The organism is Actinomadura keratinilytica, assembly GCF_039539665.1.
GTDB lineage: Bacteria > Actinomycetota > Actinomycetes > Streptosporangiales > Streptosporangiaceae > Spirillospora > Spirillospora keratinilytica.
Map to the genome: position 1 here is coordinate 1 of NZ_BAABDO010000037.1, position 50,307 is coordinate 50,307.

The window sequence follows — 50,307 nt, forward strand, 5'->3', positions numbered from 1 at the left end:
CAGTCCCAAGATCGTCCTCAGCCAAACATCAAGATCGACCGGACAGGCCCTAGCGGGGCGATGGGGCCGGGCAGGGCCGCGAGCCGGTCGCGATCACCTCGTCGGGCGGGCGGCCAAGGGGCCGATCCGGTGCCACTGCCGGCGCACGACCGTTCCCGAACGCTCGAGGCGACGACGCCCGCCCCTGGGCCGCAGGTCGAGCCGCCGGACGGGACCGGCCGGAACGCCACTCCCTCGTCGAGGGTGCACGCCTCGGGGCCCTCGCGCGGCCCGTGCGGCGACTGGCCGTCACGAGGCATCGACCGGTCTGGCCGCGCCGCGCCGATCACCGTGTGCCGCAGCGCCTCACGGACCTCGCGCCCGCCTTTATGCGGGACGTCTTGGTGGAGTTGGCAGACCGCTGCATCGCATAGCCGGGCCGACACCCGGTGGTGGGCGCCTTCCGGCCGCGTGTATGCCGGGCGCGTTCTGGCCGCGTGTATGCCGGGCGCGTTCTGGGGCGGGGCGTGCGCCGTGCCGGTACCGCGGCGGGAACGGGCCGAGCCCGGCCGCGTCCGCGCACCGACCTGCAAGCCGGTGCCGGACGCGGCCGGCGGCCCGTTCCCGCCCCTGCCGGCCGTCGGCCGGGGTGGGGGTGACCGGCGGCGCGGCTCAGGGGGAGACGGGCAGGGCCACCCAGGACGGGTGGGACGGGTCGTGCCAGATCTTCAGGCCCTTGCCGACCGAGTCGCCGAGCTGGGGGAGCGGCGGGAACAGGTGCGGGAAGTCGGCGGTCTGGATCGACACGCGCAGCCGGTGCCCGGGCTTGATCTCGGCGGCGATCGGGAAGACCTCGACGTCGACGGCCACCGGGGTGTTCTTGGGCACGGCCTTGGCGGACGCCTTGGTGTACGGGTGGTACGGCTGGACGATCAGGCCGTCGCGCCGGACGGTCTTGGCCTCGTCCAGCGCCCGCAGGGACAGCACCTGCCAGCCGCTGGTGAGCTGGGTCGCCTTCCCGTCGGGGGCGACGTCCTCGACCCGCACGGTGAGCTGGCCGTCGCGGGCGGCGGTGGACACGACCAGGTGCGCGTTGATCGGTCCGGTGAGCCGCAGCGGCTTGTCGACGGGCAGGTCGTAGGCGACGCCGAGTTCGTCGTTCCGGCTGTTGTCGTGCTCGCAGGACAGGCCGAGGTACTTGAGGAACCCCATGCCCGCCCACTGGATCGTGGACCGGCTGCACAGCCCGGCGAACGGGTTCCAGGGGACGTAGTCGGGGCCGCCGCCGCCCTGCCCGGTCGTCAGGGTGCCGGGGCGTCCCGGCACGGCCTGCCCGGACAGCCGGTACGCCTGGTAGCGGGTTCCGGCGGGCGGCCACTGGGAGGTCTTCACCCAGCGTCCCGAGCCGTTCTCGAAGTAGGTGACCGGCGCGACGTCCCGGTCCAGGCCGGGGTCGGGGACCTCCCGTACGTAGTGGTCGAACCAGCGCAGCATGAGCTCCTGCAGCGACGGGCCGGGCGGCACCGGGGTGCCGGGGATGGTCAGGCCGACCGACGGCGCGACGCCGTCGATGTGGTACCACGGCCCGTAGACGAACTTGGCGGGCACGCCGCGTGCCGCGAGCCGCTGGTACAGCATCGGCTCACTGCGCTGGAAGATGTCGAACTCGCCGCCGACGACGAACGTCGGCACGTCCACCTTGTCGATGATCTCCAGCGGGGAGCGCGTCCGGTAGAACGGGCCGTCGTACGCCTTGTCGCCGCCGGTGAGCGCGTTGAGGACCAGGGCGATCTGGAACGCGCCGATGTTGCCGAAGTGCTCGCGCAGCACCTCGGCGGCCCGGGCGGGGTCGGAGCCCGAGTAGGTGGGCGGCAGCACGCTGGTCAGGGAGACCGCGGCGAGCCACAGCGGCACGAAGCCGAGGCCGAGCTGCCCGCCGGTGCCGATCACGTCGCGGTAGGAGTCGCCCATCGGCACCACGGGGAACAGCGCCTTCAGCCCCTTGGGCCGCTGGGCGGCGGTGAACAGCTGGTTGATGCCGCCGTAGGAGGCCCCGGACAAGCCCACCCGGCCGTCGCTCCAGGGGCGTTCCGGGGACGCGGCCCACTCGACGACCTCGGCGCCGTCGCGCTGCTCGCGGGCGCTGAACGCCTCCCACCTGCCGTGCGAGCCGCCGGTGCCGCGCACGTCCACGATCACCTGCACGTAGCCGCGCTGGACGAGGTAGTCGCCGGCCATGTTCGCGACGGGCACCGTCTTGTTGTACGGGGTCATGGTGACGATCACCGGGAAGCGGCCGGGCACGGGGCGGCCGTTGCGCGCGGGGCGGCGGATGTCGGCGACCAGCCGGACACCGTCGCTCATGGTCAGCGTGACGTCCCTCTCGGTCGCCACCTCGTAGGCGGCGGGACGGGGCGTCCAAGCGGTGGACTCCCATGCCGCGGGCGATGCGGCGGCCGCACGTGCGGTGAGCGCGGTCGGCACGGAGGGAGCGGCGTGGACGGGGGCGGCGGTGCCGAGCGAGAGCGCGGCGATGGCGAGGGGCGCAGTCCAGCGGGTGGCGAGGCGCATCGGGGGGTGACCTCCAGGACAAGTTTCCCGCCGGTAACGTAACGAGCCGCTTACTTCAGGACAAGTATTGACACATCGTCCAGTAGCGGGTACGGCATGCGCCGGCCGAAGGTCAATATGCTGGGGCGGCGGTTGTCCCGGGCGGTGACGGAGAGGTGGCGCGTTGGGGGTTCGCAAGCAGAAGGCGGCCGAGACGGAACGTGCGCTCAAGGACGCCGCACGCAGGCTGTTCGTCGAACGCGGCTATCTCGACACCAAGATCACCGACATCACCCGGGCGGCGGGCCGGGCCACCGGGTCCTTCTACGAGCACTTCACCGGCAAGGAGGACCTGCTCGCCGCGCTGCTGCGCGACATGGACCGCGACACCGACGTCGAGCTGGAGGCCCAGGGGCAGCCGCGCGAGCACGATCTGACCGACCCCGCGCAACTGCGCGTGCACATCGAGCTCTACTGGAAGATGCTCACCGAGCACCTTCCGGTGGCGGCCGCGCGGTTCCAGGCGATGATCGCCGCACCGCCCGAGTCGGGCCGCGCCTGGCGCACCCTGGCCGACGACACCGCCGTCCTCCGCGACCACCTGGAATACCTGCGGGAGCAGGGGCACGAGCTCCCCGGCGACCCCACGCTGATCGCCGCCGCCATGGGCGCGATGCTCGGCATGCTCGGATACGCCCTGCTCACCGCCGGACAGGACGCCCCCGACCTTTCCGGCGACCAGATCGTCGACGCCCTCACCGCCTTCGTCCTGAACGGCCTGGCGGGCCCTCACCCGTCTCCGGACGGCAAAGAAACCCCATGACGCGGGCGCGGTGCTCGGCCGGCGTGCCCCACGCCGCGTACAGGGCGCGGGCCTTGCGGATCCACAGCGACGGCGCGTACTCGTCGGTGTAGCCGATCGCCCCGTGCACCTGCAGAGCGGCCTTCGCCGCGGCATAGGACGCCTCGGCCGCCGCGGCCTTGGCCGCCGAGACGTCGCGGGGGAAGTCCGGCGTCCCGTAGGACAGCGCGGCGCCGTGCACGAGCGGACGGGCGAACTCCAGCCCGACCAGCGCGTCCGCCAGCCGGTGCTTGACCGCCTGGAACTCGCCGATGGCGCGGCCGAACTGCCGCCGCGTCCTGGCGTACTCCACCGACACCTCCAGCAGGGCGCGTCCGACGCCCAGCTGCTGCGACGCGCACAGCAACGCGGCGACGTCGACGGCCCGGGCGGTGGCGGCCGCCTGCCCCAGAGGCGCCTCCGGGACGACCTCGAACATCCGCCGCGCCGGATCGATGCCCGGACGCATCGCCGCGGGACGCGCCGTCCGCGGCGGCGCGTCGTCGGCGACGGCCACCACGAGATCGGCGACGTCGGCGTCCAGCGCATAGGGCCGAGCCAGCGAGATCACCGCCTCCCCGGCCGCGACGCGCGGCAGCCACCGCGCGGCCGGTTCGCCGCCCAGGCCGTCGAGCAGCACCGCCGCGGCGAGCGTCTCGACGAACGGCCCGGGAACCGCGTGCCGTCCCAGCTCGTACGCCGCCGTGACCAGCTCCACCGGCAGCACCCCGGCGCCGCCGTGCGCCTCGGGCACCGCCAGCGCGAAGACCCCCGCCTCGGCCGCCGCCCGCCACAGCGCCCGCCCCGGCGCGGCGTCGCCGGCCCCCCATGCGCGGATCGCGGCCGGGGTGTCGGCCTCGGCGAGCAGCTTGTGCAGAGTCTCGCCGAACAAGCGCTGCTCGGCGTCCAGGACGAACTTCACCGCGTCCCCCTCGGCAGGCCGAGCACCCGCTCGGCGACGACGTCGCGCTGGATCTCGTTGGTGCCCGCGTAGATCGGCCCGGCCAGGGAGAACACGTAGCCCTCCAGCCAGTCCCCGGCGAGCTCGCCGTCGGCCCCCAGCAGGTCGAGCGCGGTCTCGTGCAGCGCCACGTCGAACTGCGACCAGAACAGCTTGTTCATGCTGGCCTCGGCGCCGATGCCGTCGGTGCGCGACACCGTCTCAAAGCCCTTCAACCGGTACGCGCGGGCCTTGATCCACGCGTCCGCCACCCGGTCGCGCAGCGCCGTGTCGGACGGATCGCCCCGCTCCCGCCACAGCGCCACGAGCCGCTCGGCCGCGGCGGTGAAACGCCCGGGTGAGCGCAGGGTGAGGCCGCGCTCGTTGCCCGCGGTGCTCATCGCCACCCGCCAGCCGTCCCCCGGCGCGCCGATCACGTCCTCGTCGGGGACGAACACGTCGTCCAGGAACAGCTCGGCGAACGCGGGCTTGCCGTCCAGCCGCCCGATGGGGCGCACGGTCACCCCGTCGGCGTCCAGCGGGAACATCAGGTACGTCAGCCCGCGATGGCGGTCCGCGTCGGGATCGGACCGGAACAGCCCGAACGCCCGGTCGGCGAACGCCGCCCGCGAACTCCACGTCTTCTGCCCGTTCAGCAGCCACCCGCCGTCGACCCGCCGCGCCGTGGCGCGCAGGGACGCCAGGTCGCTGCCCGCGCCCGGCTCCGACCACGCCTGCGCCCAGATCACCTCGCCGCGCGCCATGGGCGGCAGGACGGCCGCGAGCTGCTCGGGCGTACCGTGCTCGAACAGGGTGGGCGCGAGCAGGTTGATGCCGTTCTGGCTGACACGTCCCGGGGCGCCGGCCGCGTAGTACTCCTCCTCGAAGATCAGCCATTGCAGCGTGGACGCGCCCCGCCCGCCGTACTCCTCGGGCCACGACACCGCCGACAGGCGCGCGGCGCCCAGCTCCCGCTCCCACTCCCGGTGCGCCGCGAAGCCCTCCTCGGTCTCCAGCGACGGCAGCGGCTCGGCGGGCACATGCTCGCGCAGCCACGCCCGCACCTCGCCCCGGAACGCCTCGTCGGCCGCACCGAACTCAAGATCCATCCTGGCCCGCCCCTGTCGCATTACCTAACAATCGCTTGGTAGATTAACCCATTGCGGACACGGGACGCAGCAGCCGCAAACCGCCACCGCACGCGGCCCGCATCGCCGCCCGCCGCCGAACACTCCCGACAACGGGTGCACGTGGACGTCAGGGAGCCGGGCGACATCCCTGACGGCGGCGGCCGCCATGCCCACGGTCGCGCCATCGGTACATACAGCGGGCTGGCCCCGCAAGATCCCTGGCCGCCCCAGCGCGGCGGCAATGCACGGTGCCGTGTCCCTGATTCGTGGGAACGCTCGTCGACACAGCCGGCCCCGCAAGTGCGTCAGGGCCTATGCGGACTTCCAAGTGACCGGGCGCCGCTTCGGTACGGGCGTACCTGGCAGGGGCGATGGCACACGCCCTACGGCGTGTCACGGCCCGGTGGTGCACGCTCGGCACGGCGGGTGGCGCCACCGCGCCGGGTTGATGGCGTTGCGGCGTCAGCGAGGCGGTCGCATCGCAGACGGGCGGGCGGTCGCCGCCCCGCTTCGCTCACACATGGCGGCGGCGCCACGGAGCCGCACAGGCGGCGGACGACGTGGCTGCCAAGATCCGCCGGACAGGGCCTGGGGAAGCGCCGCAAACGAGGGCGTCATTTTCGGCAACCAGTTCCAGTTGCGTCTGCCCGGGGCTGTCGCAGAGTCGTCGCCGCAGGCATGTCAGATGACTTTGGGTGCCCGGCTTGATGCCGCACCCCAGGCCGCGGGGTGTGCGGCGCCAGGGGGTGGTCGACGGCCGCGCGCGCGTGTCGTTGTCGGGGATGCGTGCAGCGTTGTGGCCGCGACGCGCATGCCGGATGACCTTTGGCGTCCGGCGGGTCAGCGCCCGTTGATGTGCCGGTGCGCTGACCCGCTCGTCCGCGACGCCGGTCCTATGCGGGTTCGTTGCCGGGCTTCCATTTGATGCCGCAGCCCATGCTGGGGGTGTGCGGCTCGGGCACGGGCTCTCCTGCCAGGACGCGGTCGACGGCCGCGCGCAGGGACGCACCGTTCACCGGCGCGTCGTTCTTGGGACGGGCGGCGTCGAACTCGCCCCGGTACGCCAGCCGCCGGTCGGCGTCGTAGAGGAAGAAGTCGGGTGTGCAGGCGGCCCGGTACGCCTTGGCGACGTCCTGCGACTCGTCGATCAGGTACGGGAAGGTGAACCCGGCGCGCTTGACCTGCTCGCGCAGGTGGTCGGCGCCGTCATCGGGGTACCGCTCGACGTCGTTGCTGCAGATCGCCACGGTGGCCAAGCCCTTGGCGCGGTACTCGGCCGTCACGGCGCCGATGCCGCTCTCGATCCGGCGCACGTAAGGGCAGTGGTTCGACAGGAACACCACCAGCAGCGCCGGAGCGTCGGCGAAGTCGGTGAGCGACACCGTGCCGCCGTCGATCGACGGCAGGGCGAACCCGGGCGCCGGCGTGCCCAGCGGAACCATGAAGGATGCGATCGCCATGCCCCCCATTCTGACCCACGGTCCGTAACGCATGGCGCCCGGCGGCCGCGATGGTGCGCAAGATCCCATATGCCGTGATCAACGCTTTGACGTCGTTATGGACCAGTCCAATGTGCGGACGCATCGGGCATCACCGGCGCCAAGCGATGGCCGGAACTCTTGCCTCGCCTTCCCGGCACCCCGGAAACGGCTGGTCCAAGCACCGGCGGATGTCTGATTTATTCCCTCGATCGACGAGGTGCAGCACTCCAGCCTTTTCGTGCTCGGTTGACGCTCTGTCCCCGAGTGCGCTATCTGTGGCGCGGGGGGAGCACGAAATTCGCGCGACGGGGACCACGCGACGGGACGAACGGCGACTCAATGGGCACTCCCTTCCCACCGGGATTCAGCGGCATCGACCCTGACCTGATGGCCGACATGATCAAAGAGTTCCGGCGCGGCCGCGCCGATATCACGGGCGCGCTGGCGTCCTACCGGTCCCGGCTGCCCGCGCTGGGCGTGGACGTCTCCCCGCTGTCGTACGTCGACCGCGTGTGCGCGTGGATCGACGAGCAACTGCCCATGCTCACCCGCCGGAAGGATCTCGCCGTCGCGCTGGACGACAGCTCCGAACGGGGCCTCGCCTCAGTTGACGAGTCGCTCATCGTCTCCCCGGCCGACGCCCGCCGCCAGGGCACCATCCTCGCCGTTCTCTTCAAGAGCACTCGGCTGGACGAAGGCGCCTACCACGACGTCCTCAACGAACTCGGCATGCACCGTTTCGACGCCGACTACGCCGCCGCCTTCTTCGCGGCCCTCGGCCCCGAACTGACTGGCCGCCTTCCCTCACTCATCAAGAAATACGCGCGTGAAGGGCACGCGGACCGCCAACTTCGGGAGACCAGCCAGGCGTTCGGCAGCGCCGTCTCCGGCGGCATGGACGTCCCCAAATTCAACTCGGTCGCCAAGGCGATGTTCGAGACCAAGATGTTCAGGGAGGAGCGGCAAGGCGTGGCCTCTCTGGTCGCCTACGGCACCTTCCCGCCCGAATGGCTGGCCTCCCTCGCCCGGGTCCACGCGCTCGACCCGGCCTACCGCCGGCTGTCGTCGGGCCTGTCCGCCCGGAGCGACCTCACCGGCACCGACTGGGAGAGCATCCGGGAAATGCTGCGGGCACTGAGCAACAATCCCGCCGCCGCCCGCCTCGCGTTCCAAGGAACGGCCGAGGCGAACCCGCGCCCGACCGGCAAATCTGGCCCGTACCTGTTGCCGTCCAAGCCCGAGCCCGATCTCGGGCACGTCATCTCCACGTTCACCCGGCTCTCGGTCTTCGACGAGCAGGCCGTCGAGCAACTCGGCCGGGCGCTCGCGGCGGGTTCCGGCGCGTACGACGAGAAGGACGGCGCCCACTCCCGAGAGGCCGGGCGCTTCGCGTTCACGGTGATGACCACGCTCCAGGACAAGGTGCCCGACGGCATGCAGATCCCCATGTCGCAGATCGCCGGCGCGTACGCCACTGAGATCGCCGAGGGCGCCAACATCGATGACCGCAACCAGGACACCGCTTTCGGAAAGGTCAAGTCGTATACGCCGGGGCTGAAGCCGATGTTCAGCCTCAGCCCTCAGGACACGTACGCCTTCCTGAAGACCTTCGCCGATTCCCCCGAGCACATGAAGCCCTTCGAACAGGGCATGGGCGCTCTCGCCCGAAGCCTGGGCGCCGAGGGCATACGCATCGAGACGGCCAAGGCGAAGGGGCGGATCCGCCACGATGCACCCGGTCTCGAACGCGTCATGCAGGCCCTCGGTTACGTGGCCGGCCTGCAGTCACAGGCTCAGCGGACCGTCCAGGGCGACCTCGACGAGCAGGACGCCAAGAAGCGCGAGCAGCTGCGCGCGCTCATGGACGCGGGGATCGACGTCGGCTCGTTCTTCGTCCCATCGGCGTCGGTGGCAGACGAGGTCGTCTGGGAGTTCTTCACCAAACAGATCGGCCAGGGCGCGGACGCCTACATGGCGGCCGCGGGCAAGGACACCCGGTTGAAGCGCCTGGAGAACAAGGAACTCCAGATGGCAATCGGCCTGCAGCACGCCGTGGTCCAGCGCCTGATCGAACGCGGGTATCCCATAAAGGTCAGCGTCTGGCAGGCCGACCATCCGCACCCGGGCTACCTGTTCTACAACAACGAAAACGGCCACCTGTACCCGTGGAAGGAGATCAAGAGCGAGCCCAGACTGCTGGACAACTACATTGCCTGGCTCAACGCCAACGGCCGCGGCGGCGACAGCGAGGACGCCTTCGGACAGGTCGCCGTCAACGCCATGAACGATTTTCGTGGTGCGTACAAGGGGGCCGTCGACAAGATTCTGGAGTGGGAGCAGGAGTCGAAAAAATAGAGAGGTGGTCAGCCTCTGCGCAGGCATTCGGTGGCGCCGTGAACCTCGATTTTCTTCCGGGAGGGAACTGAAAGCCGCAGCCAGGTTCGCGTCACCTTGTTGTGAATCTTGATCTGTGACGGTTCTCCGTCGTAGGTGGCGCGATTGTCTTCTGTGATGGTGAATTCTGTGAGCTTGGAGAGTGAACCTACCATACGATTCTTGATCTCGACCGGCGTCAGAGCGGCGGAGGTTTTGTTCTCGGCCACGACCGCGTACGTACGTTTGACTTTTCCTTGTTCGCAGGGCAAATCTCTGCCGCCGGGGTCGGTGACTTTCGGGTTGCGAGGCGCTGCCCCACCCAATGCGGCATTGACCTGCGCGCGCAACGATTTCTCTGCCTCGGCGACGGTGGGGCCCTCGGGGTCCTTGCCGCCGCAGGAGGATGTGATGAGCGCGGCTGTCAGTGCAAGAGCGGTGACTTGGTGCCAGCGTCTGAACATGCCGCTCCTTCGCATCCTTTGCCGTGCGCCACAACACCTTCTGCCTCTAGAATGCCGTTGTTCTCCGGTCTCCGCCACTGTGCAGGAGGAAGATCATGACCCCGGGTATGGTTCCGAATCCGAAGTATCGGGAGCTGGAGGAACTTCTGCGCAAGTTGCGGCGGGACGCCGACGTTGTGGAACACGCGCTCGACAAACCGATCAAGCGGATGGCGAGCCGTCAAGTGTGGGTCAGCGACAAGGGTGGAGCAGCGGTCATCTTCGAGCGCGAACTGCACGACCAGCGCAGACGGCTGCGTTCCGCGATGCGTGACTTGATCGCATCGGTCGAGGATGCCCTTCGTCGCACTCCAGAGGAGGTGACTCCATTGGAAGCCGCCTTTGGCGGTAAATAGGGTCGCCCGTAAATCGGGCATGACCATGCTCGACGGCTCCCCTTGAGGATCGCGGACGCGTCGCCAACTCGATTCTCAAGCCCTTCAGGATGAGCCTGTGCGGATTGGGCAGGCGCGGACTTGCGTCCGTTGGGCTCGTATGGGGGGCTGGACTGCTTGCGCTGCATCGGAGGTCTGCTACTGCCCCTCCCCGAAAGAGAGCACCTCTTACGCGGTCGCAGGATCCTCGCGCGTCGGCTGACAGCCACCACCCCAGACGCAGCCACGCTGCACTGACCGCAACCGGGCTGCAGCAGGACCCGGCACATCACGGCCCTACTGAACGCCTGGCCACGTACCACAGTGCCGTGATCGGTGCGCCACACCCGCAGGCGCCGGCGTCCATGGCTTGAGCGATCGACAGTGCGGGTCTACCGTGCGGCCTCCATATGGCTGTCCAGGTACTCGATCAATCGCCTTTCGCTGGCTAGCAGCCACTCACGACGTTCGGGAGGCAGGGCGGCCAGCGCGTCGGGGAGCGCTCGGTCGCGCGGCACATGGACCGTCGCGCCGGTGTAGACGCCGCAGCCGGAGCACCACGACAGCCCGATGCACCGTTCATAGTGCGGAGAGTCGGCTGGGTGGATGCGGTAGGCGTAAGAGCGCATGGCCGTCCGACAGGCGGTGCAGATCCAGCACCCCTGATCCTGGACGGTGTCCCACCTGCTGACCTTGCGCCAGCGCCGCGAGCGGGATGGTTCTCTTCGGTACGCCATGAGGTGCATCGTCCCCCAGCCGTCCATGTCCCTGGCGGCTTACCGCGCATGCCCCAGGTGATAACAGGCCGCGGGTTGCAGTAGGCCAGGGGGCGGTGCGGTCAGTGGAAGCCGTTCGGCCACGCCACCATGCGTCCGGCCACCCAGCGTTCGCCAGCCGAGGCGGTCACAGCCCCGAGCCGCGGCAGTGTTGCGCGAAGGTCTTGGACGGCGGGGCGGTCTCGGTGCTCGAGGGGCACTGTGCGGAGGACGATGCTGGCTCTTTCGGTGATCATGGGGCTGCGGTATGCGGATGGGAGGGACTCGCGCGGCAGTGCCTTACCGGGGCCTTCTGTTCCGTCGCGGTCAGTGCAGTGGGGGCGCGTGCGGAGCGACGGCGGCAAGTGTGGCGCGGAGATCTCGGACGGCTGGGCGGTGTTGCTGATCGAGGGGCACCGTGCGCAAAAGGATCTTTCCCGTCTCGGTGATCATGGCACTGCGATGGGTTGTCGGGAGGGCGTCGATTATCGCGGTGGCTTGTTGCGCACCTTGGTCGATGCCGCCGTTCACCACGGTGCAGATGGCCTCGTGTAGTCGTGTGTTGGTGGCATGTTGGTATCTGGGGTTGTGTGCCAGTAGTCGACTACGTGCTTCATCGGCCTTCCTCTCGTCACCGGCGAGTGCGTAGACCCAGCTTTCGGCAAAGTGCCGCTGGCCAAAGCTCCATCGGGTTGGGATGATGTGTGCGCGCCAGTCGTCGCCTTCGTAATCCACGAAGGTTGCCAGTTCCCGCTTGGCCTCGTCATGCCGACCGAGCAGCATGAGTGCCTTGGCACGTGTGCCGGCGAGATCGGCGTACCAGAAGGAAGACGTGTCCGGCCCAAGATCCCGTGCTTTGTCGACGAGCGCAAGGACCGTTGAGATGTCGCGTTGTCCGTAGAGTCCGCAGCCCGCTTCTTCACAGCGGACCATAAGGCGGACATGGAGATCTCCGGATGCATCGGACGCTGACTTCGCCGTACGCCACCAGTGGATCGCCGCTGAGTGATCACCTAGGCGAGTCAGCGTGTTGGCCAGGATGAACGACTGCACAGCCGCTACCCGGCTCAGGTCCGGAATGATCTTGGTGTTGGCTCTCTTCAGTTGACGTTGAAGGGCCAGAAAATCGATCAGAAGGCCGTCACGAACGTGGACCGGTGGCTGGCTATGCAGTGCGTGCATGTGATCAACGCAGGCCAGTTCCCAGTCTTCGACGGAGCGGTCTTCGCTCATGAGGACGATGCCGAGGAGTTGGCGGATCGGTTCGCCGGATGAGGCCAGGCCACCGGCCCCCAGGCTCAGGACGAGCAGTTCCAGTAGACGACGACGTTCCATGGTGGCCCAATCGTCTGGTTGTGGTCAGTGCAGTGCGGTCGCGTTCAGTGGGCTGTCAGTGTTGAGCAGAGGTCGCGGACGGTTCGCTGGTCGGGTGACGTCTGCCGAGGGAGGCGTCGGCGGTTTCGACGTTTGCGAGGCTGCGGTAGGTGGGGGGAGCGGGGGTGGCGTGGCGGGGCCTGCCGGGTGCCCTTGTTGTTCGAGCGCGGTCAGTGCGGTGCGGTTGTGTGCGGGGTGGTGGCTGCCAGCGCCGAGCGGAGATCTCGGACTGTAGGACGGTTCGCTGGTCGGTGGTGCTGTGCGGGGGCGAGTTGGCGGTGTCGCTGATTACAGCGCTGTGGTGTGCGAGTGGGAGCAAGGCCGGTATGGCCCTGCCCTGCGGAGCGCCCGTGTCGTCCGGTCACGGTCAATGCGGTGAGGCAGTGGCGGTGAGTGTGGTGCGGAGGCATTGGACGGTGGGGCGGTCTTGCTGGCCGGGGGGTACGCGCGGAGGGCTATGCCGGTGGTCTCAGTGATCACGATGCTTCGGTATGCGGGTGAGAGCGGTTCTGGTATTGCTGTGGCCTGCCGGGTGTCCTTGTTGTTTGGTTGTGGTCAGTGCAGTGCGGTTGTGTGTGGGGCGGTGGCTGTCAGCGTCGCGCGGAGGTCTTGGACGGCTGGGCGGTCCCGCTGGTCGAAAGGCACCGTGCGCAGGACGATCTTGCCGGTTTCGGTGATCATTGCGCTGCGGTGGGTTGTTGGCAGGGCGTCGAGTATTGCGGTGGCTTGTTGCGTGCCCCGGTCGATGCCGCCTTGGGCGACGGTGCAGATGGCTTCGTGGAGGTGCACGTTGGCGAGGTATTGATAGTCGCCGTTGTAGGCGAGCACCTGGGTGCGTGCCGCGTCTGCCTTCGCCTCGTCGCCTGCTGCCGCGTAGACCCAGCTCTCGGCGAAGTGCGTCTGATCGGGGCACCAGATTGTCGGGATGACGGTGGAAGGACCTTCGTTCCCGGCGTGGGTGACGTACGTGCGAAGTTCTTGTTTGGCCTCGTCGTGTCGGCCGAGGAGGGTGAGGGCCTTGGCTCGTGTGCCGGCGAGATCGGCGTACCAGTAGGAGGATGGGCCTGATGCGAGGGCTCGTGCCTTGTCCACCAGCGCGAGAACCGTCGAGATGTCTCGCTGCCCGTAAAGGGCGCAACCAGCTTCTTCAGCGCGAATCAGAAGCCGGAGGTTGAGATCGCCGGAGGCGTCGGCGGCGGCCTTGGCCGTGCGCCACCAGTGGATGGCGGCCGCGTGGTTGCCAAGGCGCGTCAGTGCGTTGGCCAGGATGAGGGACAACCCGGCGGCGGACCGGTTCAGGTCGGGAAGGTCCTTGGTGTCGGCCTTCTTCAATTGACGCTGGAGGGCCAGAAGATCGATGAGGAGACCGTCCCGGACCTGGATCGGGGGCCTGGTGCGAAGTGCGTGCAAATGATCAACGCAGGCCAGTTCCCAGTCTTCGGCGGAGCGGTCTTCGCTCATGAGGACGATGTCGAGGAGTTGGCGGATCGGTTCGCCGGATGAGGCCAGGCCACCGGCCCCCAGGCTCAGTGCGAGCAGTTCCAGCAGGCGGCGACGCTCCATGTCGTACCAATCGTCGGAGGTGGCGCTGTCCTCCAAGGTACCCGCGAGGTCAACGGCCCGCTGTATGGGATCCGGGACCCCGAACAGCTTCTCGACGGTGGTGTCGAACGCGGTGGCATAGGCCCTCGACCAGTCCCGGGGGAAGTGCTTGCCCTTTTCCCAGTCGTAGATCTGCCGCGCGAGGTTGACGACGTTCCCGTAGGAGAGGCCGGCCGCCCGCATCAGTTGCCGGGCCATCTCGTGCTTGCTCCAACCGCGCCTTTCGCGTTCGGCCCAGATGCGCAGGGCCCACTTCGGCGGCTGCTGATCGCTCATCGTCTCGCTCCTCTCGATCAGCATGTTGATCGGCGCGGTCCGCCTAGAGAGGCGCCTCCCCGGGCGGTCTCGGTCATTCTCACCTGTCCTTGCGCCGCGTGACGTGGATTCACTGAGAGTCATGTGAAAAGCGGGTTGCGGACTCCCGGAGGTCAGCGACTTATGCCCCTTTTGGAAGGAAAAGGCGTCCGTTTGGTGCGACGCCGCCGTCCCGCCTCGATCGGTGACCGCGGAGGTTTCATCCCCATGAAAGATCGTGCTTCTGAGCGCGACATGCCCGCCGGGGCGGGCGGGCTCGGTTCGACGGCCGGACGGACGGTGCGGGGCGCGGACGCTTCCGGGGCGGCTGTCATCGTGGCCGGAGGGTGTTCGGTATGGGCGCTGCCTCAGGACACGACGATCGCGGCGGTTGCGCGGGGAAAGGTGCGGGAGACGCTGCGGGCGCTACTGATCCCCGAGGAGATGGTGGGGGACGCGGCCACGATGGTGTCGGAGCTGGCGACGAACGTCCTCGTGCATGTGCTGCGGGACCGCTGCCGGCCGCCGGGGCAGCCGGAGTTGTGGATGTACCGGCGGGGCAAGGCGCCGCAGATCGTGACCAAGGTCTTCGATGACGGCCCATGGAAGGGGGCCGTCCCGCATCAGCCCCTTCGTCCCCCACCAGGCGCCGAGGGCGGTCGTGGGCTCGAACTGGTGAACGGCCTCACGGGCGAGCACGGTGGCGAGTGGGGAGTCCACCGGACGAGATCCCGGCTCGGGTGCCCGCCCGGCTGCGGCAAGGCGGTCTATTTCGCGTTGCCCGCGCCGGAGGACAGCCCGGCGTCGCTGCCCTTGATCCGCCGGGGCTGCCGAGAGGCGTCGCGTGACCTGGAGGCCGCGCTGAGAGCACGCGGCCTGGGCCCGTTGCACCGCTCAGAGGGCTGGGACATGTCAGTGCTATCGGTGCGGGCAGGGGTCACCGTGTGGGCACGGGACGGTGGACTGGCGGTGACCACGCCCGCGGGGATGCTGCGGTTCCCGCCTGGGGACGTGACCGAGGCGGCGGAGACGATCGTGTGTCACTGCGAGGACCTGGATGCGAGGTGACGAACTGCCCGACCTGCTGACCACGGCCGAGGTCGCCGCGCTGTTCCGCGTCGCCAGGTCGACGGTCTCCGGCTGGGCCTCGCGGGGCCTCCTGCCGCCCGTCCGAACCCCCAGCGGCCGCCTTCGCTTCCACCGCGCCGACATCGAGGCCCTCCTGCGGCACGGACTCGACCCTCGATGAGTTATCCACAGATCGTGATTCGGCTGACGCGGACCGTGACGACTTGCCAGGCTTGAACCCGAGACCTCCCAGCCCCCGGTCAGGAGTAAGGAGACGAAAACGATGCTGCTTCGGAGCGCCGTGATCAAGGCCCGGTTGCTGGCTCTGGAAGAGTACGTCGGGATGCCCAGGCCGCGCGGCGGCGTGACCATCTCGGCCAGGCTCGACGCCCAGCACGCCTTGCTCGTCGCCCTCAGCACCACACGCAGCGACATGAACCGGCGCCTGACCGCGGTGGAGGACCGCCTGACCGAAGTCGAAGAACGGCTGAGCAGTGTCGATGGCCGCCTTACCCGGGTCGAAGGGCGGCTGACCGGTGTGGAGATGCGGCTGACGGAGATCGAGAACTCGATGGGCAAGGTCCTGTGGGGGATGACCGAGATCAAGAACATGCTCAGGGAGCAGAACAGCCCGCCGGACCAATCCCGACCGGCCGGCCCGCATCGCTGACACACGTCCACGTCTCGGCCGACCTCCACCCTCAAGGCTGCGGCTCTCGCCCAGAGACAAGACCGGGTACCCCGCACCGCCCGTTCCACAGAACGGCTCCGCGGCGATTCCCCGAACCACAGCGCGGCTGCGGAAGACGGAGGCCACCCTACTAGGCTGTGTCCGGTGGATCATGGCGGCCGCGTGTCCGCCTCCGGTGAAGCCGCCCCGCCGACAGAACAAGACGGTCCAAAAACCGCATCGAGCTGCCCGAAGTGAGGTGCGGCACCGCCGCCCCGGCGCCCGGCCCGGCCCGTCACCACCGGCCGGAGCGCCCCGGCCACCGCGCTGCTGCGGATCCACCATTGATCCACTGGACAGGCCTTAGGCGCGCATGGCCTGCGACCGTTGGACCATACACAGGTCGAGTTTCTCGCGCAGCGCCCCGAGCGTGGGGCCGCTCTTGCACGTGTGGGCAGCAACGTGTTTCCCGAGTGGACGGCGCGCGTGCGTGCAGCCGTTCGCGGGCACTTCTGGTGGGCTGCTTGTGCCGCCACCCCAAAGCCGAACATCGCCACTACCAGCGGCACCGTGGATGTCGATCTGCGTGTAGTGCAGCTTGGCCGCGTCGTGCAGCACGGCTGGGAACAGCCGGACCCGTTCGTCGGGCGGGCGGGGCATCGCGGCAGGTCGGCCAGCGCCTCGCACGCATTCGCCGTGCGTCTCGGCGTCGCCCTCTCGCCATGGCGCACCGCGTCCTGCGGGACGCCCGCGCATGGTGTCGCGTGCTCGCCGATTGGGGCTGGCCAGCAGGCGGGATGCACGCCGAGGAGGTCTGCGGCCGCGGTTTCGCCGGGCCGCGCGGGGTGCTGGACGAGCATGCCGGGTACACGCTGCTGCTGGACGGCCTGGACGCGTTGGTTCTCGACGACCCCGCAGGGGCGCCCGGGTGCTCATCCCCGGGTGGCGCCGCGTCACCACCCCACTGCCGACGCTGCCGTCGGCCCGCGGTTTTCAGTCGATGCAGCGTGGGTTTTGGGTGGCGAGTGCTGCGCGTGTAGGGCTGTGCGGCGTCGTCCAGCCGGTCTGCGTACTGTCGGACAGCGTCAGCGGCGGGTTCGCGGTTGGTTCGTGGTTTTCTGGCGGTGTGGCGTGGGGTTGCAGCCCTGCATGTGCAGTCGATTGGTCCGTGTGCTGTCGGACGGCTCCGTCAGTAGCGGGTTCGGGGTTGGTCCGTGGTTTTTGGCGGTGTGGCGTGGGTCTTGCGGTGGTGGATGTTGCGCATGTAGGGGCTGCACGGCGTCGTCCCGTCAGTTCGCGTGCCGCAGATGCCGCGGTCGGCTCGTGGTTTTCAGTCGAGGCGGCGCAGGCTCTTGCGGTAGTCGCGAGCGTTGCGTACGTAGAGCTGCACCGCTTCTTCCAGCCAGTCCGCGTGGCGGGTCTGCTCGCCCATCGGGCGGACGCGGGCGGGGACGCCCAGCGCCATGGAGCCCGGCGGCACCTCGAGATCCTCGGGGACCAGGGCGGAGGCGCCGACGATGGAGCCGGTGCCGATCCGGGCGCGGTTGAGGACGACCGAGCCGGAGCCGATCAGGCAGCGGTCCTCGACCGTGCAGCCTTCGGCGTGCACGTTGTGGCCGACGACGCAGTCGGCGCCGATCAGTGTGGGCCATTCCTCGGTCGTGTGCAGCACCGTGCCGTCCTGGACGGAAGTGCGGGCACCGACCTCGATGCGGCCGTAGTCGCCGCGCAGCACCGCGTTCGGCCAGACGGACGACTCCGGGCCCAGCGTCACCGCACCGATCACCACTGCGTCCGGGTGCACGTAGGCGGTCTCGTGGATGACGGGTACCCGGTCGCCGAGTGCGTAGACGGCCATGCGGTCCTCCTTTGAAGGTCGGCAAACGCGGCCCCGGCCGGACATGCCGGGAAACACTGCGCATACCAGCGTTCCAGGTCGCTCAGCGCGGGATACACCCGGAGGGCATAGCGCCCATGGGCGACTGCGGTGATCTCTCGTCTGGGCGGGGAGCGGCGAGGGCACGCGCGTTGCGGGGGTGCCGCCCGGAACTTGTGACCAGGCGCAACACGCGGGGCGGCCTGGCCAGGTCGTGTCCGGTGGATCATGCTGGGGCCACAATAGTGCGGCGACCAGGGAGTTCCCGGCCCGGGGGTGACGAGCGAGCGTGGCGCTCCCCGGCCTCACTTGTACCAGTCGTCGCCGTCCGCGTCCGCCCTGCGCCGCAGGTAGTCCTCCAGCGACGTGGCGACCCGCTTGCGTTCGTCGGTTTCGTGATCCCACACGTACACGCCGCCGTGCGGTCCGGACGGGCCCTGGACGTAGCCGAACTGGTCGCCGCCGCCGTTGTCCCCGATGAACATCAGCCGGTCGAAAGATCCGTAAAGGCCGCCGAGGTCGCCGTTCCGCCGGAACTCGGTGTTCTCCCGGACGATCTCCTGCGCCGACCACACCAGTCCGGATCCGTACTCGGCCCGCACGCCGTTGGCCTGCCGCAGCAGTTCCCGCAGCTCGTCCGGCACCGCCTGACCCAGCCGCCGCTCGATCTCGTCGATCTCCCCGTCGGACGCGGGAGCGGCGAACTCCGCGTCGCCGTACAGGCGCCCGATGAGTTCTCTCCACATGGCGGGTCCTTCCGCGGTCTGCGAAACGGCGATCACGACGGAGACGGTGACCGCGGGCGGCGTCATCGAATCCTCAGCGCGCGGCCTTGGGCGCGGCCCGCCTCGGCGGCCGGCCCGCGGGTGGCCGGATCGAGCGGATTCGGGCCGATGGCCGTCCGCGACGCCTCGTCCGGTTCGATGACCGCGACCTCGGCGCCGTTCGCGCGCAGCTCCTCGACGGTCCGGTCCAGCGGCCTGTCGGTCGGGACCAGTTCGACGCCGCCCAGCGGGGCGAGCACCACGACCCGGGACGCCCCGGCGGCGTAGTCGGCGTTGGCGGCGGAGCGGATGCCGCCGTCCATGTACCGGCGTCCGCCGATCGCCACCGGCGGCCACACGCCGGGCACGGCGCAGCTCGCCGCGACGGCGTCGACCAGGTCCACGCCCGAGGCGTTGTCGAACACCCGCGGCTCACCGCTCTCGGCGTCCACCGCGACGATCTTCAACGTGCGCTCCGGCCACGCGTGGGACGGCAGCCGCGACTCGATCACCGCCCGCCGCTCCGACGCCGGGACGGTGGCGGCCTCGAGCGCGTACCCGCCCACCGCCCGCCGGACCTCCGCGACGGTGCCCGCGTCGCGCAGCATGGCGGCGAAGTCGGCGCCGAACTTCTCCAGGTCCAGCTCGGCCATGAGCTCGGCGGACTGCAGCTCCGGCTCGACCTGCCGGGCGAAAAGCTCATCCAGGCTGAGATCGCTGCCCAGCTGCGCAGCGACGGTCGAGCCCGCGGACGTCCCCACGATCACATCGGCGCCGGTGACGTCCTGTCCCGCGTCGGCCAGCCCGGCGAGCACGCCGGTGATCCAGGCGATTCCTCCGGCGCCCCCGCCGCCCAGCACCAGCGCCTCGGTCATGGCCGTCTCCCATTCGTCGAGTACCGCTGAGTATTCCCCGCCTCGCGGTGGCCCTGCCGGATCGCTGCCGCCGAGCCCGCCGACAGGGAGGGACCGGTCAGGCTCCGGCCGCCGTTGAGCACGAGCCTCGTCCGTCCGGGGCGCCGGGACTGCGTGTGGGCGGACGTCTGCTGCATGCCGCCGATCACGTCCGTGGGATGCCCTCGGCGGTGCTGTCGCGGGAGCTGCCCGGCCGGTTGACTGCCTCGGTGGACCGCGGGCAGGTGCTGACAGCGGTGACGGCTCGCACAAGGGTGGGGCTCTCGATCCCGACTGGCGGCATGTGCCCGATGGTGGTCTGTGTGGCGCCTGGTCGGTCCGTGTGGGGGGTGCCCAGCGGTGCCGTCGCGGGAGCTGCCCGCCCTTCTCGCCGGGGTAGCCGCTGTTCAGCAGGCGGCTCGGCTCCGACTGCGCCAAAGCCACGGCACCGCAGCAGGCGACGGACGAGCAGGCTGCCGCCCCCCGCACTGAAGATCGGCCGCAGCCGAATGCCAAGATCCACCGGGTATGGCCTGGGCTGACCTCGGCGCCGGGGCTGGGAGCAGGCCGTGGGCGAGCCCGCCACCAGGTACTCGTGCGGGGGCATCCCCGTCAGGGCCGTGTTGTCGGCGCGTCGGGGTATCCGCATCGGGCGGCGAGGGCGCGGGTGTCGAGCGGTCTCTGGGACTGTCGGTGGGCCGTAGGAGGATGGCGGCGTGGAGTGGAAACTCGAAGCGGTGCCGGTGCCCGTCTCGGACGTGGACCGGGCGAAGGTCTTCTACGGCGAGCAGGTCGGGTTCGCCGTGGACATCGACCGGGAGCTCCCCGGGGGACGGCGGCTCGTGCAGCTCACGCCGCCCGGGTCCGGATGCTCGATCCACCTGGTCACCGACGGGGAGCCCGGCAGCGTCAAGGGGCTCACGCTCGTGGTCGGCGATATCGAGGCCGCCCACGCGGAACTGGCGGGGCGGGGCGTTCCGGTCAGCGACGTGGTGCACATCGAGGACGGGGAGCGGCGCCCGGGGCGCGGCGAGAAGCCCTGGAGCACGATGATCTTCTTCAGCGACCCCGACGACAACCGGTGGGTCGTCCAGGAACGGCCCGCTCCGGCGGCCTGACCGACTGCGCACCTTGGGCGCTTGGGCGCCGCCGTGCGGGCGCGGCCTGGTCAAACGCCCGGCCGCGCCCGCACGGCGCCGTCACGCCTCGGACGCCAGCGGGCCGCCCACGGCGGCTATGGGGACGCCGAGCTTCTCACCGGAGCCGTCGCGGCGGCCCAGTTCGGCGGGCAGCGGCAGCGGCTTGCCCGTGGACGACGCGGCGCGGACGGGGGCCGGGCCCGCCCAGGCCAGGATCAGGGCGTCCTCGCCCTTGAGGAAGCGGTGGGTGCGGACGCCGCCGGTGGCGCGGCCCTTGGCCGGGAAGTCGGCGTAGTCGGAGACCTTGACCGCGCCGGTCTGGGTGCCGGGCAGGGCCGTGGAGGAGCCGGAGACCGTCACCACGCGGTTCTCCCGGGCCGGGTCGACGGCGCCGAACCACAGCACACGCGCTCCGGCGGACAGCTTGATGCCCGCCATGCCCCCCGCCGGGCGGCCCTGGGGACGCACGTTGGCGGCGCCGTAGTGCAGCAGCTGGGCGTCGGTGGTGATGAAGACCAGGTCCTGGTCCTCGGAGGTGAGCTGGACGGCGCCGACCACGCGGTCGCCCTCCTTCAGCCCGATCACCTCGAAGTCGTCGCGGTTGGGGAAGTCGGGGACGACCCGTTTCACCACGCCCTGCTCGGTGCCCAGGGCCAGACCCGGGCCGGAGTCGGTGATCGCGCCCAGGCCGACGACCGTCTCGTCGTCCTCCAGGGCGATGTACTCGTCGATGGGGGCGCCTCCGGCCAGGGACGGCGCGGTGGCCGTCGGCGGCAGCAGCGGCAGGTCGATGACCTCGATGCGGATCATCCGCCCGGCCGAGGTGACCGCGCCGATCTGGCCGCGCGCCGACGTGCGGACGACCGACGCCAGCACGTCGTGCGGCCCCCGGTCGCCCTCGGCGGGCAGCGGGTCGGCGGTGGCGGTGCGGGCGAGCAGGCCGGTGGACGACATCAGCACCAGGCAGGGGTCGTCGGGCACCTCCAGCGGCACGGCGGCCGCGGCGGTCTGGCCGGACGACTCCAGCAGCACGGTGCGGCGGGGCGTGGCGTACTCGGCGGCGACCTCGGCGAGCTCGTCGGACACCACGCCGCGCAGCTTGGCCTCCGACTCCAGGATCTCGGTCAGCTCGGCGATCTCGCGGGCCAGCTGCTCCTTCTCCTTCTCCAGCTCCAGCCGGTCGTAGCGGGTCAGGCGGCGCAGCGGCGTGTCGAGGATGTACTGCGCCTGGACCTCCGACAGCTCGAAGATCTGCATCAGGCGCTGCTTGGCCTGCGCGGAGTCGTCGCTGCCGCGGATGACCTGGATGACCTCGTCGATGTTGAGCAGCGCGACCAGCAGGCCGTCGACCAGGTGCAGCCGGTCCTCGCGCTTGGCGCGGCGGTGCGCCGAGCGGCGCCGCACCACGTCGATGCGGTGGTCGATGTAGACCTGCAGCAGGTCGCGCAGGCCGAGGGTGCGGGGCTGGCCGTCCACCAGCGCCACGTTGTTGATGCCGAAGGTCTCCTCCATCGGGGTGAGCCGGTAGAGCTCCTCCAGCACCGCCTCCGGGTGGAAGCCGTTCTTGACCTCGATGACCAGCCGCAGCCCGGTGGTGCGGTCGGTGAGGTCCTTCAGGTCGGCGATGCCCTGCAGCTTCTTGGCGTTGACCAGGTCCTTGATCTTGGCCTTGACGCGTTCGGGGCCGACCGCGTAGGGCAGCTCGGTGACGACGATGCCCTTGCGGCGGGGGGTGACGTTCTCGATGTGCGCGGTGGCGCGGGTGCGGAACGTGCCGCGGCCGGTGGCGTAGGCGTCGCGGATGCCGTCCAGCCCGACGATCTTGCCGCCGGTGGGCAGGTCGGGGCCGGGCACGAAGCGCATCAGCTCGTCGAGGTCGGCGTCGGGGTTGGCGATCAGGTGCCGGGCGGCGGCGATGACCTCCCCGAGGTTGTGCGGGGCCATGTTGGTGGCCATCCCGACCGCGATCCCGGACGCCCCGTTGACCAGCAGGTTCGGGAACGCGGCGGGCAGCACCTCCGGCTCGGTCTCCTGCCCGTCGTAGTTGGGCCGGAAGTCGACGGTGCCCTCGTCGATCGAGGAGACCATCAGCATGGCCTCGCGGGACATGCGGGCCTCGGTGTACCGCATGGCGGCGGGCATGTCGTCGCCGCCGAGCGAGCCGAAGTTGCCGTGGCCGTCCACCAGCGGCATGCGCATGGCCCAGCGCTGGGCCATGCGCACCATGGCGTCGTAGATGGCGCTGTCGCCGTGCGGATGCAGCTTGCCCATGACCTCGCCGACGACGCGGGCGCACTTGACATGGCCGCGGTCGGGACGCAGGCCCATCTCGTTCATCGAGTACAGGATGCGGCGCTGCACGGGCTTGAGCCCGTCGCGCGCGTCCGGAAGCGCCCGCTGGTAGATCACCGAGTAGGCGTACTCAAGGTAGCTGCCGCGCATCTCCTCGGAGACGTCGACGTCGACGATGTTCTCCTCGAAGTCGGGCGGCGGTGGGGCTTGGGATCCGCGTCGTGCCATGTGGAACATTGTTGCCGGTCCCACAGACAGATTCGTACCGGACGGCTCCGCGGCGGCGGGCGCCGCGGCCCGGACGGGTCCGAGGAGGGTGCATGAGCGAGCCGGAGGGGCGCGGCGCCGCCCGGTGGGCGGGCGCGGTATCCGCCGGGCGGGTGCCGCAGGCCGGCGGGAGGCGGGCATGAGCTCGCCCGCCGACTTCCAGAACGAGATCTACCTCAGGGGCCTGGGCGACGTCGTCCCCGAGCTGCCCACCGACCTGACGAGGCTGGAGGCGCTGGCCGGGCGGCGCCTGTCGGCCGCTGCGTTCGGCTACGCGGCGGGCGCGGCGGGCACCGAGGCGACCGCGCGGGCCAACCGGGAGGCGTTCGACCGGTGGCGGATCGTGCCGCGGATGCTGCGGGACGTGGCCGAGCGCGACCTGTCGGTGCGGGTGCTGGGCACGCCGATGCCCGCGCCCGTGGCGCTGGCCCCGGTCGGCGTCCAGTCGATCTTCCATCCGGACGGCGAGCGGGCGGCGGCGCGGGCCGCGGCCGCCGTCGGGCTGCCGTACGTGCTGAGCACGGCCTCGTCGTATTCGATCGAGGAGGTCGCGCAGGCGAACGGGGACGGGCCGCGCTGGTACCAGCTGTACTGGCCCAAGGACCGCGAGCTGGCCGTCAGCTTCCTGGAGCGCGCGGCCGCCGCCGGGTACACCGCGCTGGTGGTCACGCTGGACACGTTCGCGCTGGCGTGGCGGCCCCGCGACCTCGACCAGGCGTATCTGCCGTTCCTGCGGGGCATCGGGGTGGCCAACTACTTCAGCGACCCGGTGTTCCAGAAGGCGGTCGGCGGGCCGGTCACCGACGCCAACCGGGACGCGGCGATCCTGCACTGGGCGGCCAACTTCGGGAACCCCTCGCTGACCTGGGACGACCTGGAGTTCCTGCGCGAGCACTGGCACGGGCCGATCGCGCTCAAGGGCATCCAGCACCCCGACGACGCGCGGCGCGCGGTGGACGCGGGCATGGACGGCGTGATCGTGTCCAACCACGGCGGGCGGCAGATCGACGGGGCGGTGGCGTCGCTGGACGCCCTGCCGCCCGTGGTCGAAGCCGTGCGCGACCAGGCGGAGGTGCTGTTCGACAGCGGCGTGCGCACCGGCGCCGACATCGCCAAGGCGCTCGCCCTGGGCGCCCAGGCGGTCCTGGTGGGACGCTCCTTCGTGTACGGGCTCGCGCTCGGGGGCGAGGCGGGGGTCACGCACGTGCTGCGCTGCCTGCTGGCCGAACTGGACCTGACCCTGATGCTCTCGGGCCACGCCAGGATCGCCGACCTCGGCCCCGACCTCCTCGTGGGGACCTGACGAATGTCATGGCGCGGCCGTGTGAAGGTCACGGGCGTTTCCTGACGTCCGTGACTGCCCGCCCCGTGCCGCCGCTCGGCAGCATGGGCGCATGGACGTGATCGAGGTACGCGGCCTGCGGGTGCGTTTCGGGGAGCGCGACGCCGTGCGGGACGTCTCGTTCACCGTGGCCCGGGGCGAGGTGTACGCGCTGCTGGGCCGCCACGGGGCGGGCAAGACCACGCTGCTGGAGGCCGCCGCCGGGCTGCGCCGCCCCTGCGGGGGGACGGTGCGGGTCTGCGGGATCGACCCCTATGAACGGCGCGGCGCGCTGAGGGCGGGCACGGTGTGGCGCGACGGCGGTCTGTTCCCGGGCCTGACCGTGGCGGAGGTCGTGGACGCCTGGCGCCGCTGGACACTTGACCCGCTCACCGCGGCGGGGGCGCTGCGCCTGGCCGGCCTGTCGGGGCTGGAGGACGTGCCGTTCGAGAGGCTCACGCCGGGGGAGCGGCGCCTGCTGGACGTGGCGCTGGTCCTGCTGGCCCGTTCCGATGTGCTGTTCCTGGACGAGCCCACCGCGGACCTCGGGGAAGCGTCGGGGGAACGCGTGTGGGGCGTGCTGCGGGCGCTGTCCGCCCAGGGGGTGACCGTGCTGGCGGCCACCCGCGCCCCGGACGAGGCGCGCCGCGCCGACCGTGTCGGCATCCTGGACGACGGACGTCTGGTCACAGGCGGTGACCAGACGCATCCGAAGGCCGCCTGACAGCGGACACCGGCCGCCCGGGGCACCCGCACGGGGCCTTTGGGGGCGCCCAGGGGCGGTCGTAGCGGTCTCGCAGGCCCGCGCACCCTGCTCGGGGGCTGAAATTGTGAGCGCGGTGACAATCGGCGGCCGAAAGCTTTGACGGCACCGCCAAGAGGCGGGGGCGGGCACCTCGCGTACCCTGAGTGACCCTGCTCCCGTTGATCGCAGAGGCAGGCAGACAGGTGCAGCCGAGGATCGGGCGCCCCGGGGCCTTCGCCGCCGTCATCGTGGCGTTGACCCTGCTGACCCTGACCGGCATGCTGCTGCCCGCCCTCTGGTACGAGACCTTCACCCGCTCCGAGCCGGGGCGCGTGGTGCTCGCCGTGGCCGCGGCGGCGGCGATATGCGCCGGCTACGGGCGGCTGCTGTGGCTGAACCTGCGTCGCCGTACCGCGCCCGCCCACCGGATCGGCCTGGCCGCCCTCACCGTCGTGTGCTGGGGGCTGCCGCCGGTGATGGGCGCGCAGGACGGCTGGGGGAACCTGCTGATGCTCCCCGCCGGGCTCATCGCCGTCGTGCTGCCGCTACGGCAGGCCGTGGCGGTGACCGGGGCCGCCACCGTCCTCACCCCCGCGTACGGGGTGCTGCTGGGGCTGCCCCCGCTGACGGTGCTGTACGAGCTGTTCGGCGTCCCCGTCGCGGCGTTCTCCGGTTACGTGACGGTGTGGATGTACCACGTCGTCCAGGAACTGCGGCGGGCGCGCGCGGAGCTGGCCCGGTCCGCCGTGGGGGAGGAACGGCTGCGCTTCGCCCGGGACCTGCACGACGTGCTCGGCCACAGCCTCCAGGCCGTCGCCCTGCGCGCCGAGGTCGCCGAACGGTACCTGGAGCGCGACCCCGGGCGCGTGCGCAAGGAACTGACCGAGATCCAGGCGATGGCGCGCGAGGCGGTCGGCGACGTGCGGGAGATCGTCCGCGGCTACCGGGCGACGTCGCTGCGCACGGAACTGGACGGCATGTCCGCCGTGCTGCAGGCCGCCGGGATCCGCTGCCGGCCGCCCGAGATCTCCCCGCGGCTGCCCGCCCACGTGCACGAACCGCTCGGCCGGGTCGCCCGCGAGGCCGCCACCAACGTGCTGCGGCACAGCAACGCGACCTGGTGCCTGATCACGGTGTGGGCCGACGACGACCGGCTGTGGCTGGAGATCAGCAACGACGGGGCGGGGCCGGGCCGCCGCGCCCCGGGCGCCGCCGCGCACCCGCCCGGCAGCGAGCTGGCCGGGCTGGCCGACCGGATCGCCGCGGCGGGCGGGGAGTTCACCGCCGGGCCGGTCGGCGACGGAACGTTCCGGGTGGCCGCGGCCGTGCCGCTGCACCCGGCGCCGGAACCCGCCGGGAGGGACCGGGCATGATCCGGGTGCTGCTGGCCGACGACCACCTGCTGATCAGGGACGCGCTGGTGCTGCTGCTCGACACCGAGCCCGGCATCGAGGTCGTGGCCGACGTCGGCCGCGGCGACGAGGCGGTGGAGCGGGCGCTGGCCCTGGAACCGGACGTGGCGGTGCTGGACCTGGACATGCCGGGCCTGGACGGGCTCGCCGCCGCCGAGCGCCTGGCCCGCGACCTGCCCGGCTGCCGGGTCGTGATCGTCACCGCGCACGGGCGGCCCGGCAACCTGCGCCGCGCCATGAGCGCGGGCGTGCGCGGCTTCCTCGGCAAGGACGCGCCCGGCGCGCGGCTCGCGCAGGTCATCCGGCAGGTCGCCGGCGGCGCGCGGTACATCGACCCGCAGCTGGCCGCCGACGCGCTGGCGGCCGAGGAGTGCCCGCTGACACCGCGCGAGCTGGACGCCCTGCGCGCCGCCGCCGACGGCGCGCCGGTCGCCCGCATCGCCCGCGCCCTCGGGCTGTCGGAGGGGACGGTGCGCAACTACCTGTCGGCCGCGGTCACCAAGCTCGGCGTGGACAACCGGCACGCCGCCGTCCGCGCCGCCCGCGACCTCGGCTGGCTGTGACCCGCCCGGGCCGTGGCCCGACCCGCCGGGGCGGGGCTCAGCCGAGCATGACGCCCAGCAGCAGGGCCGCCAGGGCGGCCACACCGCTCACGGCCCCCGACACCGCCAGGCCCTTGGGGGTGGACGCCCGGGCGTGCAGGAACGCGGCGACACCCGACACGACCACGACGGCCAGCTTCACGTGCAGGGTCGTCTTGTACGCGCCGTCCGCGTCGCCCACGGCCGCGATGTTCCACACGCCCGTCAGCACGAGCACCGCGAACGCGGCCCAGGCGACCCGGTTGAACTGGCGGGCGGCGAGCTTGGAGGTGTCGCCGCCCGCGCGGCGCAGCACGGGCAGCAGCGCCGTGAGGGTCAGCTGCCCGCCGACCCATACGGTCGCGGCCAGCACGTGCAGGAAGACTCGGACGGTGTCCCAGGTGATGGCGAGCACGGGTCCTCCAGAGAGGGAGAGGGGGTCAGGCCGTCGAAGCCAGGGGGACGAGGCGGGGGCCGAGGTCCAGGGACGCCAGCACGGCGCCGTCCTTGTCCAGGGCCTCGACGACGGGGTCGCGGCGCGCCGTCCAGACCACCACGACGTGCCCGTGCGCCGGGACGTCCAGCAGCCGGGAGCCGACCCGGATCCGCGCGACCTCGCTGGAGGCGCGCAGCTTGGCCTCGCTCACCCACTTGGCGCCCCAGGGGAACAGCCGGTTGGCGTTGCGGACGGTACGGCCCATGGCGTACCGGATCAGGTGGCCGCCGAGCTCCGCCGCGGGACGCCGGGCCAGCGGCTCGTCGGGAGCCCAGGCCCCGCCGCCGCCGAGCTCGATCCATTCGCCGTCCCGCTTGTGGAACGTGACACCTTCGATGAAGCAGCCTCCGGTGCCGCCGTTCTGATGTCGCAGGAACGAGACGACGGCGACGTCGCCGTCCATGTCGAGCGCGAGCGGCACGAGGCCGCGCTCACCGTTCACCGCGGTCGACGCGGGCTCGGTCATCCCGTCGCTCAGCAGCCGCAGCAACTCCGCGCGCAGCTCATGCTCGTTCATGCTTCGGGTCCTCTGATCACACGAGGTACAGGTAAAGGGCCCTCCCGGAGGAGGGCCCCACGTCGAAGCTCACTCTAGACGTCCGGAACGCCTCGTTTCACCTGTTCGCACTATGAGATTGTGCTGTCCTGCGGAGGAGATCGTTTCCATCCGGCGGCGACGGCCCTCGAGGGGCGTCACCGCGGGGTCCGGCAGGGCGGTGTGAGTCCCATCACGACGGCCTTCGAGTCGTATGACTGGATTTGCACCATCAGTGTCGGGCCGCTTTACTGATGACCGTGAGTGCCGCACACCCCTGCCCGACGCGCCGCCCGCGAGCCGTGCGCGCGATGGGGTGTACGCGCCGGTGTCGAATGTGCGACCGCTGAGGGCCCCCACCCGAGCCTCGCGCCCCGAAGCGAGCCCACCCCCGGACGACATCGAGCCGCGCACATGACCTTCCAGACCCACCTGCTGAGCCACGCGCCGTACCCGCCCGGCCGCGCCTAGAGCCCCCGGCAGGCTTCCCGCTCACGCGTCCTTCCGTCCTTCCGACCACCGTCCACGCTCCGCGCGCCCTGCTTGCGCGCGCGGTCGACCCGCACGGGTGAAACCCCTTGATCCAGATCGAGAGACTTCGCAAGGTCTACCGCACCCGCGGACGCGAGGTGACCGCCGTCGACGGCGTCGACCTGACCGTCCGCGAGGGCGAGGTGTTCGGCGTGCTCGGCCGCAGCGGCGCCGGCAAGAGCACCCTGCTGCGCTGCGTCAACCTGCTGGAACGGCCGGACGCGGGGCGCGTGCTGGTGGACGGGCAGGACCTGCCGGCGCTGTCCGGCGGCGAGCTGCGCCGGGCCCGCCAGCGCATCGGCATGATCCACCAGCATTTCGGACTGCTGTCCAGCCGCACCGTGGCGGGCAACGTCGCGTTCCCGCTGGAGGTGATGGGCGTGCCGCGCGCCGAACGGGCCGAGCGCGTGGCCGAGCTGCTGGAGCTGGTCGGGCTCACCGAGCACGCCCGCGCCTACCCCGCGCAGATCTCCGGCGGGCAGAAGCAGCGCGTCGGCATCGCCCGCGCCCTGGCCGGACGGCCCAAGGTGCTGCTGTCGGACGAGGCCACCTCCGCGCTCGACCCCGAGACGACCGCGTCCATCCTGGAGCTGCTGCGCGACCTCAACCGGCGCCTCGGCCTGACCATCCTGCTCATCACCCACGAGATGGACGTGGTCAAGCGCATCTGCGACTCCGTGGCGATCATGCGCGACGGGCGGGTGGTGGAGTCCGGCCGGGTGCGCGAGCTGCTGCTGCGCCCCGGCTCGGAGCTGGCCCGCGGCCTGTTCCCGCTGCCCGACCCGGTGCTGCGCGGCGGCACCACCGTCGTGGACGTCACGTTCGAGGGCGACAGCGCGGACCGGCCGTTCGTGTCCACGCTGGCCCGCACCTACTCCATCGACGTCAACATCCTCGGCGGCGCGGTCGAGGAGATCGGCGGCACGCGCATCGGACGGCTGCGCATCGAGCTGCCCGGCGAACCCGACGTCAACGCGGCCCAGCTGGCCCACCTGCGCGAGGCGGGCCTGGCCGTCGAGGTCCACGGCGCCGCCGGCGACGCGCCGGGCGCGCTCGGGACGCCCGCGACCGAAGAGGAGGCGCCGGTCTCATGACCTGGGACGAGATGGTTCCGCTGCTGCGCCAGGGCACCCTGGAGACGCTGCAGATGACCGTGTGGTCGACGCTGTTCACGGCGCTCGGCGGCACGCTGCTCGGGGTGCTGCTGGTGCTGACCGAGCGCGGGGGGCTGCTGCCCGTCCCGGCGGTCAACAAGGTGCTCGGCGCGATCGTCAACGTCGGCCGGTCGCTGCCGTTCGTGATCCTGATGATGGCGATCATCCCGTTCACCCGGGCGCTGGTCGGCACCTCCATCGGCACCCAGGCGGCGATCGTGCCGCTGACGCTGTCGGCCATCCCCTTCTACGCGCGCCTGGTGGAGACCGCGCTGCGCGAGGTGGACCCGGGGGTGGTCGCCGCCGCCCAGGCGATGGGCGCCTCCCGCGGCCAGATCGTGTGGAAGGTGCTGCTGCGCGAGGCCCGCCCCGGGCTGGCCGCGGGCCTGACCGTCACCGTCATCGCCCTCATCGGCTACTCGGCGATGGCGGGCGCGATCGGCGGCGGCGGCCTCGGCGACCTGGCGATCCGCTACGGCTACCAGCGCTTCGAGACCGGGATGATGATGGCCATCCTGGTGCTGCTCATCGCGCTGGTGCAGGCGGTGCAGTCGCTGGGCGACCTGGCCGTCCGTCGCCTCACTCACAGATGACCGCCCACCCGCAGGCGACCACGGCGTCCGCGGACGACCCCCGCTGCCCGTCTCCCTGACACCGCGGGCGCCTGACACCGATTCCCTGTCACCGAACGAGAAAGGCACTCTTCGTGCTGCGCAAGATCACAACAGCCCTCGTGTCCGCCGGACTGCTGCTGGGCCTGGCCGGCTGCGGCGGCGGCGACGCCGGCTCCGACGACACCCTCACCGTCGGCGCCACCTCGGTGCCGCACGCCGAGATCCTCAAGTTCGTCAAGGACAACCTGGCGGACAAGAACGGGCTCAAGCTGGAGATCCGCGAGTTCAGCAACTACGAGCAGCTGAACCCCGCGCTCAACGACGGCCAGCTGGACGCCAACTACTTCCAGCACAAGCCCTACCTGGACGAGTCCAACCAGAAGACCGGGCAGAAGCTGACCTTCGTCGCCGGGGTGCACCTGGAGCCGCTCGGCGTCTACTCCAAGAAGGTCGCCAAGCTGGCGGACCTGAAGCAGGGCGCCACCGTCGCGGTGCCCAGCGACCCGTCCAACGAGGCGCGCGCGCTGAAGCTGCTGGCCGACAACGGCCTGATCACCCTCAAGCCCGGCGTCGGCCAGAACGCCACCGAGAAGGACGTCACCGGCAACCCCAAGAACATCACCTTCAAGCCCACCGACGCCGCCGCGCTGCCGCGCCAGCTCCCGGACGTGGACGCCTCGGTCATCAACGGCAACTACGCGCTGGAGGCCAAGCTCACCCCGGCCAAGGACGCGCTGGTCAGCGAGAAGGCCGAGGGCAACCCGTACGTCAACGGCCTGGTCACCCGGCCGGAGGACGCCGACGACCCGCAGATCAAGAAGCTCGTCGACCTGCTGCGCGGCCCGGAGGTCAAGAAGTTCATCGAGGACACCTACCAGGGCTCGGTGCTGCCCGCCGCCTGATCCGGCGCCGCACCCCCCTTTCGACGGCCCCCGGTCGCCTCCGGCCGGGGGCCGTCGGCGCATGCCGGTCATGGTGCGCCGGATCCCGCCGTCGGGATGTCCGGGGCGGCTGGTAGGACAAGTGCCGTTCGACTCGGAAAGGGAACCCATGACCGTCAACGAGCACCTGTCACACTTCGCCGGGCTGCCGGTGACCGACTTCCCGGACGAGGACGGGCGCCGCCCCCGGCCCGCCGACGCCCCCGACCCGACGGCCTGGCGGGTGCGCACCGACTGGCAGACGCCGTACCCGACGATCTTCCAGGAGTTCCTCGACACCGTCGACACCACCCGGCTGACCCACCTGGTCACCGGCTGGGACGACAGCTGCGACGCGATCCAGCTGCTGGTCGACGCCGCCGACCGGCTGCCCGCGCTGCGTCACCTGTTCGTCGGCGACATCGTGTACGAGGAGAGCGAGATCTCCTGGATCGACCGGGGCGACATCACCCGGGTGGTCGAGGCGTTCCCCCGCCTGGAGACCCTGGAGACGCGCGGCGCCGGGGTGCGGGTGCGGCCGTTCGCCAGCGAGCACCTGCGGCGGCTGCGGTTGGAGTCCGGCGGCCTGCCCGGCGAGGCCGTGCGCAACCTGTGCGCCTGCGACCTGCCCAACCTGGAGCACCTGGACCTGTGGCTGGGCGTCGAGTATTACGGCGGCGACACCACCGTGGCCGACCTGGCGCCGATCCTGAGCGGCGAGCGCTTCCCGGCGCTGCGCCGTCTCGGCCTGGAGGACGCCGAGCGCGCCGACCAGATCGCGGAGGCGTTGGCGGGCGCCCCGGTCGTCGCGCGGCTGGAGTCGCTCAGCCTGGCCCTGGGCACGCTGACCGACGCGGGGGCGGAGGCGCTGCTGGCCGGGCAGCCGCTCACCCACCTGAGCCACCTCGACCTGCACCACCACTTCCTCAGCAGGCCGATGATGGAGCGGCTGCGGCAGGCCCTGCCCGGCGTCGAGCTGGACCTCGACGAGCAGAAGAGCGGGCCGGACTGGCCCTACGTCGCGGTGTCCGAATGACCGCCGGCCCGCAACGGACCGGCCCCGTGTTCGCCCAGGTCGCGGAGTGATGATGACATCGTTCACATTGATCGCCACGCCGGGCGACCGGCGGGCCGACCTGTTCGCCGCCGCATGCCGCGCCTGCGGCCTGCCGGAACCGCACGTCGTGCCCTGGACGGACGTGCTGACCGGCGGGTCCGCGTCGGTGCGCGCGGACGACGACGGGAACGTGCTGGTGCGGATCGACTCGCCGGGGGAGGACGCGCGGGCCGACGCCCTGCTGCGCGGGCCGGGCGATCCCGCGCGCGTGGGCGGCGGCGTCCGCTGGTACCGGACGTTCACCGACGCCCTGTCGCGCATCGCCGCGGACACGCGGCGGGCGGGGGCGCGGCTCGTCGGCGACGTGGACGACGTCGCCGTCATGTGCGACAAGAGGCGGTGCCATGCCCGCCTTCAGGCCGCGGGCGTGCCCGTCCCGGAGGCCCTTCCCTCCGTCGGGAGCTACGCGCAGCTGCGCGACCGCATGGCCGAGGCGGGGATGCGCCGCGTGTTCGTCAAGCCCGCGCACGGCTCGTCGGCCTCCGGCGTGGTCGCGCTGCAGACCGCTCCCGGCGGCCGGATCAAGGCGGTCACCTCGGCGGCGCGGACGGCGACCGGGTACGTCAACTCCCTGCGCGTCCGCACGTACAACACCGAGCCGGACGTCGCCCACCTGATCGACGCGCTGGCCCCGGACGGGCTGCACGTGGAGCGCTGGTTCCCCAAGGCCGCCGTGGACGGCCGTGTGTTCGACCTGCGCGTCGTGGTCATCGCGGGGGAGCCGACCCACGCCGTGGTGCGCACGAGCCGGTACCCCATGACCAACCTGCACCTGGGCGGTGCGCGCGGAGACCTGGCGGCGGTGCGGCGCGCGCTGGGGGAGGACGGCTGGGCGCGGGCGCTCGACGTGTGCGCGCGCACCGCGGCGTGCTTCCCCGGCAGCCTCATGGTCGGCGTCGACCTGCTCGTCGGCGCCGACCGGCGGAGGTTCGCGGTCGCGGAGGTCAACGCCTTCGGCGACCTGCTGCCCGGCCTGACCGGGCTGCCCGGCACCTGGGCCGAGGGGCTCGACACCTACACCGCGCAGGTCCGCGCCGCCCTCGCCCGGTTCTCCGCCGCGCCGGCGTACGCGGAGGTGGGCGCGTGCACGACATGAACAAGATCATCGGCACCCATGACCTGCTGCTGGTGACGCTGGACACGCTGCGCTACGACGTCGCCGCCGAGCTGGCGGAGGCGGGGGAGACCCCCACGCTCACCGGCCTGCTGCCGGGCGGCCGCTGGGAACGGCGGCACACCCCCGGCAGCTTCACCTACGCCGCGCACGCCGCCATGCTCGCCGGGTTCCTGCCGACCCCGGCGCGACCCGGCCCGCATCCGCGGCTGTTCGCGTCGCGGTTCCCCGGCAGCGAGACCACCGCCGACACCACCTGGGTGTTCGACGCGCCCGACCTGCCCACGGGGCTCGCCCGGGCCGGCTACCACACCGTCTGCGTCGGCGGCGTCGGGTTCTTCAACAAGCGCACGCCGCTGGGGTCGGTCCTGCCGGGCCTGTTCGCCGAGAGCCACTGGGAGCCGGAGTTCGGCGTCACCGACCCCGACTCCCTGAGCCACCAGATCGACCGGGTGGCCGAGACGATGGCGCGCCTGCCCGCCGACCGGCGGCTGTTCCTGCTGCTCAACGTGGCGGCGCTGCACCAGCCGAACTGGTTCTACCTCGACGGCGCCATCCGCGACGATGGCGACACCCGCGACAGCCACGCCGCCGCGCTGCGCCACGTCGACCGCCACCTGGGCCGCCTGTTCGACCTCATGCGCCGCCCCTGCTTCGTGATCGTCTGCTCCGACCACGGCACCGCCTACGGCGAGGACGGCCACGTCGGCCACCGGATCGGCCACGAGGTCGTCTGGACCGTTCCGTACGGGGAGTTCGTCCTGTCGTGACCACCGCAACCGCCGGCCCGTACCAGGGCTACGTCTACGCCTACCCCCACAAGACCGCCTACCGCCGCCTGCCCGCCCGGCCCCTGCGCGAGGTGTGGGCCAAGGAGCGGCGCGACGCGCTGTTCCTCTACCTGCACGTGCCGTTCTGCGAGATGCGCTGCGGCTTCTGCAACCTGTTCACCCGCACCGGCGCGCCCGAGGAGCTCACCGGCGCCTACCTGGACGCGCTCGACCGGCAGGCCGCCGCCGTGCGCGACGCCCTGGGCGAGGCGACGTTCGAGGTCGCCGCGTTCGGCGGCGGCACCCCCACCTACCTCACGGCCGCCGAACTGGACCGGCTGTGCGACATCGCCGCCCGCTTCGCCGACCTGGACGCCGTACCGCTGGCCGTCGAGACGTCCCCGGCGACCGCCACCGCCGACCGCCTCGCCGTCCTGGCCGACCGCGGCGCCACGCGCGTCTCGATCGGCGTTCAGAGCTTCGTAGAGGCCGAAACGCGCGCCGCCGTGAGGCCGCAGCGGCGCGCCGACGTCGAGGCCGCCCTCGGCCGAATCCGCGCCGCGGGCTTCCCGACCCTCAACATCGACCTCATCTACGGCATCGACGGGCAGACCCCGTCCTCGTGGCTGCTGTCCCTGGACGCGGCGCTGGCCTGGCGCCCCGAGGAGATCTACCTGTACCCGCTGTACGTGCGGCCGCTGACGGGGCTGGGCCGCCGCGCCGACCGGGCGGACGACGCCCGCGCCTGGGACGACCAGCGGCTCACCCTCTACCGCATCGGCCGCGACCACCTGCTGGCCAACGGCTACGAGCAGGTGTCGATGCGCATGTTCCGGCTGCGCGGCCTGGCCGCGCACGACACCCGGTACTGCTGCCAGACCGACGGCATGGTCGGCCTGGGATGCGGCGCCCGCTCCTACACCGCAGACCTGCACTACTCGTTCGAGTACGCCGTCGACGTCCGTGCCGTGCGCGCCATCATCGACGACTACGTCCGCGAGGACGACTTCGGCACCGCGCGCGTCGGCTTCGAGATGGACGACGACGAACGGCGCAGGCGCCACCTCATCCAGTCGCTGCTCCAGGCGTCCGGCCTCGACCGCGCCGCCTACCGCGCGCGCTTCGGCGGCGATCCCGTCACCGACTTCGCCCCCGAACTGACCCCCTTCCTGGACAGGGGGTGGGTGGAGGAGACCCCCGGCCTCCTGCGGCTCACCCCCGAAGGGCTCGCCCACTCCGACACCATCGGACCGGCGCTGTTCTCCACCCGGGTGCGCGCCCTCATGGACACCTACGAGATCCGCTGATGCCGCACACGCCCACACCACCGCCCCGGCACCACGCCCCGTCAGGGGACCACCTGACGATCCTGTACCGCGGCCCGCTGGCGAGCTGCGACTACGACTGCCCGTACTGCCCGTTCGCCAAACGCCGCGACACCCCCGAGCAACTGCGCGCCGACCGCGCCGCACTGGAACGCTTCGTGACATGGGTCTCCCGGCAGACCCACCCCGTCTCGGTGCTGTTCACCCCCTGGGGGGAGGGGCTGGTGCGGTCCTGGTATCGGCGGGCGCTCGTCGAGCTCAGCCACATGCCGCACGTCGAACGCGCCGCCATCCAGACCAACCTCAGCCACCGCCTCGGCTGGACCGCCGACGCCGACCCGTCCCGGCTGGCGCTGTGGAGCACCTACCACCCCGGGCAGGTGCCCTACGAGCGGTTCCTCGAACGGTGCGGCGAACTGCTCCGGCGGGGCGTGCGGTTCAGCGTCGGCATCGTCGGCCTGCCCGAACACCTGGACGCCGCCCGGCGCCTGCGCGCCGACCTGCCCGCCCACGTCTACCTGTGGGTTAACGCCGCCGAAGGGCGCTCCTACACCGACGACGAGGCCGCCGCGTGGACGGACATCGACCCCCTGTTCTCCTACAGCCGCCACCCCCACCGCAGCCGCGGCCTGCCCTGCCGCACGGGCCACAGCGTCATCTCCGTGGACGGCGACGGAACCGTACGGCGCTGCCACTTCGTCCCCGCCGTGCTGGGCAACCTCTACGACGGCACCTTCCGCGCCGCCCTCCGGCCGCGTCCCTGCCCGCTGGACGTCTGCGACTGCCACATCGGCTACGTGCACCTCGAGCCGCTCGGCCTGTACGACGTCTTCGCCGGTGGAGTCCTGGAACGCATCCCGCTGTCCCAGCATGCGAGATGAGGACACGGCATCCCGGTCCGTCCGAATAACGGATTCCGCGGGACGGGCGCGGCCGCGCGTCTACGGTGGTAGGCCGCCACGCCCTGCCCGTGGACGAAAGGACGGCCGTGACCTCCGACGACGCCCTCGGCCCCAAGGTCGACCGCTCGGTGCCGCAATCGGCCCGCGTCTGGAACTACTGGCTCGGCGGCACCGACAACTACGAGGTGGACCGCCGCGCCGGCGACGCGTACGCGGAGGTCTACCCGCAGATCGTCGAGCTGGCCCGCACCAGCCGGCTGTTCCTGGCCCGCGCCGTCGGCCGCCTGGCCGGGGAGGTCGGCGTCCGCCAGTTCCTCGACATCGGCGCCGGCCTGCCCACCGTCGACAACACCCATGAGGTCGCCCAGCGGATCGCCCCCGACGCGCACGTCGTCTACGTCGACAACGACCCGCTGGTCCTGGCGCACGTGCGCGCCCTGCTCGCCGGCACCCCCGAGGGCGCCACCCACTACATCGAAGCCGACCTGCGCGACCCCGACGGGCTCCTCGACCGGGTGCGGACCGTCCTGGACTTCTCCCGTCCGGTCGCGCTCATGCTCATGGGCGTCATGGGCCACATCGTCGACGACGAGGAGGCGCAGTCGGTCGTCGCCCGCCTCAAGGACGCGCTCGCCCCCGGCAGCCATCTGGCCCTGTACGACTCCACCGACACCGAGGCGTCCATGAACGAGGCGCAGAGCGGTTACGACGCCACGGGGGCGGTCCCGTACCGGCTGCGGAGGCCCGCGTTCGTCCACCGCTATTTCGAGGGCCTGGAGCCCGTCGAACCCGGCATCGTGCCGTGTTCGCGGTGGCGGCCGGAGGTGCGACCGCTCGAAGCGGTCGACCATCCCACCGTGTGCGGAGTGGCCCGCAAACCCTAGGCCGCCCGCGCCTTCTTGTGGATGCCCACAAACGGCCTGCTCGGTCTTTTCATAAGGCGACACTGGCCGGACGAGGCATTTCCGCACCTCAGGGCGTGTTTCAGGGCGTCCCGTGCCCGGTCGGGGCAGGGCGGCCGCGTAACGCCGTCGGGCGGGAAGAAACGCTTGCGCACAGGTCGGGCGTTACCGTGTGAAGCCGGTGTTGGTTCGTCCGTGGCCGTCCACACGAGGAGCCGCCTTGATCGCCGCCGCCCGCAGCGAAGCGTTCACCGACAAGCCCGCCGCGTCCGCGTCCAGCGGTCCGCTCGTCGCGCGGCTGCTGCTCGGCAGGCGCCTGCGCGCCCTGCGCGAGGAGTGCGGTCTGACCCGCGGACAGGCGGCCAGGGCGATCGGCGCGTCCACCGCGAAGCTCAGCCGCATGGAACGCGGCCGCACGGGCTTCAAGGACCGCGACGTCGTCGCCCTGCTCACCCTCTACGGCATCCACGACAAGGCCGAGCACGCCACCGCGCTGGCCCTGGTCGAGCAGTCCCACGCCCGCGGCTGGTGGGACGACGAGCGCGACCTCGTACCCGCCCGGGAGCGCCTCTACCTGTCGGCCGAGCAGTCCGCCTGGCTCATCCGCAGCTTCGAGCCCACCACCGTGCCGGCGCTGCTGCAGACACCCGAGTACGCCCGCGCGGACATCGCCCGGCACCACTCCGCCGCCACCGGGGACGAGCTGCGCCGGCGCGTCGGACTGCGCCTGCGCCGCCAGCGCATCCTGCGGATGCGGCCGCGGCCGGTCAACCTGTGGGTGGTGCTGGACGAGGCGGTGCTGTGGCGTCCGGTCGGCGGCACGGCGACGATGCGTGCGCAGATCCAGCACATCCTCGAAGTCGCCCAGCGGCCGAACGTCACCGTGCAGGTCGCGCCGCACACCGCGACGGGCCACCTGGGCGACCAGCCGTTCACCCTGGTCCGCTTCCACCAGCACAGCCTGCCCGACCTGGTCTACCTCGACCGGTCCCAAGGGGCGTGCTACCCGTCCAGCCCCGCCCAGATCGAACGCCACTGGCACGCCTTCAACACGCTGGTCACCGAGGCGTCCCTGCCCGAACACACCCGGCACATCCTCACCGGCACCCTCGCCTCCTACTGAGGCCCCGGAAGCGTCGCTCGCACGCCAACGCTCAGGGCCCCGTCGCCCGAGTGGGGCGGGCCGGGGCCGTTGGTCGCAGGGGAAGTGCCACCAACGGGCCCCGGCCCGCCGTGCCGGCCCCCGCCGGAGCCCGGGCGGCCCGGGGCGGGCGGCCGCCCGCCCCGGGTCAGGTCTCCCGTTCGGGCCTGTAGTCGGCCTCGTCCAGGCCGAAGGTCCAGGCGACGCCTTCGCGGGCCGTCCTGACGTGGGGCGGGACGCGCAGGTAGTAGGTGCGGAACGACCCGTCCGGCTCGGGGGTGGAGTTCACCACCTCGACCATCACCACCGGCTCGTCGCCGGGCAGGTCGATGCGCCACAGCACCCCGGTCTCGTCGCGGTGCACGGGCTCGGCGCCGCTCTCGGCCAGGTAGCGGTCGTAGCCGAAGACCTCCAGCATCACCCGGCGCAGCTCGGCGTTCTCCTCCTGCAGGATGCGCCGGTGGTCCAGATCGGCCAGGGACTCGATGAAGTCGGCCGGCACCGGCATGCCCCGCCAGGCGTACAGGGCGAGGCCGCTCTCGTAGGCCAGCGCCGGCCCGTCCCCCCGGTGCAGCCGCCCCGGCTCGTCGCGGTGCAGCTCCGTCGGCCGCTCGGTGGCGACCACCAGGCGTTCGTACGGCCACCACCAGCCCGCGTGCCGCGCCACCTCGGCCAGCCCGGACAACGGGCCGTCCAGCATCCCCAGGGAGTCGAACGTCGCCAGCCACGGCGCGTCGTGCTGGCCCAGCACCGCGTCCAGGGTGGCCGCGCGCAGCAGCGCCTCGTGCGCGTCGCCGCCCACGGCGCCGATCGCGTGCCGCATGCGCGTGACCAGGGAGTTGACCTGGTCCCACAGCGGCCCTCCCGTCTGCGCCCAGACCTGCGGCCACCGCTGCGGCCCGAGGACGGCGCAGGCGGCGGTCCGGGCGGACTCCCACGGCCGCGTCCGTACGGCGTCGCGCACACCGGCCCCCGGGTCGGCGTCGCCGAGCGCGGCCCGGACGGGCTCGACCAGGTCGCCGAGCTCCGGGGCGTCCAGGGTGTGCCCGGCGAGCAGAGCCGCCGCGACCGTGCCGTGGGCGGGCGAGGGGAGCCAGACGACCCGTTCGGGGGCGGCGAGCCCCGCGCCGGTGTAGGCATCGGCGATGCCCGCCTCCGCGCGGGCGCGGTCCGCCGGCCCCGTGGCGAACGCGACGGACGCCCAGTCGGTGGTCTTCGCGGCGGCGGCCGTCATCAGTCGGCCACCACCCGCACCGCGCCGGGCACGTACTCGCGCTGGCGGATCACCCGGTACCAGCCCTTGGGCAGGGAGATCGGCGCATGCTCCTCGTGCTCCAGGCGGCCCCCGTGCGGAAGGTGCAGGTGGTCGGGGGTCAGCGGGTCGGGCGAGCGCAGCAGCGCCCCGGGCGCCTTCACGGCGTGCGCGTGCCCGGTCGCCTCGCCCAGCGCGAGCACCATGCGTCCCCGGGCGTCGCGCGGCGCGGGCGGCAGGTCGCGCACCTCCTGCGGGACCGCGTCCTCCGCCACCGGCAAGATCAGGATGTCTCCCTGTCGGTACATGCCGCGAACGTAACCGCCGCCACCGACATTCTTCGGGCGACGGCATCGGGTGACCGCGGCCACGGTCCCGGGCGCCGCCCGCGGGCCCGCCCGGAGCGAGCGGCCCGGAGGGCTCAGTAGCCGCGGGTGCGGCGGGCCGCGGGGCGGGCCCACCGGCCGGAGGCGCCCAGGCCGACGCGCTGGAAGGCGCGCACGAGCTCCCTGCCCAGGTTGACCCCGGCGCCGAGCGCCAGTGCCGTGGACAGCGCCCCGATCAGGCTCAGCATGCCCGTCTGCGGAGAGCCCGTGTTGAGCTCGACCATGCCCCGGTACAGCAGCGTCCCCGGGAGCAGGGGGCCGATCACCGGGACGATGTAGGGCAGCGCAGGGGCCTGGTGCCGGCGCGCCAGCAGGCTCCCCAGCATGCCGACGACGACGGCGGAGACGGCCGACGCCAGGACGGACGTCACCTCCAGCTTCAGCAGCAGCACGTACAGGATCCAGATCAGCGACCCGCCCAGGGCCGCCGCGGGAAGCACCTGGCGCGGCGCGGCCAGCGACAACGCGAACGTGAGCGACACCGCCCCGGCCGCCAGCACCGACACCGGCTGCAGCAGGGCGGGGGAGTCCGGCAGGTGCGCCACGTCGATCGGCACGTCCAGCTTGACCGCCGCGTAGACGACGACGCCCAGCCCGGACACGATCGCCGCGACGATGAAGAACACCTCCAGCAGGCGGGCGCCGGCGCTGACCAGGTCGCCGGTGATGCCGTCCTGGATGCTGGCCACCAGGGGACGCCCCGGCAGCAGCGCCAGGATCGCCCCGGTGACGATGGTGGACGCACGGGCCGGGTTGCCCGCCCACGCCACCACCATGGCCGCGGCCGTCGCGCCGATGGCGGCGGCCACGGCGAGCTGGAAGAACTCGGCGACACCGCGGCGGGCCAGAGCGGCGGCGGCGCGGTCCCCCAGCAGCGTGGCGACGAACGCCGTCCCGGCCACCAGCGGCCCGCCGCCCACCAGCACGCTGGCCGAAGCGGCGATCAGCCCCAGCGACACCACGATCAGCCACGGGGGATAGGGGCCGCGGCCCCGCTTGATCTCCCGCAGCCGCCGGTGCGCCTCCTCCAGCTCCAGCATGCCGATCGAGGCGTCCTGGACCAGGGAGTGCAACGCGGTGAGCCGCCAGAACGCGGGGGTGCGCCGCCGGATGGCGCGCGCGCCGGTGACCGGCGGGGCGCCGGCCCCGGGATGCGCCGACACCATCAGGCTCGTGAAGGTCACCTGGACCTCCACGCGCGGCAGCTCGTAGGCCACGGCCAGGCTCAGCATGGCCTCGTTGACCCGCTCGGTGGACTCGCCGCTGGCCACCAGCAGCTCGCCCACGCGCAGTACCAGGTCGATGGCGCGGGCGTCGACGACCTCGGCTGGCTCGTCCTCGGGCGGCTCGGCGGGCGTCCCGTCCATCAGGGCGTACCACGTGCGCCGCAGCCGCTCCCTGATATCCGCCATGCCCGCCCGAATCCTCCCGCCGTCGCCGATTCGTTTCGGCAGGGTACCCGGGGCGGGCGCGTGCCCGTGCCTCCGCACTCCCCGGGAGTTGTCCACAGAACGCGATTCTGGTGCTCGGTGTCGCGGCCCGCTGATAGCAAGGAGTCATGACCACAGCAGAGACGGCGCAGACACTCCGCGACGAGGCCGAGCGGTGCCTGCGCGCCCTCGCCGGCGACGGCGCCCGGCTGCGCGACGACCAGTGGACCGCCATCCACGCCCTGGTGGCCGGGCGGCGGAGGGCCCTCGTCGTGCAGCGCACCGGCTGGGGCAAGTCCGCGGTCTACTTCGTGGCGACCCGGCTGCTGCGCGACCGCGGCGCCGGCCCCACGGTGATCGTGTCGCCCCTGCTGGCGCTGATGCGCAACCAGATCGACGCGGCCGCCGCCGCGGGCATCCGCGCCCGCACCATCAACTCGGCCAACACCGCCGACTGGGACCAGATCTTCGCCGAGGTCGCCGCGGGCGCGGTCGACGTGCTGCTGGTCAGCCCCGAGCGGCTCGGCAACCCCGACTTCCGCGACCTGGTCATGCCCCGCCTGGCCACCGAGGCGGGCCTGGTCGTCGTGGACGAGGCGCACTGCGTCTCCGACTGGGGGCACGACTTCCGCCCCGACTACCGCCGCCTGCGCACCCTCCTCGCCGACCTGCCCGCCGGGATCCCCGTCCTGGCCACCACCGCCACCGCCAACGCCCGCGTCACCCAGGACGTCGCCGAACAGCTCGTCGACCCGGCCGACGGCCAGGCGCTGGTGCTGCGCGGGCCGCTGGCGCGCGAATCCCTGCGGCTGGCCGTGGTCCGGCTGCCGAGCACCGAGCAGCGCGTCGCCTGGCTGGCCGAGCACCTCGACCGGCTGCCCGGCTCCGGCATCGTCTACACGCTGACCGTGGCCGCCGCGCAGGAGGTCGCCGGCTTCCTGCGCGACCGCGGCCACGAGGTCGCCGCCTACTCCGGGCAGACCGATCCCGACGACCGCCTGCGCGCCGAACGCGACCTGCTCGACAACAAGCTCAAAGCCCTCGTGGCCACCAGCGCGCTCGGCATGGGGTTCGACAAACCCGACCTCGGCTTCATCGTGCACCTGGGCGCCCCCCAGTCCCCGGTGGCCTACTACCAGCAGATCGGGCGGGCCGGCCGGCGCGTCGACCGCGCCGAGGTGATCCTGCTGCCCGGCGCCGAGGACCGCGACATCTGGGCCTACTTCGCCGGCCTGGCGTTTCCGCCCGAACCGGTGGTGCGCGCCACCCTCGACGCGCTCGCCGCGGCCGGGCGCCCGCTGTCGACGAGCGCCCTGGAGCCCCGCGTCGACCTGGGCCGCAGCCGCCTGGAGATGATGCTCAAGGTCCTGGACGTGGACGGGGCCGTGCAGCGGGTCAAAGGCGGCTGGGTGGCCACGGGCCGGCCATGGTCCTACGACCGCGCCCGCTACGAACGCGTCGCCGCCGAACGCGCCCGCGAGCAGCGCGCCATGCTGGAGTACATCGCCACCGACGGCTGCCGCGAGGAGTTCCTGCGCCGCCAACTGGACGACCCCGCCGCCGCCCCCTGCGGCCGCTGCGACAACTGCACCGGCCGCCACTGGCCCGCCGACGTCAGCGCCGAGGCCGCCGCCCGCGCCCGCGACCTGCTGCGCCGCCCCGGCGTCGCCGTGCCGCCCCGCCGGATGTGGCCCACCGGCGTCAAGGACGACCTCGGCGTCGCCGGCCGCATCGCCGCCGGCGACGCCGCCGAGGAGGGCCGCGCGCTGGGCCGGCTCACCGACATCGGCTGGGGCAACCGCCTGCGCGAGCTGCTGGCCGACGGCGCCCCCGACACCGACGTCCCCGCCGAGATGTTCGACGCCGTGGTCAAGGTGCTGGCCGCCTGGGACTGGCCCCGGCGCCCCGCCGCCGTCGTCTCGATCGGATCCCGCACCCGCCCCCGCCTGGTCCGCACCCTCGCCGAACGCATCGCCCGCACCGGCCGCCTGCCCTACCTGGGCGAGATCACGCCCGTGGGCGACCCGGTGCCCCGCCGCCACAACAGCGCCCAGCGGCTGCGCTCGGTCTGGCACGCCCTCGCCCTGCCCGACGACACGGCCGCCGCCGTCCGGGGCACCGACGGCCCGATCCTCCTCGTCGACGACCGCATCGAAACCGGCTGGACCGTCACCGTGGCCGCCCGCCTCCTCCGCCGCGCCGGAGCCCCCGGCGTCCTCCCCCTCACCCTGGCCGTCACGTCATGAACCCCGGGCCCGCACCGCACGGCGCCGCCCGCTGCGGCCCGCGCCGGAGCGGTGGTCGCTGCGTCCGCCGGCGCGCGGGCCGCACCGGCCTCGCCGTGCCGTTTATCGGCGGCCCGGAAATGCTCCGGTCCGTTCTCGATGCGATGCCGGAGCGTCTTCTCTGCGGCATGCCGCGGAACGCCGCATTGACGGAGCACCGGGAACCGTCGCGCCCGCGGCAGCGCTCGCATCGGCCTGCCGCGATGAAGATCGAGATCGGCCCCGGCCGGAGGACGGCGGCATCGCGGCAGGTCGGGGGCGGGACCGCCGGAGAAGCGGAACGGAGGATTTTCATGATCGGTAAACGATCGGGATGAATCCGAGAACATTTCATGATCAGTTCGGCGGGCGATAATGGCATTTCTGCTGCAAGCCGGCGGGCGGCCATTTCCAGCGAACCGGGGCGGAAAGCTAGTAACGTCCGTGTCCGTGGCTGCTTCGACCCATGCGCACGTGACCGCCCAGCGGGCCCTCGACGAGTTGCTGGACTGCCCGCCCGCCCTGCTGGACACCACGTTCGACCAGCTCCGGACGCTGATCACGGTGTACGAGACCGGCTCGGCCCTGCGCGCCGCACGGGCCCTTGGCCGCGAGCAGTCCAGCGTCCAGAAACAGCTCAACACGCTCAACCGCAACTGCCAGGCGCTGTGCGGCGAGGTGCTGACCATCCGGCAGGGGCGCGGCAAGGACTTCCTGTTCACCGAGACGGGGGAGGCCGCGGTCCGGCTGGCCCGCAGCACCCTGACGCGGTGGCAGGAGTCCATCCAGCGCAGCCGGCGGCGCCTGGGCCGGATGCTGACCGTCGGCACCACCGAGTTCACCCTGCCGATCATCTCCCGGGCCTGGGACCGGGTCGCCGAGCAGCTCCGCCGCCAAGAGGTGGAGTTCAAGGTCGTCCACGTGCGCACCCGGGACCTGTGGAGCCGCCTGGAGGCGCGGCAGGTCGACCTCATGTGCGGCAGCATCGTCAGCAGGTCCGGGGACGACCGCCGCCTCGCCGACTACGAGGTGGTCGAGTTCGCCCGCGGCCGTCCCATGCTGTTGACCAACCTCACCGAGGGCGAACTGCCCGGCGACGCGGTCGGCACCACCGCACTGGCCGAGCTGCCGCTCGTGGTGCCCCCGGCCGGGCTGGTCGCCGACTATCTGAGCAGCTGGTACGGGCCCGGCTTCCGCGACCGCCTCGACGTGGTGGCCGACATCGACGACGTCCACTACGGGCTGTCGCTGCTGCGCTCCGGGTTCGTCCGCGGCTGCATGATCGTCACACCGTCCATCGGCCGCCGGATGGCCGCCGACAGCGACGCCGGCGGCGTCCCGCTGCGCTCCCTCGACCTGCGCGACGACCGGGAGCCCCGCGTGGAGATCATGACCGGCGCGTTCGTCCACCGGGCCGACCTCATGCGGTACGCGAGCGAACATCCGCTCAACCGCCTCTGGACGGCCGTCCAGGAAGACGGCCGCACCTACCGGACCCCCTGACGCGCGCCGCCGTACCGGCACACCCGGTCACTCCACCCGAGCCTCGGGATCGCCTGCCTGCTCGCCGATTGCGGTGGTCGCTGGAACGCCCGGCCAGGCCCACTGAGCCTTGTGATCGCGGACGGCCGGTCGCCTGTGCCGGCGCCGCTCCTGACCGCCTGGCTTCGCAAGCCGCCCGGCGGTCTATGGTGCTGCCGCGGACCCGCTCGGTCGCTCGCACCGGGCCTGGTGGCGGCCCGGCCACTCGCGGGTGTCGCTGCGGTGGTCGCGCTGGTTCGCGCGCTGCTCTACGGGTGTCTTGAGTCTCCGGCCGCTCGTGCGCCCGCCTGTCTGCGGCCTCCCGGCCGTATGAATGAAGGGGGCGTGCTGGTGTGTCCGATTGGTGTCACTGGTCCCTTCATGGCCTGGCTGTCCGCGGCCACCTGGCCCTTTGTGGTCGTGTGGCGCTCGCGCGCTCGGCTGCCTGTGGTCGCCCGGCTGATCATGGTGGTGTTGCGCTGGCCTGCGTGGTTGGTTCGGTTGGGTCCTGGGAGCGTCTGGCTGTCCGCGTCGACTGGTTGTTCGTGGTGGTGTGCGGCGGCGCGCTCGGTTGCTCTCACTGGCCTGTCGGCCGTCCGGCCGTCTGTGGCGTGGCCGGTGGCGGTGGCGCCGTGCTGACATGCTCGGCTGTCCGGGCCTGCCGCTCGTCTGCGGTGGTTGCGCTGGCTTGCGCGTTGCCTCTACTGGGTCTGCCGGCGTTCGACCGCTTGGGATCCGCCCGGCCGTTCTGCGCTGGCGCGCTCGGTTGGGCCTACTAGGTTGCGAAACCGCCTGGTTGTCGGCGCTTGTCCGGTTGTCTGTGGTGGTGCCGCACCGGTGCGCCCGGCCTCTTCCACCGGGACATGCGATCGCCTGCCAATCTGTGGCACGTGTGGTCAGGCGTGGCGGGCGCTGTGCTCCCGTTGGGGGCCAGGGGCCCGGGGCGGCGTGCCGGGATGGGGACGGGGTGACCGGGGCTTTTACGGGGCGCCTTGCCGCCCTTCCGGTGTTGCGGGCGGCCCCCGGTCCGGGTGTGTTGGGGCGGTGCTGCGGGCTGCTGGTCCGGCCGGGGGCCGTGTGGCCAACGGCGGGTTACTTGATCTGGTTGTCCACCACGTCGAGCGTCGGGCGGGCGCCCAGGTGCTGGAGGGCCTGGGCGGCCAGGCGGCAGCCGGCGGACAGGGCCTCGGCCGGGGGCTTGCCGTCCAGCCAGGCGGGGAGGAAGCCGGCGATGAACGCGTCGCCCGCACCGGTGCCGTCGACGATCTTGTCGATGGGTTCGGCGGCGACGGTGACCGGTTCGGGGCGGCCGTTGGTGTACCAGAGGGCGCCCTCGGCACCCAGCTTGATCACGACCTGCGGGTACCAGGCGGTGAGCACCTTGGCGGCCGCGTCGGGCTTGTCGCGGCCGGTCAGCACCTCGGCCTCGCGTTCGTCCACCACGAGCAGGCGGGCCCCCTGCGTCCACTCCAGGAACGGCTCGGCGCCCATGCGCTTGAGCGGGGAGGAGGAGCCGCCGTCCACCGAGATCGACATCTGCGCCTGGGCGGCCAGTTCGAGGGCGCGCGTGGCGGCCTTGCGGGAGCCCTCGTTGATCAGTGAGTAGCCGGACAGGTGCAGGTGGGCGCCCTGGGTGAACAGGTCCCGGCAGCGTTCGACGTCCTCGGGCAGCAGCGCCGCGTTGGCGCCCGGGTCCGACAGCATGGTGCGGTCGCCCTTGTGGGTGACGAGCACCACGCAGGTGCCGGTGGGACGTTCGGAGTCCATGACCAGGCGGGCGTCGACGCCGTACCCCATCAGCTCCATGTCCCGGTTCCGGCCCGCGATGTCGGAGCCGCGACGGCCCACGAACGCCACCTCGACGCCCTCAAGGGCCAGCCAGGAGGCGACGTTGGCGCCCGAGCCGCCTCCGTGCGTCGTCACGGCGGCGGGCGTGTCGCTGCCCTTGGCCAAGGGGTAGGCGGCACGTGCCACGGTGTCTGTCATCAGATCGCCGACCACGACCACGCGCGTCATGGAGTCATCACCTCGATCAACACGGCCCGCGCGAGCGGCATACAGGGCGTGTGCTCGACCGTAACAGTTCTTGACCCCCGATTAGGTCTCGAACGCGCAGCGAAACCGGGAACACGGCGTTTTCACCGGCCGCCGCCGCGCCGACAACCGTGCCTTACCCTCTGGTACGTGACCGAACGGCATGCCGGGCGTTATCCGGACCACTGGGAGGCGGACGTCGTCCTGACCGACGGGGGAACCGCGCACCTGCGTCCGATCCGGCCCGAGGACGGCCCGCTGCTGCGCGCGTTCTACGCCCGGCTGTCGCCCGAGTCGATCTACTACCGGTTCTTCTCGCCCCGGCCGACGCTGTCGGACCGCGAGGTCGCGCACTTCACCACCGTCGATTACGACCGCCGGGTCGCGCTGATCGCCACCATCGGCACCGAGATGGTGGCGGTGGTCCGCTACGACCGGCTGGCCGACGGCGGCAAGCCGGGCACCACCGCGGAGGTGGCGTTCCTGGTCGAGGACGCCCACCAGGGGCGGGGCCTCGGCGCGGTGCTGCTGGAGCACATCGCGGCGGCGGCGCGGGAGCGGGGCGTGCGCCGGTTCGTGGCCAGCGTGCTGCCCGAGAACCGGCGGATGACCAGGGTGTTCCGCGAGGCCGGATACCGGGCCGAGCAGCGGTTCGAGGAGGGCGTGATCGAGCTGGTGCTCGATCTGGAGCCCACCGAGACGTCCGTGGAGGTCATGGCGGCGCGCGAGCACCGGGCCGAGTCGCGGTCGATCCAGCGGCTGCTGTTCCCCCGGTCGGTGGCGGTGATCGGCGCGAGCCGCACCGAGCACAGCGTCGGCCACACGGTGCTGCGCAACCTGCTGTACGGGGACTTCAGCGGCCCCGTCTACCCCGTCCACCCGACCGCGACGGCGGTGGCGGGGGTGCGGGCGTACGCGTCGGTGCTCGACATCCCCGACGAGGTGGACCTGGCGGTGGTGGCGGTGCGCGCCGACGCCGTGCACGAGGTCGTCCAGCAGTGCGCGGGCAAGGGCGTGCACGGCCTGGTGGTGGTGTCGTCGGGGTTCGGCGAGACGGGCCCGGAGGGCCGCGAACGCCAGGAGGAGCTGGTGCGCCTGGCCCGCGCCTACGGGATGCGCGTGGTCGGCCCCAACTGCCTGGGCATCGCCAACACCGACCCGGACGTGCGGCTGAACGCGACCCTGGCCCCCACCATGCCGGGGCGCGGCCCCGTGGGGTTCTTCTCGCAGTCGGGCGCCCTCGGCATCGCGATCCTGCAGCGGACGGCCGAACGCGGCCTCGGCCTGTCCACGTTCGTGTCGGCGGGCAACCGGGCCGACGTGTCCGGCAACGACCTCCTGCAGTACTGGGAGGAGGACCCGGCCACCAAGGCCGTCCTGCTGTACCTGGAGTCGCTGGGCAACCCGCGCAAGTTCGCCCGGCTGGCGCGGCGGCTCGGCCGCCGCAAGCCCATCGTGGCGGTCAAGAGCGGACGCAGCACGCAGGGCGTGCCGCTGGGCCACGCGGCGCAGGCGCTCAGCCTGCCCGACCACGCGGTCAGCGCGCTGTTCGCGCAGGCCGGGGTGATCAGGGTCGAGGACCTGTCGGAGCTGTTCGACGTGGCGCAGCTGCTGGCCTACCAGCCGCTGCCCGCCGGGAACCGCATCGCGATCATCGACAACTCCGACTCGCTGCGGCTGCTGGCCCAGGACGCGGCCATGGCCCTCGGGCTGGAGGTGCGTCCCCCCGTCGACCTGGGGCCGCGGGCGGGCGCCGCCGAGTACGAGGCGGCGCTGGCCGCCGCGCTCGACGACGACGAGGTCGACGCGGTGGTGGCGCTGTTCACCCCGCCCACCATCGGCGGCTACGACGTGCACGTGCCCGAACGCATCCTCAAGCTGGCGGCCGACAGCCCCAAGCCGATCGTCGCCACCTACCTGGGCATGAAGGGCATGCCCGAGGAGCTGCGCGTCGTCGGCCCCGACGGGACGGCGGCCGCGGGGTCCATCCCGTCCTACCCGGCGCCGGAGGACGCGGTGCGCGCCCTGGCCTACGTGGTCCGGTACGCGCAGTGGCGGCGGCGGCCGTCCGGGCGCATCCCCGACCTGCCCGACGTCGACCGCAAGGGCGCACGCCGGCTGGTGGAGCGGTGGCTGGACTCCGGGGACGCCCCGGAGGAGGCCCCCGCCGAGCTGCTGCGCTGCTACGGCGTCACGGTGGGGGAGCCGGTCGCGGCGGGGGACCACGGCGGCGTGCGGACGCGCATCTCCACCAGGGAGGACCCCTCGTTCGGCGCGATCGTGTCGTTCGGGCTGGCCGACGAGACCGCCGCGCTGCTGGACGACCGGGCCTACCGCCTGGCGCCCCTGTCGGACGTGGACGCGGCCGAGATGGTGCGGGCGATCCGCACCGCTCCGCTGCTGCTGGGCCACCGGGGCGCCGACCCGGTGGACGTGGGCGCCCTGGAGGAGCTTCTTCTGCGCGTGGCGCGCCTGGCCGACGACCTCCCCGAGGTGGCGCGCCTGGAGCTCGACCCGGTCCTCGTGCACTCTTCCGGGGTGTCGGTGCGGCACGCGTCGCTGCGCCTGCAGCGCCCCGTGGGCCCGCGTCCCGAACTGGGGCCGCGCCGCCTCCGCTAGGTGTTCTGTCCCGACAGGTTGGTGACGCGGCTGGCGGGTGGGAGGCCGCCGAGTGC

At 72.1% G+C, this 50,307-nt stretch carries 41 protein-coding genes; 24 read left to right on the top strand and 17 right to left on the bottom strand.

From position 1 onward, the window contains the following. Window positions 1–651: 651 nt before the first annotated feature. Window positions 652–2,550, bottom strand: coding sequence for a CocE/NonD family hydrolase (locus tag ABD879_RS14520; RefSeq protein WP_345021625.1), 1,899 nt, complete (start codon window positions 2,548–2,550; stop codon window positions 652–654). 163 nt (window positions 2,551–2,713) lie between these two features. On the opposite strand from ABD879_RS14520, the gene ABD879_RS14525 reads away from it, so the two are divergent. Beyond that, complete coding sequence (locus tag ABD879_RS14525; protein WP_345021626.1) at window positions 2,714–3,352, top strand: TetR/AcrR family transcriptional regulator; 639 nt, start codon at window positions 2,714–2,716, stop codon at window positions 3,350–3,352. On the opposite strand, the gene ABD879_RS14530 is transcribed toward ABD879_RS14525, so the two are convergent. The 3 genes from ABD879_RS14530 to ABD879_RS14540 all read right to left on the bottom strand — a co-directional run bounded on the left by ABD879_RS14530 (window position 3,285) and on the right by ABD879_RS14540 (window position 6,900). Then, the gene (locus ABD879_RS14530) at window positions 3,285–4,292 is read right to left on the bottom strand and encodes an acyl-CoA dehydrogenase family protein (RefSeq protein WP_345021628.1); all 1,008 of its coding nucleotides are present in this window, start codon (window positions 4,290–4,292) and stop codon (window positions 3,285–3,287) included. The genes ABD879_RS14525 and ABD879_RS14530 overlap by 68 nt on opposite strands. Next, on the bottom strand, window positions 4,289–5,419 hold the full coding sequence (locus ABD879_RS14535; RefSeq protein WP_345021630.1) for an acyl-CoA dehydrogenase family protein: 1,131 nt from the start codon (window positions 5,417–5,419) through the stop codon (window positions 4,289–4,291). The genes ABD879_RS14530 and ABD879_RS14535 overlap by 4 nt, the downstream gene beginning before the upstream one ends. A gap of 914 nt (window positions 5,420–6,333) precedes the next feature. After that, window positions 6,334–6,900, bottom strand: coding sequence for a thioredoxin family protein (locus ABD879_RS14540; protein ID WP_345021632.1), 567 nt, complete (start codon window positions 6,898–6,900; stop codon window positions 6,334–6,336). Between the two features lie 408 nt (window positions 6,901–7,308). Between ABD879_RS14540 and ABD879_RS14545 the strand changes: the two genes are divergently transcribed. Next, a complete protein-coding gene (locus tag ABD879_RS14545) occupies window positions 7,309–9,276 on the top strand; it encodes a hypothetical protein (protein ID WP_345021634.1) in 1,968 nt (655 codons plus the stop codon). A gap of 8 nt (window positions 9,277–9,284) precedes the next feature. Here ABD879_RS14545 and ABD879_RS14550 read toward each other — a convergent pair whose 3' ends face one another. Beyond that, entirely contained in the window at window positions 9,285–9,758 is a 474-nt protein-coding gene (locus ABD879_RS14550; RefSeq protein WP_345021635.1) for a hypothetical protein, read from the bottom strand. 95 nt (window positions 9,759–9,853) lie between these two features. Between ABD879_RS14550 and ABD879_RS14555 the strand changes: the two genes are divergently transcribed. Next, a complete protein-coding gene (locus ABD879_RS14555; RefSeq protein ID WP_345021636.1) occupies window positions 9,854–10,153 on the top strand; it encodes a hypothetical protein in 300 nt (99 codons plus the stop codon). A 1,100-nt stretch (window positions 10,154–11,253) separates the two neighbouring features. Here the strand turns inward: ABD879_RS14555 and ABD879_RS14560 are convergent. Both ABD879_RS14560 and ABD879_RS14565 read right to left on the bottom strand, forming a co-directional pair. Then, a complete protein-coding gene (locus tag ABD879_RS14560) occupies window positions 11,254–12,261 on the bottom strand; it encodes a hypothetical protein (protein ID WP_345021637.1) in 1,008 nt (335 codons plus the stop codon). 594 nt (window positions 12,262–12,855) lie between these two features. Then, window positions 12,856–14,178: a helix-turn-helix transcriptional regulator gene (locus tag ABD879_RS14565; protein WP_345021638.1), complete on the bottom strand. Its 1,323-nt coding sequence runs from the start codon at window positions 14,176–14,178 to the stop codon at window positions 12,856–12,858. A 246-nt stretch (window positions 14,179–14,424) separates the two neighbouring features. Between ABD879_RS14565 and ABD879_RS14570 the strand changes: the two genes are divergently transcribed. The 3 genes from ABD879_RS14570 to ABD879_RS14580 all read left to right on the top strand — a co-directional run bounded on the left by ABD879_RS14570 (window position 14,425) and on the right by ABD879_RS14580 (window position 15,934). Next, the gene (locus tag ABD879_RS14570) at window positions 14,425–15,264 is read left to right on the top strand and encodes an ATP-binding protein (RefSeq protein WP_345021640.1); all 840 of its coding nucleotides are present in this window, start codon (window positions 14,425–14,427) and stop codon (window positions 15,262–15,264) included. Further along, window positions 15,254–15,445 (top strand): helix-turn-helix domain-containing protein, encoded by a 192-nt coding sequence (locus tag ABD879_RS14575; RefSeq protein WP_345021643.1) that lies wholly within the window; start codon window positions 15,254–15,256, stop codon window positions 15,443–15,445. Before ABD879_RS14570 ends, ABD879_RS14575 begins: the two co-directional genes overlap by 11 nt. 102 nt (window positions 15,446–15,547) lie before the next feature. Next, the gene (locus ABD879_RS14580; protein WP_345021645.1) at window positions 15,548–15,934 is read left to right on the top strand and encodes a hypothetical protein; all 387 of its coding nucleotides are present in this window, start codon (window positions 15,548–15,550) and stop codon (window positions 15,932–15,934) included. Between the two features lie 1,330 nt (window positions 15,935–17,264). On the opposite strand, the gene ABD879_RS14585 is transcribed toward ABD879_RS14580, so the two are convergent. From ABD879_RS14585 to ABD879_RS14595, 3 genes are all read right to left on the bottom strand, one after another. Beyond that, window positions 17,265–17,792, bottom strand: a complete 528-nt coding sequence (locus ABD879_RS14585; protein ID WP_345021647.1) for a gamma carbonic anhydrase family protein — start codon at window positions 17,790–17,792, stop codon at window positions 17,265–17,267. 323 nt (window positions 17,793–18,115) lie between these two features. Next, the gene (locus tag ABD879_RS14590; RefSeq protein WP_345021649.1) at window positions 18,116–18,556 is read right to left on the bottom strand and encodes an SMI1/KNR4 family protein; all 441 of its coding nucleotides are present in this window, start codon (window positions 18,554–18,556) and stop codon (window positions 18,116–18,118) included. A 62-nt stretch (window positions 18,557–18,618) separates the two neighbouring features. After that, window positions 18,619–19,449 carry a patatin-like phospholipase family protein gene (locus ABD879_RS14595; RefSeq protein WP_345021650.1) on the bottom strand — a complete coding sequence of 277 codons (831 nt, stop codon included), beginning with the start codon at window positions 19,447–19,449 and terminating at the stop codon, window positions 18,619–18,621. Between the two features lie 734 nt (window positions 19,450–20,183). On the opposite strand from ABD879_RS14595, the gene ABD879_RS14600 reads away from it, so the two are divergent. Next, window positions 20,184–20,585: a VOC family protein gene (locus tag ABD879_RS14600; RefSeq protein ID WP_345021651.1), complete on the top strand. Its 402-nt coding sequence runs from the start codon at window positions 20,184–20,186 to the stop codon at window positions 20,583–20,585. A gap of 81 nt (window positions 20,586–20,666) precedes the next feature. On the opposite strand, the gene ABD879_RS14605 is transcribed toward ABD879_RS14600, so the two are convergent. Then, window positions 20,667–23,126 carry a DNA gyrase/topoisomerase IV subunit A gene (locus ABD879_RS14605; RefSeq protein ID WP_345021653.1) on the bottom strand — a complete coding sequence of 820 codons (2,460 nt, stop codon included), beginning with the start codon at window positions 23,124–23,126 and terminating at the stop codon, window positions 20,667–20,669. Between the two features lie 178 nt (window positions 23,127–23,304). Here ABD879_RS14605 and ABD879_RS14610 point away from each other — a divergent pair, with 178 nt between their 5' ends. The 4 genes from ABD879_RS14610 (at window position 23,305) to ABD879_RS14625 (ending at window position 27,206) form a co-directional block, all read left to right on the top strand. Continuing rightward, window positions 23,305–24,468: a lactate 2-monooxygenase gene (locus ABD879_RS14610; protein WP_345021654.1), complete on the top strand. Its 1,164-nt coding sequence runs from the start codon at window positions 23,305–23,307 to the stop codon at window positions 24,466–24,468. A gap of 91 nt (window positions 24,469–24,559) precedes the next feature. Then, window positions 24,560–25,210 (top strand): ATP-binding cassette domain-containing protein, encoded by a 651-nt coding sequence (locus ABD879_RS14615; RefSeq protein ID WP_345021656.1) that lies wholly within the window; start codon window positions 24,560–24,562, stop codon window positions 25,208–25,210. A 200-nt stretch (window positions 25,211–25,410) separates the two neighbouring features. Continuing rightward, entirely contained in the window at window positions 25,411–26,604 is a 1,194-nt protein-coding gene (locus ABD879_RS14620; RefSeq protein WP_345021658.1) for a sensor histidine kinase, read from the top strand. Further along, complete coding sequence (locus tag ABD879_RS14625) at window positions 26,601–27,206, top strand: response regulator transcription factor (RefSeq protein ID WP_285496191.1); 606 nt, start codon at window positions 26,601–26,603, stop codon at window positions 27,204–27,206. Before ABD879_RS14620 ends, ABD879_RS14625 begins: the two co-directional genes overlap by 4 nt. A 37-nt stretch (window positions 27,207–27,243) precedes the next feature. Here the strand turns inward: ABD879_RS14625 and ABD879_RS14630 are convergent, their stop codons facing one another. Further along, a complete protein-coding gene (locus tag ABD879_RS14630; RefSeq protein WP_345021662.1) occupies window positions 27,244–27,639 on the bottom strand; it encodes a hypothetical protein in 396 nt (131 codons plus the stop codon). Window positions 27,640–27,664: 25 nt separating this feature from the next. Beyond that, on the bottom strand, window positions 27,665–28,237 hold the full coding sequence (locus tag ABD879_RS14635; protein WP_345021664.1) for a hypothetical protein: 573 nt from the start codon (window positions 28,235–28,237) through the stop codon (window positions 27,665–27,667). 596 nt (window positions 28,238–28,833) lie between these two features. Here ABD879_RS14635 and ABD879_RS14640 point away from each other — a divergent pair. The 10 genes from ABD879_RS14640 to ABD879_RS14685 all read left to right on the top strand — a co-directional run bounded on the left by ABD879_RS14640 (window position 28,834) and on the right by ABD879_RS14685 (window position 38,727). After that, window positions 28,834–29,880, top strand: coding sequence for a methionine ABC transporter ATP-binding protein (locus ABD879_RS14640; RefSeq protein WP_345021666.1), 1,047 nt, complete (start codon window positions 28,834–28,836; stop codon window positions 29,878–29,880). Next, on the top strand, window positions 29,877–30,533 hold the full coding sequence (locus tag ABD879_RS14645; RefSeq protein ID WP_345021668.1) for a methionine ABC transporter permease: 657 nt from the start codon (window positions 29,877–29,879) through the stop codon (window positions 30,531–30,533). Before ABD879_RS14640 ends, ABD879_RS14645 begins: the two co-directional genes overlap by 4 nt. 113 nt (window positions 30,534–30,646) lie before the next feature. Beyond that, window positions 30,647–31,456: a MetQ/NlpA family ABC transporter substrate-binding protein gene (locus tag ABD879_RS14650; protein WP_345021670.1), complete on the top strand. Its 810-nt coding sequence runs from the start codon at window positions 30,647–30,649 to the stop codon at window positions 31,454–31,456. Between the two features lie 148 nt (window positions 31,457–31,604). Further along, window positions 31,605–32,510 (top strand): STM4015 family protein, encoded by a 906-nt coding sequence (locus tag ABD879_RS14655; RefSeq protein ID WP_345021672.1) that lies wholly within the window; start codon window positions 31,605–31,607, stop codon window positions 32,508–32,510. A 52-nt stretch (window positions 32,511–32,562) separates the two neighbouring features. Continuing rightward, window positions 32,563–33,687: an STM4014 family protein gene (locus ABD879_RS14660; RefSeq protein WP_345021674.1), complete on the top strand. Its 1,125-nt coding sequence runs from the start codon at window positions 32,563–32,565 to the stop codon at window positions 33,685–33,687. Continuing rightward, window positions 33,684–34,475, top strand: a complete 792-nt coding sequence (locus tag ABD879_RS14665; RefSeq protein WP_345021700.1) for an STM4013/SEN3800 family hydrolase — start codon at window positions 33,684–33,686, stop codon at window positions 34,473–34,475. Before ABD879_RS14660 ends, ABD879_RS14665 begins: the two co-directional genes overlap by 4 nt. Continuing rightward, window positions 34,472–35,782: an STM4012 family radical SAM protein gene (locus tag ABD879_RS14670; RefSeq protein ID WP_345021676.1), complete on the top strand. Its 1,311-nt coding sequence runs from the start codon at window positions 34,472–34,474 to the stop codon at window positions 35,780–35,782. The genes ABD879_RS14665 and ABD879_RS14670 overlap by 4 nt, the downstream gene beginning before the upstream one ends. Continuing rightward, on the top strand, window positions 35,782–36,681 hold the full coding sequence (locus ABD879_RS14675; RefSeq protein ID WP_345021678.1) for an STM4011 family radical SAM protein: 900 nt from the start codon (window positions 35,782–35,784) through the stop codon (window positions 36,679–36,681). The genes ABD879_RS14670 and ABD879_RS14675 overlap by 1 nt, the downstream gene beginning before the upstream one ends. A 107-nt stretch (window positions 36,682–36,788) precedes the next feature. After that, window positions 36,789–37,586: an SAM-dependent methyltransferase gene (locus tag ABD879_RS14680; protein ID WP_345021680.1), complete on the top strand. Its 798-nt coding sequence runs from the start codon at window positions 36,789–36,791 to the stop codon at window positions 37,584–37,586. A 238-nt stretch (window positions 37,587–37,824) separates the two neighbouring features. Then, entirely contained in the window at window positions 37,825–38,727 is a 903-nt protein-coding gene (locus ABD879_RS14685; protein ID WP_345021682.1) for a helix-turn-helix domain-containing protein, read from the top strand. 166 nt (window positions 38,728–38,893) lie between these two features. On the opposite strand, the gene ABD879_RS14690 is transcribed toward ABD879_RS14685, so the two are convergent. The 3 genes from ABD879_RS14690 to ABD879_RS14700 all read right to left on the bottom strand — a co-directional run bounded on the left by ABD879_RS14690 (window position 38,894) and on the right by ABD879_RS14700 (window position 41,795). Further along, window positions 38,894–39,979: a DUF6745 domain-containing protein gene (locus tag ABD879_RS14690; RefSeq protein WP_345021685.1), complete on the bottom strand. Its 1,086-nt coding sequence runs from the start codon at window positions 39,977–39,979 to the stop codon at window positions 38,894–38,896. Further along, entirely contained in the window at window positions 39,979–40,305 is a 327-nt protein-coding gene (locus ABD879_RS14695) for a hypothetical protein (RefSeq protein ID WP_345021686.1), read from the bottom strand. Before ABD879_RS14695 ends, ABD879_RS14690 begins: the two co-directional genes overlap by 1 nt. A 113-nt stretch (window positions 40,306–40,418) precedes the next feature. Next, window positions 40,419–41,795: a threonine/serine exporter family protein gene (locus ABD879_RS14700; RefSeq protein WP_345021688.1), complete on the bottom strand. Its 1,377-nt coding sequence runs from the start codon at window positions 41,793–41,795 to the stop codon at window positions 40,419–40,421. A gap of 146 nt (window positions 41,796–41,941) precedes the next feature. On the opposite strand from ABD879_RS14700, the gene ABD879_RS14705 reads away from it, so the two are divergent. Both ABD879_RS14705 and ABD879_RS14710 read left to right on the top strand, forming a co-directional pair. Further along, on the top strand, window positions 41,942–44,059 hold the full coding sequence (locus ABD879_RS14705) for a RecQ family ATP-dependent DNA helicase (protein ID WP_345021692.1): 2,118 nt from the start codon (window positions 41,942–41,944) through the stop codon (window positions 44,057–44,059). Window positions 44,060–44,527: 468 nt separating this feature from the next. After that, the gene (locus tag ABD879_RS14710; protein ID WP_345021694.1) at window positions 44,528–45,580 is read left to right on the top strand and encodes a LysR family transcriptional regulator; all 1,053 of its coding nucleotides are present in this window, start codon (window positions 44,528–44,530) and stop codon (window positions 45,578–45,580) included. 1,110 nt (window positions 45,581–46,690) lie between these two features. On the opposite strand, the gene ABD879_RS14715 is transcribed toward ABD879_RS14710, so the two are convergent. Beyond that, window positions 46,691–47,614 carry a carbohydrate kinase family protein gene (locus ABD879_RS14715; RefSeq protein ID WP_345021696.1) on the bottom strand — a complete coding sequence of 308 codons (924 nt, stop codon included), beginning with the start codon at window positions 47,612–47,614 and terminating at the stop codon, window positions 46,691–46,693. Window positions 47,615–47,782: 168 nt separating this feature from the next. Here ABD879_RS14715 and ABD879_RS14720 point away from each other — a divergent pair, with 168 nt between their 5' ends. Then, window positions 47,783–50,251, top strand: coding sequence for a bifunctional acetate--CoA ligase family protein/GNAT family N-acetyltransferase (locus ABD879_RS14720; RefSeq protein ID WP_345021698.1), 2,469 nt, complete (start codon window positions 47,783–47,785; stop codon window positions 50,249–50,251). Window positions 50,252–50,307 lie beyond the last annotated feature (56 nt).

What these genes read in the sequence shown, in the direction of transcription:
- ABD879_RS14705 (WP_345021692.1), top strand. Translation starts at nt 41,942, where the DNA reads ATGACCACAGCAGAGACGGCGCAGACACTCCGCGACGAGGCCGAGCGG.
- ABD879_RS14615 (WP_345021656.1), top strand. Translation starts at nt 24,560, where the DNA reads ATGGACGTGATCGAGGTACGCGGCCTGCGGGTGCGTTTCGGGGAGCGC.
- ABD879_RS14555 (WP_345021636.1), top strand. Translation starts at nt 9,854, where the DNA reads ATGACCCCGGGTATGGTTCCGAATCCGAAGTATCGGGAGCTGGAGGAA.
- ABD879_RS14695 (WP_345021686.1), bottom strand. Translation starts at nt 40,305, where the DNA reads ATGTACCGACAGGGAGACATCCTGATCTTGCCGGTGGCGGAGGACGCG.
- ABD879_RS14575 (WP_345021643.1), top strand. Translation starts at nt 15,254, where the DNA reads ATGCGAGGTGACGAACTGCCCGACCTGCTGACCACGGCCGAGGTCGCC.
- ABD879_RS14675 (WP_345021678.1), top strand. Translation starts at nt 35,782, where the DNA reads ATGCCGCACACGCCCACACCACCGCCCCGGCACCACGCCCCGTCAGGG.
- ABD879_RS14565 (WP_345021638.1), bottom strand. Translation starts at nt 14,178, where the DNA reads ATGAGCGATCAGCAGCCGCCGAAGTGGGCCCTGCGCATCTGGGCCGAA.
- ABD879_RS14715 (WP_345021696.1), bottom strand. Translation starts at nt 47,614, where the DNA reads ATGACGCGCGTGGTCGTGGTCGGCGATCTGATGACAGACACCGTGGCA.
- ABD879_RS14610 (WP_345021654.1), top strand. Translation starts at nt 23,305, where the DNA reads ATGAGCTCGCCCGCCGACTTCCAGAACGAGATCTACCTCAGGGGCCTG.
- ABD879_RS14690 (WP_345021685.1), bottom strand. Translation starts at nt 39,979, where the DNA reads ATGACGGCCGCCGCCGCGAAGACCACCGACTGGGCGTCCGTCGCGTTC.
- ABD879_RS14665 (WP_345021700.1), top strand. Translation starts at nt 33,684, where the DNA reads ATGAACAAGATCATCGGCACCCATGACCTGCTGCTGGTGACGCTGGAC.
- ABD879_RS14585 (WP_345021647.1), bottom strand. Translation starts at nt 17,792, where the DNA reads ATGGCCGTCTACGCACTCGGCGACCGGGTACCCGTCATCCACGAGACC.
- ABD879_RS14655 (WP_345021672.1), top strand. Translation starts at nt 31,605, where the DNA reads ATGACCGTCAACGAGCACCTGTCACACTTCGCCGGGCTGCCGGTGACC.
- ABD879_RS14635 (WP_345021664.1), bottom strand. Translation starts at nt 28,237, where the DNA reads ATGAACGAGCATGAGCTGCGCGCGGAGTTGCTGCGGCTGCTGAGCGAC.
- ABD879_RS14520 (WP_345021625.1), bottom strand. Translation starts at nt 2,550, where the DNA reads ATGCGCCTCGCCACCCGCTGGACTGCGCCCCTCGCCATCGCCGCGCTC.
- ABD879_RS14535 (WP_345021630.1), bottom strand. Translation starts at nt 5,419, where the DNA reads ATGGATCTTGAGTTCGGTGCGGCCGACGAGGCGTTCCGGGGCGAGGTG.
- ABD879_RS14660 (WP_345021674.1), top strand. Translation starts at nt 32,563, where the DNA reads ATGACATCGTTCACATTGATCGCCACGCCGGGCGACCGGCGGGCCGAC.
- ABD879_RS14580 (WP_345021645.1), top strand. Translation starts at nt 15,548, where the DNA reads ATGCTGCTTCGGAGCGCCGTGATCAAGGCCCGGTTGCTGGCTCTGGAA.
- ABD879_RS14545 (WP_345021634.1), top strand. Translation starts at nt 7,309, where the DNA reads ATGGCCGACATGATCAAAGAGTTCCGGCGCGGCCGCGCCGATATCACG.
- ABD879_RS14645 (WP_345021668.1), top strand. Translation starts at nt 29,877, where the DNA reads ATGACCTGGGACGAGATGGTTCCGCTGCTGCGCCAGGGCACCCTGGAG.
- ABD879_RS14590 (WP_345021649.1), bottom strand. Translation starts at nt 18,556, where the DNA reads ATGTGGAGAGAACTCATCGGGCGCCTGTACGGCGACGCGGAGTTCGCC.
- ABD879_RS14540 (WP_345021632.1), bottom strand. Translation starts at nt 6,900, where the DNA reads ATGGCGATCGCATCCTTCATGGTTCCGCTGGGCACGCCGGCGCCCGGG.
- ABD879_RS14560 (WP_345021637.1), bottom strand. Translation starts at nt 12,261, where the DNA reads ATGGAACGTCGTCGTCTACTGGAACTGCTCGTCCTGAGCCTGGGGGCC.
- ABD879_RS14605 (WP_345021653.1), bottom strand. Translation starts at nt 23,126, where the DNA reads ATGGCACGACGCGGATCCCAAGCCCCACCGCCGCCCGACTTCGAGGAG.
- ABD879_RS14570 (WP_345021640.1), top strand. Translation starts at nt 14,425, where the DNA reads ATGAAAGATCGTGCTTCTGAGCGCGACATGCCCGCCGGGGCGGGCGGG.
- ABD879_RS14625 (WP_285496191.1), top strand. Translation starts at nt 26,601, where the DNA reads ATGATCCGGGTGCTGCTGGCCGACGACCACCTGCTGATCAGGGACGCG.
- ABD879_RS14700 (WP_345021688.1), bottom strand. Translation starts at nt 41,795, where the DNA reads ATGGCGGATATCAGGGAGCGGCTGCGGCGCACGTGGTACGCCCTGATG.
- ABD879_RS14550 (WP_345021635.1), bottom strand. Translation starts at nt 9,758, where the DNA reads ATGTTCAGACGCTGGCACCAAGTCACCGCTCTTGCACTGACAGCCGCG.
- ABD879_RS14595 (WP_345021650.1), bottom strand. Translation starts at nt 19,449, where the DNA reads ATGACCGAGGCGCTGGTGCTGGGCGGCGGGGGCGCCGGAGGAATCGCC.